General features: G+C 70.8%; 51 protein-coding genes and 1 riboswitch (1 of these 52 only partly in view). Of the genes, 29 read left to right on the forward strand and 22 right to left on the reverse strand.

Features of this window, described 5'->3' with window-relative positions:
- Positions 1-106 precede the first annotated feature (106 nt).
- Positions 107-1225 carry an alpha/beta hydrolase family protein gene (locus ACWCRD_RS21625; RefSeq protein ID WP_450967427.1) on the reverse strand — a complete coding sequence of 373 codons (1119 nt, stop codon included), beginning with the start codon at positions 1223-1225 and terminating at the stop codon, positions 107-109.
- Between the two features lie 109 nt (positions 1226-1334).
- Positions 1335-2066: a class II aldolase/adducin family protein gene (locus ACWCRD_RS21630; RefSeq protein ID WP_450967428.1), complete on the reverse strand. Its 732-nt coding sequence runs from the start codon at positions 2064-2066 to the stop codon at positions 1335-1337.
- Positions 2067-2262: 196 nt separating this feature from the next.
- On the opposite strand from ACWCRD_RS21630, the gene ACWCRD_RS21635 reads away from it, so the two are divergent.
- The 10 genes from ACWCRD_RS21635 (at position 2263) to cobI (ending at position 16107) form a co-directional block, all read left to right on the forward strand.
- Positions 2263-3012 carry a lysozyme gene (locus ACWCRD_RS21635; protein ID WP_450967429.1) on the forward strand — a complete coding sequence of 250 codons (750 nt, stop codon included), beginning with the start codon at positions 2263-2265 and terminating at the stop codon, positions 3010-3012.
- A 153-nt stretch (positions 3013-3165) separates the two neighbouring features.
- A complete protein-coding gene (locus ACWCRD_RS21640; protein WP_450967430.1) occupies positions 3166-4425 on the forward strand; it encodes an anion permease in 1260 nt (419 codons plus the stop codon).
- A 34-nt stretch (positions 4426-4459) separates the two neighbouring features.
- Positions 4460-4687 carry a hypothetical protein gene (locus ACWCRD_RS21645; protein ID WP_115908926.1) on the forward strand — a complete coding sequence of 76 codons (228 nt, stop codon included), beginning with the start codon at positions 4460-4462 and terminating at the stop codon, positions 4685-4687.
- A 151-nt stretch (positions 4688-4838) separates the two neighbouring features.
- A riboswitch (cobalamin riboswitch) is annotated at positions 4839-4980 on the forward strand.
- 100 nt (positions 4981-5080) lie between these two features.
- Entirely contained in the window at positions 5081-6133 is a 1053-nt protein-coding gene (locus ACWCRD_RS21650) for a cobalamin biosynthesis protein (RefSeq protein WP_450967431.1), read from the forward strand.
- Positions 6130-7641 carry a cobyric acid synthase gene (locus ACWCRD_RS21655; RefSeq protein ID WP_351481692.1) on the forward strand — a complete coding sequence of 504 codons (1512 nt, stop codon included), beginning with the start codon at positions 6130-6132 and terminating at the stop codon, positions 7639-7641. Before ACWCRD_RS21650 ends, ACWCRD_RS21655 begins: the two co-directional genes overlap by 4 nt.
- Positions 7638-11291, forward strand: coding sequence for a cobaltochelatase subunit CobN (gene cobN, locus ACWCRD_RS21660; protein ID WP_450967432.1), 3654 nt, complete (start codon positions 7638-7640; stop codon positions 11289-11291). Before ACWCRD_RS21655 ends, cobN begins: the two co-directional genes overlap by 4 nt.
- Positions 11288-13309 (forward strand): putative cobaltochelatase, encoded by a 2022-nt coding sequence (locus ACWCRD_RS21665; protein WP_450967433.1) that lies wholly within the window; start codon positions 11288-11290, stop codon positions 13307-13309. Before cobN ends, ACWCRD_RS21665 begins: the two co-directional genes overlap by 4 nt.
- On the forward strand, positions 13309-13908 hold the full coding sequence (gene cobO / locus ACWCRD_RS21670) for a cob(I)yrinic acid a,c-diamide adenosyltransferase (protein WP_450967434.1): 600 nt from the start codon (positions 13309-13311) through the stop codon (positions 13906-13908). Before ACWCRD_RS21665 ends, cobO begins: the two co-directional genes overlap by 1 nt.
- Positions 13871-15364, forward strand: a complete 1494-nt coding sequence (locus ACWCRD_RS21675; RefSeq protein ID WP_450967435.1) for a cobyrinate a,c-diamide synthase — start codon at positions 13871-13873, stop codon at positions 15362-15364. The genes cobO and ACWCRD_RS21675 overlap by 38 nt, the downstream gene beginning before the upstream one ends.
- Complete coding sequence (cobI, locus tag ACWCRD_RS21680) at positions 15361-16107, forward strand: precorrin-2 C(20)-methyltransferase (RefSeq protein WP_450967436.1); 747 nt, start codon at positions 15361-15363, stop codon at positions 16105-16107. The genes ACWCRD_RS21675 and cobI overlap by 4 nt, the downstream gene beginning before the upstream one ends.
- Before the next feature lie 11 nt (positions 16108-16118).
- Here cobI and ACWCRD_RS21685 read toward each other — a convergent pair whose 3' ends face one another.
- The gene (locus ACWCRD_RS21685; RefSeq protein ID WP_450967437.1) at positions 16119-16847 is read right to left on the reverse strand and encodes a ZIP family metal transporter; all 729 of its coding nucleotides are present in this window, start codon (positions 16845-16847) and stop codon (positions 16119-16121) included.
- Positions 16848-16959: 112 nt separating this feature from the next.
- Between ACWCRD_RS21685 and cobM the strand changes: the two genes are divergently transcribed.
- Genes cobM through cobC form a run of 6 tightly spaced genes read left to right on the forward strand, consistent with a single transcriptional unit; the run spans position 16960 to position 23265 of the window.
- Positions 16960-17778, forward strand: coding sequence for a precorrin-4 C(11)-methyltransferase (cobM, locus tag ACWCRD_RS21690; protein WP_450967438.1), 819 nt, complete (start codon positions 16960-16962; stop codon positions 17776-17778).
- Complete coding sequence (gene cbiE, locus ACWCRD_RS21695; RefSeq protein ID WP_450967439.1) at positions 17775-19013, forward strand: precorrin-6y C5,15-methyltransferase (decarboxylating) subunit CbiE; 1239 nt, start codon at positions 17775-17777, stop codon at positions 19011-19013. The genes cobM and cbiE overlap by 4 nt, the downstream gene beginning before the upstream one ends.
- Positions 19010-20701, forward strand: coding sequence for a precorrin-3B C(17)-methyltransferase (gene cobJ, locus ACWCRD_RS21700; RefSeq protein ID WP_450967440.1), 1692 nt, complete (start codon positions 19010-19012; stop codon positions 20699-20701). Before cbiE ends, cobJ begins: the two co-directional genes overlap by 4 nt.
- Complete coding sequence (locus ACWCRD_RS21705; protein WP_450967441.1) at positions 20698-21288, forward strand: precorrin-8X methylmutase; 591 nt, start codon at positions 20698-20700, stop codon at positions 21286-21288. The genes cobJ and ACWCRD_RS21705 overlap by 4 nt, the downstream gene beginning before the upstream one ends.
- Positions 21285-22211: a sirohydrochlorin chelatase gene (locus ACWCRD_RS21710; RefSeq protein WP_344403776.1), complete on the forward strand. Its 927-nt coding sequence runs from the start codon at positions 21285-21287 to the stop codon at positions 22209-22211. Before ACWCRD_RS21705 ends, ACWCRD_RS21710 begins: the two co-directional genes overlap by 4 nt.
- Positions 22201-23265: an Rv2231c family pyridoxal phosphate-dependent protein CobC gene (gene cobC, locus ACWCRD_RS21715; protein WP_450967442.1), complete on the forward strand. Its 1065-nt coding sequence runs from the start codon at positions 22201-22203 to the stop codon at positions 23263-23265. Before ACWCRD_RS21710 ends, cobC begins: the two co-directional genes overlap by 11 nt.
- Positions 23266-23356: 91 nt before the next feature.
- Here the strand turns inward: cobC and ACWCRD_RS21720 are convergent, their stop codons facing one another.
- The 5 genes from ACWCRD_RS21720 to ACWCRD_RS21740 form a co-directional block, all read right to left on the reverse strand.
- A complete protein-coding gene (locus ACWCRD_RS21720) occupies positions 23357-24289 on the reverse strand; it encodes an SCO1860 family LAETG-anchored protein (protein ID WP_450967443.1) in 933 nt (310 codons plus the stop codon).
- A gap of 177 nt (positions 24290-24466) precedes the next feature.
- Positions 24467-25558, reverse strand: a complete 1092-nt coding sequence (locus ACWCRD_RS21725) for an amidohydrolase family protein (protein WP_450967444.1) — start codon at positions 25556-25558, stop codon at positions 24467-24469.
- 47 nt (positions 25559-25605) lie between these two features.
- The gene (locus tag ACWCRD_RS21730) at positions 25606-26397 is read right to left on the reverse strand and encodes an amino acid ABC transporter ATP-binding protein (RefSeq protein ID WP_450967445.1); all 792 of its coding nucleotides are present in this window, start codon (positions 26395-26397) and stop codon (positions 25606-25608) included.
- Complete coding sequence (locus tag ACWCRD_RS21735) at positions 26394-27230, reverse strand: amino acid ABC transporter permease (protein ID WP_450967446.1); 837 nt, start codon at positions 27228-27230, stop codon at positions 26394-26396. Before ACWCRD_RS21735 ends, ACWCRD_RS21730 begins: the two co-directional genes overlap by 4 nt.
- A gap of 3 nt (positions 27231-27233) precedes the next feature.
- Positions 27234-28091, reverse strand: coding sequence for a transporter substrate-binding domain-containing protein (locus ACWCRD_RS21740; RefSeq protein WP_450967447.1), 858 nt, complete (start codon positions 28089-28091; stop codon positions 27234-27236).
- 189 nt (positions 28092-28280) lie between these two features.
- Here ACWCRD_RS21740 and ACWCRD_RS21745 point away from each other — a divergent pair, with 189 nt between their 5' ends.
- From ACWCRD_RS21745 to thpD, 6 genes are all read left to right on the forward strand, one after another.
- Entirely contained in the window at positions 28281-29381 is a 1101-nt protein-coding gene (locus tag ACWCRD_RS21745) for a pyridoxal-phosphate-dependent aminotransferase family protein (RefSeq protein WP_450967448.1), read from the forward strand.
- Between the two features lie 232 nt (positions 29382-29613).
- Positions 29614-30132, forward strand: coding sequence for a DinB family protein (locus tag ACWCRD_RS21750; RefSeq protein ID WP_450967449.1), 519 nt, complete (start codon positions 29614-29616; stop codon positions 30130-30132).
- 318 nt (positions 30133-30450) lie between these two features.
- Complete coding sequence (gene ectA, locus ACWCRD_RS21755; protein ID WP_450967450.1) at positions 30451-30957, forward strand: diaminobutyrate acetyltransferase; 507 nt, start codon at positions 30451-30453, stop codon at positions 30955-30957.
- Positions 30958-31051: 94 nt separating this feature from the next.
- The gene (gene ectB / locus ACWCRD_RS21760; RefSeq protein ID WP_450967451.1) at positions 31052-32323 is read left to right on the forward strand and encodes a diaminobutyrate--2-oxoglutarate transaminase; all 1272 of its coding nucleotides are present in this window, start codon (positions 31052-31054) and stop codon (positions 32321-32323) included.
- Between the two features lie 30 nt (positions 32324-32353).
- On the forward strand, positions 32354-32764 hold the full coding sequence (locus ACWCRD_RS21765; RefSeq protein ID WP_030933607.1) for an ectoine synthase: 411 nt from the start codon (positions 32354-32356) through the stop codon (positions 32762-32764).
- Positions 32765-32771: 7 nt separating this feature from the next.
- A complete protein-coding gene (gene thpD / locus ACWCRD_RS21770) occupies positions 32772-33659 on the forward strand; it encodes an ectoine hydroxylase (protein ID WP_450967452.1) in 888 nt (295 codons plus the stop codon).
- A 164-nt stretch (positions 33660-33823) separates the two neighbouring features.
- On the opposite strand, the gene ACWCRD_RS21775 is transcribed toward thpD, so the two are convergent.
- The 4 genes from ACWCRD_RS21775 to ACWCRD_RS21790 form a co-directional block, all read right to left on the reverse strand.
- Positions 33824-34873 (reverse strand): aminotransferase class V-fold PLP-dependent enzyme, encoded by a 1050-nt coding sequence (locus ACWCRD_RS21775; RefSeq protein ID WP_450967453.1) that lies wholly within the window; start codon positions 34871-34873, stop codon positions 33824-33826.
- Positions 34874-34972: 99 nt separating this feature from the next.
- Positions 34973-35689, reverse strand: a complete 717-nt coding sequence (locus tag ACWCRD_RS21780; RefSeq protein WP_450967454.1) for a DsbA family oxidoreductase — start codon at positions 35687-35689, stop codon at positions 34973-34975.
- A 69-nt stretch (positions 35690-35758) separates the two neighbouring features.
- Positions 35759-36265, reverse strand: a complete 507-nt coding sequence (locus tag ACWCRD_RS21785; RefSeq protein ID WP_450967455.1) for an N-acetyltransferase family protein — start codon at positions 36263-36265, stop codon at positions 35759-35761.
- The gene (locus ACWCRD_RS21790) at positions 36262-37257 is read right to left on the reverse strand and encodes a GlxA family transcriptional regulator (protein WP_450967456.1); all 996 of its coding nucleotides are present in this window, start codon (positions 37255-37257) and stop codon (positions 36262-36264) included. The genes ACWCRD_RS21785 and ACWCRD_RS21790 overlap by 4 nt, the downstream gene beginning before the upstream one ends.
- A 70-nt stretch (positions 37258-37327) precedes the next feature.
- Here ACWCRD_RS21790 and ACWCRD_RS21795 point away from each other — a divergent pair, with 70 nt between their 5' ends.
- Complete coding sequence (locus ACWCRD_RS21795) at positions 37328-38695, forward strand: MFS transporter (protein WP_450967457.1); 1368 nt, start codon at positions 37328-37330, stop codon at positions 38693-38695.
- 203 nt (positions 38696-38898) lie between these two features.
- Here ACWCRD_RS21795 and ACWCRD_RS21800 read toward each other — a convergent pair whose 3' ends face one another.
- Positions 38899-39507 (reverse strand): DUF1349 domain-containing protein, encoded by a 609-nt coding sequence (locus ACWCRD_RS21800; protein ID WP_450967458.1) that lies wholly within the window; start codon positions 39505-39507, stop codon positions 38899-38901.
- Positions 39508-39545: 38 nt separating this feature from the next.
- The gene (locus ACWCRD_RS21805) at positions 39546-41075 is read right to left on the reverse strand and encodes an aldehyde dehydrogenase (NADP(+)) (protein ID WP_450967459.1); all 1530 of its coding nucleotides are present in this window, start codon (positions 41073-41075) and stop codon (positions 39546-39548) included.
- A gap of 155 nt (positions 41076-41230) precedes the next feature.
- Here ACWCRD_RS21805 and ACWCRD_RS21810 point away from each other — a divergent pair, with 155 nt between their 5' ends.
- The 3 genes from ACWCRD_RS21810 to ACWCRD_RS21820 all read left to right on the forward strand — a co-directional run bounded on the left by ACWCRD_RS21810 (position 41231) and on the right by ACWCRD_RS21820 (position 44025).
- Complete coding sequence (locus ACWCRD_RS21810) at positions 41231-42004, forward strand: IclR family transcriptional regulator domain-containing protein (protein WP_115908899.1); 774 nt, start codon at positions 41231-41233, stop codon at positions 42002-42004.
- A gap of 18 nt (positions 42005-42022) precedes the next feature.
- Positions 42023-42493, forward strand: coding sequence for a GNAT family N-acetyltransferase (locus ACWCRD_RS21815; RefSeq protein ID WP_450967460.1), 471 nt, complete (start codon positions 42023-42025; stop codon positions 42491-42493).
- Positions 42494-42573: 80 nt separating this feature from the next.
- Positions 42574-44025, forward strand: coding sequence for a peptidoglycan D,D-transpeptidase FtsI family protein (locus ACWCRD_RS21820; RefSeq protein ID WP_450967461.1), 1452 nt, complete (start codon positions 42574-42576; stop codon positions 44023-44025).
- Between the two features lie 10 nt (positions 44026-44035).
- Here the strand turns inward: ACWCRD_RS21820 and ACWCRD_RS21825 are convergent, their stop codons facing one another.
- On the reverse strand, positions 44036-45487 hold the full coding sequence (locus ACWCRD_RS21825; protein WP_450967462.1) for an NCS2 family permease: 1452 nt from the start codon (positions 45485-45487) through the stop codon (positions 44036-44038).
- Between the two features lie 239 nt (positions 45488-45726).
- Between ACWCRD_RS21825 and ACWCRD_RS21830 the strand changes: the two genes are divergently transcribed.
- The 3 genes from ACWCRD_RS21830 to ACWCRD_RS21840 all read left to right on the forward strand — a co-directional run bounded on the left by ACWCRD_RS21830 (position 45727) and on the right by ACWCRD_RS21840 (position 48920).
- Entirely contained in the window at positions 45727-46293 is a 567-nt protein-coding gene (locus ACWCRD_RS21830) for a SigE family RNA polymerase sigma factor (RefSeq protein WP_450967463.1), read from the forward strand.
- Positions 46290-47129 (forward strand): hypothetical protein, encoded by an 840-nt coding sequence (locus ACWCRD_RS21835; protein ID WP_450967464.1) that lies wholly within the window; start codon positions 46290-46292, stop codon positions 47127-47129. The genes ACWCRD_RS21830 and ACWCRD_RS21835 overlap by 4 nt, the downstream gene beginning before the upstream one ends.
- 108 nt (positions 47130-47237) lie before the next feature.
- Positions 47238-48920: a rhamnogalacturonan lyase B N-terminal domain-containing protein gene (locus tag ACWCRD_RS21840; protein ID WP_450967465.1), complete on the forward strand. Its 1683-nt coding sequence runs from the start codon at positions 47238-47240 to the stop codon at positions 48918-48920.
- A gap of 106 nt (positions 48921-49026) precedes the next feature.
- Here ACWCRD_RS21840 and ACWCRD_RS21845 read toward each other — a convergent pair whose 3' ends face one another.
- The 7 genes from ACWCRD_RS21845 to ACWCRD_RS21875 all read right to left on the reverse strand — a co-directional run.
- Positions 49027-49824, reverse strand: coding sequence for an HAD family acid phosphatase (locus ACWCRD_RS21845; RefSeq protein ID WP_450967466.1), 798 nt, complete (start codon positions 49822-49824; stop codon positions 49027-49029).
- 119 nt (positions 49825-49943) lie between these two features.
- Entirely contained in the window at positions 49944-51056 is a 1113-nt protein-coding gene (locus tag ACWCRD_RS21850) for a right-handed parallel beta-helix repeat-containing protein (protein WP_450967467.1), read from the reverse strand.
- 181 nt (positions 51057-51237) lie between these two features.
- Positions 51238-52263 (reverse strand): pectinesterase family protein, encoded by a 1026-nt coding sequence (locus tag ACWCRD_RS21855; protein WP_450967468.1) that lies wholly within the window; start codon positions 52261-52263, stop codon positions 51238-51240.
- A 1-nt stretch (position 52264) separates the two neighbouring features.
- The gene (locus tag ACWCRD_RS21860) at positions 52265-53401 is read right to left on the reverse strand and encodes a pectinesterase family protein (protein WP_450967469.1); all 1137 of its coding nucleotides are present in this window, start codon (positions 53399-53401) and stop codon (positions 52265-52267) included.
- Positions 53402-53472: 71 nt separating this feature from the next.
- Entirely contained in the window at positions 53473-54786 is a 1314-nt protein-coding gene (locus ACWCRD_RS21865) for a pectate lyase family protein (RefSeq protein ID WP_450967470.1), read from the reverse strand.
- 17 nt (positions 54787-54803) lie between these two features.
- Positions 54804-55610, reverse strand: coding sequence for a rhamnogalacturonan acetylesterase (locus ACWCRD_RS21870; protein WP_450967471.1), 807 nt, complete (start codon positions 55608-55610; stop codon positions 54804-54806).
- Positions 55611-55722: 112 nt separating this feature from the next.
- On the reverse strand, positions 55723-56480 hold the 3' portion of the coding sequence (locus ACWCRD_RS21875; protein WP_450967472.1) for an ABC transporter substrate-binding protein. The gene runs 580 nt beyond the window's last position; 758 of the gene's 1338 nt are visible here — the last part of the coding sequence; the start codon falls outside the window, past its right edge; the stop codon is at positions 55723-55725.

Raw genomic sequence — 56480 nt, forward strand, 5'->3', positions numbered from 1 at the left:
AAGGAGCGTGCGGGCGGGGCGAGGGGTCGGCGGAACGGGTGCGCGAGCCCAGTGGAGCCGGGGTCGAAAAGGGTTGGCGAGCAGGGTGAGGCGCCGGCGGGAGCGGTCACATCAGCGGGGTGAGGAAGCGGCGGAGCGCTTCTTCGTAGGCCTCCGGGTCGGCGTTCCACATCGCCGAGTGGGGGGCGTTCGGGACCGTGCGCAGCGCGATCAGGTTGGGTCGGGCGTGGGCGAGCCGGCGGGAGTACTCCCAGGGGGCCAGGGTGTCGTCCGGGCCGTGGAATATCAGCGTCGGCACGGTGAGCTGCGCGGCCTCGGCGGTGCGCTCGCGCTCCATGCCGGTACGTCCCTGGGCGGCCCGGACGGCGAGCGGGAGCAGTGCGCCCGGTGTGCGGCGGGCGGCGGCGAGGGCGCGCAGTGTCGTGGCCCAGCTGAGCACCGGGGAGTCCAGGACCAGTCCGGAGATGCTGTCGCGCAGCCCGGAGTGGGCGGCGGCGCGCAGCGCCATGGTGGCGCCGGTCGACCAGCCGTGCAGCACGACCTGTTTGGCGCCGTGGCTGACGGCGTGCCGGATCGCGGCGTCCACGTCGCGCCACTCCGTCTCGCCGAGGTGGCCCAGGCCGTCCGGGGAGCGGGGTGCGCCGGGGTCGCCGCGGTAGGCGAGGGCGAGCACCGGGAAGCGCTGGCGGTGCAGGAACTCCATGACGTTCATGGCGAGTTCACGGGTGGCTCCCAGACCGTGCACGGCGATCACCCAGGTGTCCCGCACGCCGGGCACGAACCAGGCGGGCAGGGAGCCGAGTTCGCCGGGGATGTCGACGTCGGTGTGGGGCAGGCCGAGGGCGCTGCCCGGGTCACCGGTGTGCAGGTTGGGGGTCAGCCACACCTTGTCACCGGGCTCCAGGGTGCCGTGGGTGACCCGTTCCAGGCGGCGGACGACGGTGTCGGCGGAGTGGGTCGCCGTGGCGAGTACGGGGCCGACGACCGCGTGGGTGCCGTCGCCGGCGAGGCCGTAGGTGCCGGGCCGCATGGCCGCCAGGTCGCGGGTGAGCGCGATCTGGCCGGCGGCCGTGGCGTGCACGGTGAGCTGGGGTTCGGTGGGCAGGGGCCGGCCCGGCGGCGCCTTGAGCGCCGCGTCGCTCGCGAACCGGCCGGCGGCCACGCTTGCCGCGCCGGCCGCCAGGGCTACGGTGACGGCTGCAGCCGTCGCTTTGACTGTGCGCACCCGTCCAGTGTCCTGGTGGACCCGGCCACCGGCCAGCGGGGGGACGGGGCGGGGTGATGCGGATTACGGCGGGGTGCGCCCGCGCACTCCGCGTGCGGTTTCCCGGGCTTCACTTCCGTTGCCCGTAGCCCCGCAGCTTCTCCCCCGCCTCCGCCATCTGCTCGCGGGACAGCAGCGTCGGGGACATGCCCGGCACCGAGGAAGCCGTCAGCCACAGGCGGCACATCCACTCCAGTTGGGCGGTGCGGTCGTAGGCCTGGTCGAGGGTGGTGCCGTAGGCCATCGTGCCGTGGTTCTGCAGGAGGCAGGCGGTGCGGTCGGCGAGGGCGCGGAGCATGTTCTCGGCCAACTCGTCGCTGCCGTATGTCGCATAGGGGGCAACTCGGACGGCGCCGCCGAGGGCGGCGGCCATGTAGTGGATCGCCGGGAGCTCGGGGACCAGCGTCGAGACGGCCGTCGCGTGCACGGCGTGGGTGTGGACGACGGCGCGGGCGTCGGTGGTGCGGTGGATCGCAAGGTGCATGGGCAGTTCGCTCGTCGGGACGAGCGTGCCGAGCACCTGGCGGCCGTCGAGGTCGACGCCGGTCACGTCCTCGGGCGTGAGCCTGTCGTAGGGCACGCCCGACGGTGTGACCAGCACGGTGTCCCCGACGCGCACCGAGACATTGCCGGAGGTGCCGACGACGAGGCCGTCGGTGACCGTGCGGCGGGCCGTCGCGACGAGCGCTTCCCAGGCGTGCGCCACCTCGGCACTCACACGCCTCCCCCACCGCTCCGGCACGTCCTGCACACCTTCCCGCGCATCCCGTTCGCCTCGCTGGTCCCGCCGCTGCTCAGCCATGCCGCGATCCTGCCAGGCGCACCTCCGCCACGCCGCCGGGCGGGGGCACTTTAGGACGGAAGCCAGGCGTCCGAAAGTCCCCGTATAGGGACATATCCCCCTCTCTCCATGCTTGGCCGGAGATCATCTGGCATTCGACGACCTTCCAGTAATCTCCCCTTGTTTTGTCGTGCACGTCGCCATTCCGGGGGGAAATATGGCTCGTGATCACAAACCGCCGCGCCGCCGCACCCGCGCCCTCGCGGTCTCCGTGGCGGCACTCACCGTCACCGGGGCGGCCCTCGCCGGGCTTCCGGCCTCGGCGGCGAGCCTGCCGCAGGGGCACGACGTCTCTTCGCACCAGAGGAACGTCGACTGGCCGAGCGCGAAGGCCAAGGGCGCCAGGTTCGTCTACGTCAAGGCGACGGAGTCCACGGACTACCGCAATCCGTACTTCGGCCAGCAGTACGACGGCGCCCGCAGCGCCGGCATCATCCGCGGCGCGTACCACTTCGCACTGCCGGACAAGTCGTCGGGCAGGGCGCAGGCGGCGTACTTCGTGAACCACGGTGGCAGCTGGAGGCCGGACGGCTGGACGCTGCCACCCGCCCTCGACATCGAATACAACCCGTACAGCGCCAAGCACAGGTGCTACGGCCTGAGCAAGGCGCGCATGGTCGACTGGATCAAGTCGTTCAGCGGCGAGGTGAAGCGGCTCACCGGTCGCCACCCGGTGATCTACACGACCACCCACTGGTGGAACGCGTGCACCGGCGGAAGCGGCGCGTTCGCCTCGAACCACGCGCTGTGGATAGCCCGTCACGAGTCCGGGACCTCCGGTTCCCTGCCGGCCGGCTGGTCGTTCTGGACCTTCTGGCAGTACGACAACAGCGGCGGACTGCCGGGTGACCAGAATCTCTTCAACGGGTCACAGACCCAGCTGAGGAAGTTCGCCCGGGGCTACTGACCAAGGGGCACGCAGGGGCCGGGGGGTCGCCGGGACAGGACGGAGCGGCGCCCCCCTCATGCGGACATCGTGCAGCCGCCCTCAGTTCATCTTCCGTTCACCCAGGTTGCCTACGGTCAACCGACCGTTGACTTCGAACGATTGCCTGGGTAAATGGAAAACTTCTCGCTGATCCTCGCGATTGTGGTAGTGACCGCACTCGCGTTTGATTTCACGAACGGTTTCCACGACACCGCCAACGCGATGGCCACCACCATCTCGACCGGCGCGCTCAAGCCCAAGGTCGCGGTGGCCATGTCCGCCGTGCTGAACCTTGCGGGTGCCTTCCTCTCCGTGGAGGTCGCCAACACGATCTCCAAGGGTCTCGTCGACGAGACCGGCATACGTCCCGAGGTCATCTTCGCGGCGCTGGTCGGCGCGATCCTCTGGAACCTGCTGACCTGGCTCGTCGGGCTTCCCTCCAGTTCCTCGCACGCCCTGATGGGCGGCCTGATCGGCGCCACCGTCGCCTCGGCCGGCATGGGCGCGGTCCACGGTGACGTGCTCGTCACCAAGGTGCTCATCCCGGCGCTCGCCGCCCCGATCGTCGCGGGCCTCGCAGCGCTGCTCGCGACCCGGCTGTCGTATTCCCTGGGCACTCTCGGCAAGCAGGCCGACGGCAAGGCCGCCGAGAAGGGCTACCGCGTCGGCCAGATCGCCTCCGCCGGCCTGGTCTCGCTGGCCCACGGCACCAACGACGCACAGAAGACGATGGGCATCATCACCCTCGCCCTGGTCGCCGGCGGCGCCGTCGCTCCCAACTCCGACCCGCCCACCTGGGTCATCCTCTCCGCGGGCCTCGCCATCGCGCTCGGCACCTGGCTCGGCGGCTGGCGCATCATCCGCACCATGGGCAAGGGTCTGACCGAGCTCCAGCCGCAGCAGGGCTTCGCCGCCCAGACCAGTGCGGCCACGGTCATCCTGGCCTCCTCGCACCTCGGCTTCTCCCTCTCCACCACCCACTCCGTCTCCGGTTCGGTGATGGGCGCGGGCCTCGGCCGCAAGGGCGGAGTGGTCCGCTGGTCTACGGCGACCCGCATGCTCGTGGCCTGGTGCCTGACGCTGCCGGCCGCTGCGCTGGTCGGTGCGGGCGCGGAGTCCGTGACGGATCTCGGCGACTGGGGCACCGCCGTCGTCGCCGTCTTCCTGGTCGCCGCCAGCGCGGCCATCTGGAAGATCTCCCGGCGCGAGGTCGTCGACGCGTCGAACGTCAACGAGAGCGAGGAGCCGCCCGGCGTGGTGACCACGGCGATCGCCGCCGTGACCCCGCCCCCGGCGGGCACGGTGACCGAGGACCTGACGGCCACGATCCCCGCCCCGTCCTCCGTGACCGCCGTCCCCGACCCGGCGACCCCGCCGGCCGCGGCCGTCTGAGCCCGCCCACCCGGTACGAAGGAAGAGAAGCAGCATGAAGATCGACTGGGCAGCCCTGGGCTCCGTCTTCGGCGTCAGCCTCGCGGTCACGGTGGGCCTCGTGGCCCTGTTCACCCTCGGCATCATGGGCCTGTCGCGCCGCGAGCGGGCCGTGGCGCAGGGCAACTCGGCGTCCCTCGCGGTGGCCGGCGCGTACGTGGCCTTCGCGGGCTGCGCGGCGGCCGTGGCGTACGGAATCCATCTGGTGGTCACCAAGGCCTGAGGCCGCGGCCGGACCGGCCTTTCCCACCGTCCCTTGGGGCGAGGACGCACCCTTTCGTGCCTCCTCGCCCCATGGGTTTTTCATGCACGGTTCAGAGCGCCGGGTGTGGGCCTCAGCACACTCCCCCGTCGCAGGTCAACGGCAAGTTGACTGCCGTTCGGGGGCGTGGTGGACTGCCGAAGCCATCTACGGCGGCGCGAGAGGAAGCCGGTGCAAGTCCGGCGCGGTCCCGCCACTGTCACCGGGGTAGTAAGCCCCGGGAGCCAGGAACTCTCACCGCCGGTCTCGTCGAACCAGGGCGTGGACACCCTGAGTGAGGACATGTCGCCATGCCAGCCTGCCGTTTGAGGTTCAGGACCAGGTCGCTGCTCGACCCCACGGCCGGCTGAGCCGATGCGTGCCGATCGCGTCTTCGCGTACGGCGCCGCCGCCGGCCTCCTCGGTGACCATCTGCTCGGCGATCCGCGCCGTGGGCATCCGGTCGCCCTGTTCGGACGGGCCGCCGGGGCCGTGGAGCGGGTGTTGTGGCGGGACCATCGCGGGCGGGGCGCGCTGCACACCGCCGTGTGCGCCGGGAGCGCCATCGCGCTCGGTGTCGTCGCGCAGCGGGCCCTACGTCCGTCCCGTGCCGCCTCCCTCGCACTGACCGCGGCCGCCACCTGGGCCGTCGTCGGGGGGACTTCGCTCGCGCGCGAGGCCCGTGGCATCGGGCGTGCGCTGGAGGCCGGGGACGTCGAGGGCGCCCGGGCCAGGCTGCCGCATCTGTGCGGGCGGGATCCGCAGGCCCTGGACGCCGACGGGATCGCGCGGGCGGTTGTGGAGTCCGTCGCCGAGAACACGTCCGATGCCGTCGTGGGGGCGCTGGTGTGGGGGGCCGTGGGCGGGGTGCCGGGACTGCTCGGGTTCCGGGCCGTCAACACGCTCGACGCCATGGTGGGGCACAAGTCGGCCAAGTACCGGCGGTACGGGTGGGCTTCGGCGCGGCTGGACGATGTCGCGGGGTGGCCGGGGGCCCGTCTGACCGCCGTGCTGGCGGCCGTCGCGGGGGGTGACCGCCGGGGGGCGGTGCGGGTGTGGCGTTCTGACGCCGCGAAGCATCCCAGCCCCAACGCCGGGCCCGTGGAGGCGTCGTTCGCCGGGGCGCTGGGGGTGCGGCTGGGCGGGACCTTGTCGTATGGGGGGCGGGTCGAGCATCGGCCTGTGCTGAACGCGGAGGGGCGGGCTGTGGAGGTCGGGGACATCGAGCGGGCTGTGCGGTTGTCGCGGCGGGTGGGGTGGCTGGCGTTGGGGGTCAGTGCGGCTGGGGCGGTGCTGCGGGGCCGGGTCGCACGGCGCCCGGCGGTGGGGGCTGTGCCCACCCTCCCCCACTCTCGGCTTCACTCGAGCGGGGGGACCCCCATCGCCCCAGCGGAACGACTGCCCACAGCCTTCGGCGGTGCGTCATGAGCGGCGGGGGGCTTCTTGTTGCCGGTACGACCTCCGATGCCGGGAAGAGTGTCGTCACCGCCGGGATCTGTCGTTGGCTGGTGCGGCAGGGGGTCAAGGTTGCGCCCTTCAAGGCGCAGAACATGTCCCTGAATTCGTTCGTGACGCGCGAGGGTGCCGAGATCGGGCGGGCTCAGGCCATGCAGGCGCAGGCCTGCCGGGTCGAACCGACCGCGCTGATGAACCCCGTGCTGCTCAAGCCCGGTGGCGAGCAGAGCAGCCAGGTCGTGCTGATGGGCAAGCCCGTCGGCGAGCTGAGTGCGCGCGGGTATCACGGTGGGCGGCAGCAGCAGCTTCTGGGGACCGTGCTCGACTGTCTCGCCGAGTTGCGGGGCACGTATGACGCCGTGATCTGTGAGGGTGCGGGTTCTCCCGCCGAGATCAACCTGCGCCGGACCGACATCGTGAACATGGGGATCGCCCGCAACGCACGGCTTCCCGTGCTCGTGGTCGGTGACATCGACCGCGGCGGGGTCTTCGCCTCCTTCTTCGGAACCGTCGCCCTGCTCTCGCCCGAGGACCAGGAGCTGGTCGCCGGGTTCCTCGTCAACAAGTTCCGGGGTGACGTCAGCCTCCTGGAGCCAGGGCTGGACATGCTGCACGGCCTCACCGGACGGCGCACCTACGGCGTCCTGCCCTTCCAGCACGGCCTCGGCATCGACGAGGAGGACGGGTTGCGGGTCTCGCTCCGGGGGACGGTGCGGGAGTCGAACGTGGCGCCGCCCGTCGGCGAGGACGTGCTGCGGGTCGCCGTGTGCGCGATCCCGCTGATGTCCAACTTCACCGACGTGGACGCCCTGGCCGCCGAACCGGGCGTCGTGGTGCGGTTCGTGGACCGGCCCGAGGAACTCGCCGACGCCGACCTCGTCGTCGTACCGGGGACCCGGGGAACGGTGAAGGCCCTGGAGTGGCTGCGCGAGCGGGGACTTGCCGACGCCCTGGTCCGCAGGGCCGCCGAACAGCGGCCCGTCCTCGGCATCTGCGGTGGCTTCCAGGTGCTCGGCGAGCACATCGAGGACGAGGTCGAGAGCCGGCGCGGGCATGTCGAAGCGCTCGGAGTGCTGCCCGTGCGGGTGCGGTTCGCCCGCGAGAAGACCCTCACCCGGCCCGTCGGGGAAGCCCTCGGCGAGCACGTCGAGGGATACGAGATCCATCACGGGGTCGCCGACATAGGCGGAGGGGAAGCCTTCCTGGACGGCATCCGCGTCGGGCAGACCTGGGGCACGCACTGGCACGGTTCGCTGGAGTCGGACGGCTTCCGGCGGGCCTTTCTGCGCGAGGTGGCGGCCGCCGCGGGCCGTCGTTTCGTACCGGCGCCCGACACCTCGTTCGCCGCGCTGCGCGAGGAGCAGCTCGACCGGCTCGGCGACCTGATCGAACAACACGCGGACACGGACGCGCTGTGGCGGCTCATCGAGTCGGGCGCGCCGCAAGGACTGCCTTTCATTCCACCGGGAGCGCCCGCATGAGCACAGTGTTGTTGTTGTCGACCGCCGACACGGATCTGTTGGCCGCCCGGGCCTCGTCCGGTGCCGACTACCGGATCGGCAACCCGACCCGGGTGGATGTGACGGAGGAGCTGCCCGGCCTCCTCGACGGCGCCGACATCGCCGTCGTACGGCTGCTGGGCGGGAAGCGGGCCTGGGAGGACGGGCTCGCCGCGCTCAGGGCGTCCGGGATCCCGACCGTGCTGCTCGGCGGGGAGGCCGTCCCCGACGCAGAGCTGATGGCCGAGTCGTCCGTGCCCGCCGGTGTCGTGGCGGAGGCGCTCAGGTACCTCGTCGAGGGCGGGCCCGCCAACCTGACGGAACTCGCCCGGTTCCTGTCCGACACCGTGCTGCTGACCGGCGAGGGTTTCGTCGAGCCGCAGAAGATGCCGGAATACGGCATCCACGGCGAGCGCCCGTTCGTCGAGGGCCGCCCGACCGTCGGCGTGCTCTTCTACCGGGCCCATGAGCTGAGCGGCAACACCGCCTTCGTGGACACCCTGTGCGACGCGATCGAGGCGAAGGGCGCCAACGCCCTTCCCGTCTACTGCGGTTCGCTGCGCGGTGCGGACGCCGGGCTGTACGAGATCCTCGGCCGGACCGACGCCCTGGTCGCCACCGTCCTCGCCGCCGGCGGCACACATGCCTCGCAGGCATCGGCCGGCGGTGACGAGGAGGCCTGGGACATCGGGGCACTCGCCGATCTCGACGTCCCCGTCCTGCAAGGCCTCTGCCTGACGTCGTCGCGTGAGGCCTGGGACGAGTCGGACGCCGCCCTGTCCCCCATGGACGCAGCGATGCAGGTCGCGATCCCAGAGTTCGACGGGCGGCTGATCACCGTGCCGTTCTCCTTCAAGGAGCAGGGCCCGGACGACGTGCCCGTGTACGTCGCCGACCCTGAGCGGGCCGCGCGGGTCGCCGGGATCGCCGTACGGCACGCGCAGTTGAAGCACAAGCCGAACGCCGACAAGAAGCTCGCTCTCGTCTTCACCGCGTACCCGACCAAGCACTCGCGGGTCGGCAACGCGGTCGGTCTGGACACTCCCGCGTCGGCGGTGCGGGTCCTGGACGCCCTGAAGGCCGCCGGGTACTCGCTCACCGAATACCCCTCCGGCGGCGACGAGCTGATCCACCGGCTCATCGCGGCCGGCGGTCACGACGTGGAGTGGCTGACCGAGGAGCAGCTTGCCGCCGCGCCCGCGCGTGTGCCGCTCGCGGACTACCGGGCGTGGTTCGACAAGCTCGACCCGGAGCTCAGGGACGGGATGCTTCAGGCGTGGGGCGAGCCGCCGGGCAGTCTGTACGTCGACGGGGAGGACATCGTCCTCGCCTCCCTCCAGTTCGGGAACGTCGTCGTGATGATCCAGCCCCCGCGCGGCTTCGGCGAGAACCCCATCGCGATCTACCACGACCCCGACATGCCGCCCTCGCACCACTACATGGCGGCCTACCGGTGGCTCGACAACACGTTCGGCGCCGACGCGATCGTCCACATGGGCAAGCACGGCACGATGGAGTGGCTGCCCGGCAAGGGGCTCGGGCTCAGCGGCGGATGCGCGCCGGACGCGGTGCTCGGTGAACTGCCGCTGATCTACCCGTTCATCGTCAACGACCCCGGTGAGGGCACCCAGGCCAAGCGGCGCGGGCACGCCACGGTCGTCGACCACCTCGTACCGCCGATGGCCCGTGCCGACACCTACGGCGACCTGGCCAAGCTGGAGCAGCTGCTCGACGAGTACGCGCTCGTCTCCGACCTGGACCCGACGAAGGCCCCGGCGGTGCGGGCGCAGATCTGGACGCTGGTGAAGGCGGCCGAGCTGCACCACGACCTGCATGTGGACGAGCAGCCGGACGAGGACGAGTTCGACGAGTTCGTCATGCACATCGACGGCTATCTGTGCGAGATCAAGGACGTGCAGATCCGCGACGGACTGCACATCCTGGGCGGCGGGCCGGTCGGCGAGCCGCGGGTGAACCTCGTGCTGGCCGTGCTGCGCGCCTCGCAGGTGTGGGGCGGGCAGGCGAACGCGCTGCCGGGGCTCAGGGCTTCGCTGGCCGCTCATTTCGGGCTGGTCGAGAAGGAGTTGCTCGCCGAGCCCGGTGCGCCGGTGAAGGTGCCGGTCGAGCTGAGCGATCTGGTCGAGGGCCCCTCCCGTACGGCCGCCGACGCCATCGACCTGCTGGAGCAGCTGTGCCGGCGGATCGCGGAGGGCATGGAGGCACGGGACTGGGACGTCGCGCTCGCCCCGGCCCTCGTACGCGGGGTGCTCGGCGCCGAACTCCCGGACGCCGTCGCGGTGCTGGAGTTCGCCTGCACCGAGGTGGTGCCGCGGCTGGCCCGTACGACGGACGAGATCGGCCACATCCTCAAGGCGCTCGACGGCGGTTACGTCCCGGCCGGTCCGTCCGGTTCGCCGACCCGCGGTCTGGTGAACGTCCTTCCGACGGGCCGGAACTTCTACTCGGTCGACCCCAAGGCCATTCCCTCCAGGCTGAGCTGGGAGGTCGGCCAGTCCCTTGCCGAGTCCCTCGTCCAGCGGTATCTGCAGGACACCGGCGAATACCCGAAGTCCGTCGGCCTGACGGTGTGGGGTACCTCCGCGATGCGCACGCAGGGCGACGACATCGCCGAGATCCTCGCCCTGCTGGGCTGCCGTCCCGTCTGGGACGACGCCTCGCGCCGGGTGACCGGTTTCGAGGTGATCCCCCTGGCGGAGCTGGGGCGCCCGCGCATCGACGTCACCGTCCGTATCTCCGGGTTCTTCCGTGACGCCTTCCCGCACGTCGTCGGGCTGATCGACGATGCCGTCCGCCGGGTCGCCGAGCTGGAGGAGCCCGCCGAGCAGAACTTCGTGCGCGCCCACGCCGACGAGGACACGGCACAGCACGGCGACCGGCGCCGCGCGACCTCCCGGATCTTCGGCTCCAAGCCGGGCGCCTACGGTGCCGGGCTGCTGCCGCTGATCGACGCCCGCAACTGGCGCTCCGACGCCGACCTGGCCGAGGTGTACGCCGTCTGGGGCGGCTACGCGTACGGGCGAGGGCTCGACGGCCGGGCGGCCCGCGGGGACATGGAGACCGCGTTCAAGCGGATCAACGTCGCCGCGAAGAACGTCGACACCCGCGAGCACGACCTCGTCGACGCCGACGACTACTTCCAGTACCACGGCGGCATGGTCGCCATGGTGCGGCACCTGACGGGCGAGAGCCCCGAGGCGTACGTCGGTGACTCCGCCACCCCCGACCAGGTGAAGACCCGGACGCTGGGCGAGGAGACGCACCGCGTGTTCCGCGCGCGTGTCGTCAACCCGCGCTGGATGGCTGCCATGCGGCGGCACGGCTACAAGGGCGCCTTCGAGATGGCGGCGACCGTCGACTACCTCTTCGGGTACGACGCCACGGCCGGCGTCGTGGACGACTGGATGTACGAGAAGCTCAGCGCCGAGTACGTCTTCGCCCCGGAGAACCGGGAGTTCATGAAGCAGTCCAACCCGTGGGCGCTGCGCGGTATCACCGAGCGCCTGCTGGAGGCCGCGGACCGTGGGCTGTGGGCGGAGCCGGACGCTCAGACGCTGGAGCAGCTGCGCGCCACGTACCTGGAGCTGGAAGGCGACTTGGAGGGCGACCAGTGACCACCCCCTTCCCCTTTACGGCCGTCGTCGGCCAGGACGACCTGCGGCTCGCGCTGCTGCTGAACGCCGTGTCACCGGCGGTCGGCGGTGTGCTGGTGCGCGGCGAGAAGGGCACCGCCAAGTCGACGGCGGTGCGGGCGCTCTCGGCGCTGCTGCCGGAGGTGGCCGTCGTCCCCGGGTGCCGTTTCTCCTGCGACCCCGCGGCACCGGACCCGTCCTGCCCGGACGGACCGCACGAGCCGGGAGCGGGCACGGAGCGCCCCTCCCGCATGGTCGAGCTGCCGGTCGGTGCCTCGGAGGACCGCCTCGTGGGCGCGCTGGACATCGAGCGGGCGCTCGCCGAGGGCGTCAAGGCCTTCGAGCCCGGTCTGCTCGCGGACGCGCACCGCGGGATCCTCTACGTCGACGAGGTCAACCTGCTTCATGACCATCTCGTCGACCTGCTGCTGGACGCGGCCGCGATGGGGGCGTCGTACGTCGAGCGCGAGGGCGTCTCGGTCCGGCATGCCGCGCGTTTCCTGCTCGTCGGCACGATGAACCCCGAAGAGGGCGAACTGCGGCCGCAGTTGCTCGACCGGTTCGGATTGACGGTGGAAGTCGCGGCCTCGCGGGAGCCCGACCAGCGGGTGGAGGTCGTACGGCGCAGACTCTCCTACGACGACGATCCGACCGGTTTCGCGGCCCGCTGGGCGGACGAGGAGGCTTCTGTACGTCAACGGATCGTCGCCGCACGGGAGTTGTTGCCGTCGGTGCGGCTCGGCGACGGGGCGCTCCGGCAGATCGCGGCGACCTGCGCCGCCTTCGAGGTGGACGGCATGCGCGCCGACATCGTGATGGCGCGCACGGCCACCGCGCTGGCCGCCTGGGCGGGGCGGACCGAGGTGCTCGCCGAGGACGTACGGCAGGCGGCACTGCTCGCGCTGCCGCACCGCAGGCGCCGTAACCCCTTCGACGCGCCGGGGCTCGACGAGGACAAGCTCGACGAGACGCTGGAGGAGTTCTCCGACGAAGACGATCCCGACCCGGACCCGGACCCGGACCCGGACCCGGACGGTGGCGGGCCGGGCAGTGGCGGGCAGCCGCCCTCCGGGGACTCGGACGGGCCGCAGGGCGGTGACACCGACGCGCGGCCGGAGGCCGGGGAGGGCGGGCAGCCGCAGGCCTCGGGCGCTGCCGAGCAGTCCGCCGTACGGGCCTCGGAGCCCTTCCGTACCAAGGTGCTGAGCGTGCCCGGGATCGGTGAGGGGGCCGCCGGGCGGCGTTCGCGGGCGCGGACGGAGCACGGGCGGACGACCGGCGCGCGGCGGCCTCGGGGGGCGCTCACCAAGCTGCACCTGGCGGCGACCGTGCAGGCCGCCGCGCCGCATCAGCGGGCGCGGGGGCGGTCGGGGCCGGGGCTGGTCGTACGGCGGGACGATCTGCGGCAGGCGACCCGGGAGGGGCGCGAGGGGAATCTCGTGCTGTTCGTGGTCGACGCGTCGGGGTCGATGGCGGCCCGGCAGCGGATGAGCGCCGTGAAGGGGGCCGTGGTGTCGCTGCTGCTGGATGCGTATCAGCGGCGGGACAAGGTGGGGCTGGTGACGTTCCGGGGGTCGGCCGCCGAGGTCGCGCTGCCCCCGACCTCGTCCGTGGACGCCGCGGCGGTGCGGCTGGAGTCGTTGCCGACCGGTGGGCGTACACCGCTCGCCGCCGGGCTGCTGCGCGCGCACGACGTGCTGCGGGTGGAGCGGTTGCGGGATCCGGCGCGGCGGGCGCTGGTCGTGGTGGTGACGGACGGGCGGGCCACCGGCGGTCCGGAACCGGTCGCGCTCGCCGGGCGGGCCGCCCGGCTGTTCGCGGCCGAGGGAATCGCCTCCGTGGTCGTCGACTGCGAGTCGGGGCCGGTGCGGCTGGGGCTCGCCGGGCAGCTCGCGGGTGAGCTCGGGGGGACGGCGGTGACGCTCGACGAGTTGCGGGCGGACTCCATCGCCGGGCTGGTCAGGGATGTACAGGGTGGGACGAAGAGGAGGGCCGCGTAATGCCGCAGGGGCAGCCGAGTGTGGTGCCGGACGACGGGCTGACGACTCGTCAGCGTCGTAACCGGCCGCTGGTCGTCGTGCACACGGGCATCGGGAAGGGCAAGTCCACGGCCGCCTTCGGTCTGGCGCTGCGGGCCTGGAACCAGGGGTGGCCGATCGGGGTGTTCCAGTTCGTCAAGTCGGCGAAGTGGAAGGTCGGCGAGGAGAACGCGCTGCGGGTGCTCGGCGCCTCCGGCGAGGGCGGGACCGTCGACTGGCACAAGATGGGCGAGGGCTGGTCCTGGGTGCAGCGGGACTCCCAGATGGACAACGAGGAGAAGGCCCGGGAGGGCTGGGAGCAGGTCAAGCGGGACCTCGCCGCGGAGACGTACCGGCTGTATGTGCTCGACGAGTTCGCGTACCCGATGCACTGGGGGTGGGTGGACACCGATGAGGTCGTCCACGTGCTGCGGAACCGGCCCGGGACCCAGCATGTGGTGATCACCGGGCGGAACGCGCCCGAGAAACTCGTCGGGTCCGCCGATCTCGTCACCGACATGTCCAAGGTCAAGCATCCGATGGATGCCGGTCAGAAGGGGCAGAGGGGCATCGAGTGGTGATGTCGTCGTGAGTTCCTCCCTGTCCTCCATCCCTCGGCTGGTCATTGCCGCGCCCTCCTCGGGCAGCGGCAAGACCACCGTTGCCACGGGGTTGATGGCCGCGTTCGCCGCGCGGGGACTTGCCGTGTCCCCGCACAAGGTCGGGCCGGACTACATCGACCCCGGGTATCACGCGCTCGCCACCGGGCGGGTGGGGCGGAACCTCGACGCGTATCTGTGCGGGCCGGAGCTGGTGGGGCCGTTGTTTCTGCACGGGGCTCGTGGGTGTGACATCGCCGTCGTCGAGGGTGTGATGGGGATGTTCGACGGGGCCGCGGGGGAGGGTGAACTGGCGTCCACCGCTCATGTGGCGAAGCTGTTGCGGGCACCGGTGGTGCTGGTGGTCGACGCGTCGTCGCAGTCCCGGTCCGTGGCGGCGTTGGTGCATGGGTTTGCGTCCTGGGATCCGGAGGTGCGGGTCGGGGGCGTGATCCTCAACAAGGTTGCTTCCGATCGGCATGAGGAGTTGTTGCGGGAGGCGTTGGAGTCCGCAGGGGTGCCGGTGTTCGGGGTGCTGCGGCGGGTGGCTCAGGTGGATACGCCTTCGCGGCACCTTGGGTTGGTGCCTGTTGCCGAGCGGCGGGCTGCGGCGGTCGATGCCGTTGCGGCGATGGCCGCGCAGGTCTTCGACGGGTGTGATCTGGAGGCGCTGGTTGCACTGGCGCGCAGTGCGGGTGCGTTGTCTTGTGCGGCATGGGATGCGGCTGAGGTGCTCGCTTCTTCGCCCCCGCCGCCCCTTCCCGTCCCGACCCTGGGGGCTGCGCCCCCAGACCCCCGCTTTCGGCCTGAACGGCCTCGTCCTCAAACGCCGGACGGGCTGGTGGTTGCCGTTGCCGGTGGGGCGGCCTTCACCTTCTCCTACGCCGAGCACAGTGAACTGCTCGCTGCCGCAGGGGCCGAAGTAGTCCCGTTCGATCCGCTCCGTGATGAGCAACTGCCCGATGGGACACGGGGGTTGGTCATCGGTGGGGGGTTTCCCGAAGTGTACGCGAGCGAGCTGTCCGCCAATGAACCGCTGCGCAAAGCCGTCGCCGCGCTGGCGGAGGGCGGGGCTCCCGTTGCTGCCGAGTGTGCCGGGCTGCTGTATCTGTGCCGGGAGCTCGACGGGCAGCCCATGTGCGGGGTGCTCGATGCGAGGGCGCGCATGAGCGGGCGGCTCACTCTCGGGTACCGGGACGCCGTGGCCGTCGGTGACAGTGTGCTGGCGCCCGCCGGGACCCGGATGCGGGGGCACGAGTTTCATCGGACGGTCGTCGAGCCGGGGGCGGGAGCGGCTCCCGCCTGGGGTGTGCGCGCCCCTGCGCCGCGGGTCGAAGGCTTCGTACAACAAGGTGTGCACGCCAGTTATCTGCACACGCACTGGGCGTCCGAGCCCGGTGTCGCCCGTCGGTTCGTGGAGAGGTGCCGGACGTCATGACCAGCAGCAGCGAGAGCAGTAGGTTGATCGGGGTCGGGGTGGGCCCGGGGGATCCCGAGCTGGTGACCGTCAAGGGGGTCAATGCTCTGCGGGCCGCCGATGTCGTCGTCGTGCCCGTCATGGACACCTTGGAACGGGGGCGGGCCGAGGCCACCGTCTTGCACTACGTGCCCGCGGAGAAGGTCGTGCGGGTCGTGTTCGCGCTGAACGAGCGCAGTGACCGCGGGCGGCGGGAGGCTGCCTGGGACGCGGCCGGGGAGCGGGTCGCGCAGTTGCTGCGGGAGCGGGGCGTCGTCGCGTTCGCCACCATCGGTGATCCCAATGTCTATTCGACCTTCACCTATCTCGCGCAGACCATCACCGAGCTGGTGCCGGGGACCGGCATCGAGACCGTGCCGGGGATCACCGCCATGCAGGATCTCGCGGCGCGCTCGGGTGCCGTGCTCACGGAAGGCACCGAGCCGCTCACCCTCGTGCCCGTCACCGCCGGGGCCGCCGTGCTGAAGGACGCCCTCAACGGGCCGGGCACGGTCGTCGCGTACAAGTTCGGGCGGCAGGCCGGCGAGGTCGCCGAGGCCTTGCGCGAGACCGGGCGGATCGACGAAGCCGTGTGGGGCTCCGCGCTCGGGCTGGAGTCGCAGTCCATCCGGCCGGCGTCCCAGCTCGACGGCGAGCCCCTGCCCTACCTCTCCACGCTCATCGCGCCCGCGCCGCGCGACGGCGGGCGCGGCGGCAAGCTGTGACCGGCGCCGGCTCACCCGGCCAGGCCGACCACCAGCCAGATGAACGCCGCCCCCGCCACCGTGCACAGCAGCGTCGAGCGGGCGGGGTGTTCGTGGTGCGCCTCGGGGAGGATCTCGGCGGCGGCGAGGTAGAGGAGTACGCCGCCGAACAGGCCGAGGTAGCCGCCGAGCAGGCCCTTCGGGATGGTGACGAACGCCGCCGAGGCCGCGCCGGCCACCGGGGCCACCGCGTCCGCGAACAGCATGGTCAGGGCCTTGCGGCGGGCGTTTCCGTACAGGCTGGTGATCGTGTACGTGTTGAAGCCGTCCGCGAAGTCGTGGGCGACCACCGCCAGCGTGACCGCCGTGCCCATGCCGCCGCCGACCTGGAAGGCCGCGCCGATCGCCACGCCGTCCATGTAGCTGTGGCCGACCATCGCCGCGGCCGCCGTGAGGCCCACCTCGGGCGCGCGTCCGTTGCTCTCCTCCCCGCCGTGCGAGGCCTGGCGGGCGGCCAGCAGGCGTTCCACCAGATGGGCCAGCAGAAAGCCGACCACGAACAGCAGCAGGGCCGCCGGTACACCGAAGACCTCTTCACCCGCCGCCTTGAGCGCCTCCGGCAGCAGGTCCAGGCCGACGACACCCAGCATCAGTCCGCCGGCCAGCCCCAGAACCAGGTGGCGGCGGTCGGTCACACGCTGTGCCGTCCAGCCGCCGGCCAGCGTCATCAGGAACGCGCCGAGCGCGACGAAGACCGCCATACGCCCTTGCTATCCGATCAACCCCCGTTCACGCACGTCCGACGGCAATAACCACACCACACTCGTAACCCCAAGAGCCCGACCCAGAGCTTTGCTAGAGAGGACCGTTCCCATGGCCGATGCCCCCACCGGCAAGGTGACCTTCGTCGGTGCCGGCCCCGGCGCCGCCGACCTGTTGACGTTCCGTGCCGCGCGCGCGATCGCCGAGGCCGACGTCGTGATCTGGGCGGCGAGCCTGGTGCAGGCGGAGGTCCTCGAGCACGCGCGCGAGGACGCGGAGATCCTCGACTCGGCGACGATGTCGCTGGAGGACGTCGTCGCCGTCTACGAGCGCGCCCATCACACCGGCCTGAAGGTCGCCCGCATTCACTCCGGGGATCCCGCTCTTTGGGGTGGTACGCAGGAGCAGCTCGACCGGTGTGCGCGGATCGGCATCGAGACGGAGGTCGTGCCCGGTGTGTCCGCCTTCTCGGCCGTCGCCGCGCTCGCGCAGCGCGAGTTGACCATCCCGGAGGTCGCGCAGTCCGTCGTGCTGACCCGGCTCGGCGGCGGCAAGACGCCGATGCCGCCCGGGGAGGAGGTGCGGGAGTTCGCCAAGCACGGCACCACCATGGCGATCTTCCTGTCCGCCGCGCGCAGCGGGCAGCTGGTGCGGGAGCTGCTGGAGGGCGGCTATCCGACGTCCACTCCGGTCGTCGTCGCCTACCAGGCGACCTGGCCGGAGGAGCTGGTCGTGCGGTGCACGATCGGGACGCTGGAGGAGACGGTCAAGGAGCACAAGCTCTGGAAGCACACCCTCTTCCTGGTCGGCCCGGCGCTGGACGCCGAGGGCACGCGCTCGCACCTGTACCACCCCGGCCACTTCCACGGCTACCGCAAGGCCGACCCTCAGGCCCGCAGGGCCCTGCGCTCGCGGGGTGCCAGTACGTGATCACGGTCGTCGGTACGGGGACGGGCACACCCGTTCCCCCGGAAGCGGTGGCGGGGGCCGAGCTCGTGGTGGGCGGGCGACGGCACCTGGACGCCGTGCGGCTGCCCGAGACCGCCGAGCGGATCGTGCTCGGGCCGCTGGCGCCCGCCCTGGACACCATGGAGGAGTACGTCGGCAAGGACCGGCGGGTGGTCGTGCTGGCCTCCGGCGACCCCGGGTTCTTCGGGATCGTGCGGGCGCTCGCCGAGCGGTTCGGTGCGGAGCGTCTGGACGTACGGCCGGGTGTCTCCTCCGTCGCCACCGCCTTCGCGCGGCTGGGGCTGACCTGGGACGACGCGGTCGTCGTCAGCGCGCACGGGCGCGATCCGCGCACGGCCGTCAACATGTGCCGGGCGCACCCGAAGGTGGCCGTGCTGACCGGGCCCGGCGCCGGTCCGGCCGAGTTGGGCGCCGCGCTCGCCCGAACCGCGCCCGGCCGGGTCCTCTTCGTCGCCTCCGCGCTGGGCTCAGGCGAGGAGCGCCTGGAGCGGGTCTCCCCCGCCGAGGCCGCGCGCCGCGACTGGGGTACGGCGGTGAGTGTCGTCCTGTGCCTGGACGAGACGCGGGCGCTCGGTCCCGTACGGACGCTCGCCGGGGCGGCCGTACGGCCCTCCGGGTGGGCCCTGGACGAGGGCGAGTTCGCGCACCGCGACTCGATGATCACCAAGTTCGAGGTACGGGCGCTGGCCCTGGCCCGGCTCGGACCTCGCCCCGGCGACCTGGTCTGGGACGTCGGCTCCGGCTCGGGATCCGTGGCCGTGGAGTGTGCGCGGCTTGGCGCCGCCGTCAGCGCCGTCGAGAAGGCGCCGGACGGGGTGGAGCGGATCCGCGCCAACGCGGGTGCGCACGGCGTCGACGTGCACGTGGTGCATGGGACCGCGCCGGACGCGCTGGATCGACTCGACGATCCTGACGCCGTGTTCGTCGGGGGCGGGGGGCGCGAGCTGCCGGACATCGTGCGTGTGTGCGCGCGGCGGGCGCGGCGGACGGTCGTGGTCGCCATGGCCGCACTGGACCGGGTGCCCGCGGTGCGCACGGCGCTCACCGAGTCCGGGTTCGACTGCGACGGGGTGCTGCTGCAGTCCTCGCGGCTCGCACCGCTGCCGGGTGACGTGACCCGGCTGGCGGCGACCAATCCGGTTTTCCTGCTGTGGGGGGCCAGAACCCCCGTTTCTCATGAAGGAGTTGCCCTGTGATCGGCCTCATTTCCGCCACCGCGGCGGGGGCGGCGGCGCGCGACCGGCTGGCCGCGGCGTGGCCGGACCGCACGCGCGTGTACGAGGGTCCCGTCGGGGACGCCGTACGGGCCGCGTTCGCGGAGTGCGAGCAGCTCGTGTGTTTCCTGGCGACGGGGGCCGTCGTACGGCTCGTGGCGCCCCTGCTCGGCGACAAGGCGTCCGACCCGGGTGTGGTGTGCGTCGACGAGGGCGGGCGGTACGCCGTGTCGCTGGTGGGCGGGCACGGGGGTGGTGCCAATGAACTCGCCGAGCGGGTGGGCGAGTTGTTGGGTGCCGAGCCCGTGGTGACCACGGCGACGGACGCGGTCGGCATTCCCGGCCTGGACACGCTCGGCTTCCCGGTGGAGGGCGACGTGGCCGGTGTGACGCGGGCGCTGCTGGACGGCGAGCCGGTCGCGCTGGACGCCGAACTGGCGTGGCCGCTGCCACCGGTGCCGTTCGCCCCGCAGGGCAGGCACACCGTCCGGCTCACGGACCGTGCGGTCGAACCCGCCGCCGGGGAGGTGCTGCTCCGTCCGCCGTCCCTCGTCGTCGGCGTGGGCGCGTCCAAGGGTGCCCCCGTCGAGGAGGTGCTCGGCCTGGTCGAGAGCGCGTTGCGGGACGCGGGACTGTCTCCTCGTAGCCTCGCCGAACTGGCGACCGTGGACGCCAAGCGGGACGAACCCGGCATCGTCGAGGCGGCCGCGCGGCTCGGGGTTCCCCTGGTGACGTACTCCGCCGAGGAGTTGGCGACGGTCGAGGTCCCCAATCCCTCCGACGCCCCGCTCACCGCTGTGGGCACTCCTTCCGTCGCCGAGGCCTCCGCGCTCGCCCGTGGCGGTGAACTCCTCGTCCCCAAGCGGAAGTCGGCCCGTGCGGACGGGCACGCCTCCATGGCGACCTGCGCCGTCGTACGGCGTGCGGCGCGCGGGCGGCTCGCGGTGGTCGGGCTCGGTCCCGGCGCCCGCGATCTGCTCACCCCGCGCGCCACCGGCGAACTGCGGCGCGCCTCCGTGCTCGTAGGGCTCGACCAGTACGTCGACCAGATCCGCGATCTGCTGCGGCCCGGCACCCGGATCCTGGAGTCCGGGCTCGGCGCCGAGGAGGAGCGGGCCCGGACCGCGGTGGCCGAGGCCCGGAAGGGGCAGGCGGTCGCGCTGATCGGCAGCGGCGACGCCGGCGTGTACGCCATGGCCTCCCCCGCGCTCGCCGAGGCCTCCGACGACATCGACGTGACCGGCGTGCCGGGCGTCACCGCCGCGCTCGCGGCCGGGGCGATCCTGGGCGCGCCGCTCGGCCACGACCACGTGTCCATCAGCCTCTCCGACCTGCACACGCCGTGGGAGGTCATCGAGCGGCGGGTGCGCGCGGCGGCCGAGGCGGATCTCGTGGTGACCTTCTACAACCCCCGTTCCCGGGGCCGTGACTGGCAGCTGCCGAAGGCGCTCGCGATCCTCGCGGAGCACCGGGAGCCGACGACGCCGGTCGGGGTCGTACGCAACGCGTCGCGGCCGGACGAATCAAGCCGGGTGACCGACCTGGGCTCCCTGGACCCGGCGACGGTCGACATGATGACGGTCGTGACCGTGGGCAACACGGCGACCCGTGAGATCGCGGGACGCATGGTGACGCCGCGCGGCTACCGCTGGCAGGAGGCCGCCCAGTGAACCGTGTGGTCCACCCGATCGAGCAGGAGTCCTACCGGCGGCTGCGGGCCCGCCTGGACACCTCGCACTTCCCGCCGCTGACGCGGGCGGTGGTGGAGCGGGTCGTCCACTCCGCCGCCGACCTCGACTACGCGACCGATCTCGTCATGGACGAGGCCGCCCTGGAAAAGGCGTACGCCGCCCTGCACGGCGGGGCGCCCGTCGTCGTGGACGTGGAGATGGTCGCGGCCGGGATCACCCGGCGCGAGACGGTCTGCCGGCTCAGGGACGCCGTCGCCGGTCCGGGACTGACCCGCTCGGCGCACGCGATACGGCTCGCCTACGAACAGGTCGGGCCGGGCGCCCTCTGGGTGATCGGCAACGCGCCGACCGCCCTGGAGGAGCTGCTGACCCTGGACACCTCCCCCGCACTCGTCATCGGCCTGCCCGTCGGCTTCGTCGGCGCGGTCGAGTCCAAGGCCGCGTTGCGCGAGAGCGGGCTGCCCGCCGTGAGCAACGTGTCCGAGAAGGGCGGCTCGGCGGTCGCGTCGGCCGCTCTGAACGCCCTGCTGTACCACCCCACTTCGTACTCCGAGGAGACATCGTGACCACCCCGCCGCCCGCCCTGCTCATCGCCGGTCACGGCACCCGGGACGAGGCCGGAGCCGAGGCGTTCCGCGACTTCGTACGGCAGCTGGGCGACCGCCACCCCGACCTGCCCGTCGCGGGCGGCTTCATCGAGCTGTCGCCGCCGCCGCTGGGCGAGGCGGTCGCCGAACTGGTGGAGCGGGGGGTACGGCGTTTCGCCGCCGTGCCGCTGATGCTGGTCTCCGCCGGGCACGCCAAGGGTGACATCCCGGCGGCCCTGTCCCGCGAGAAGGAGCGCCACCCGGGGATCTCCTACACGTACGGGCGCCCGCTGGGCCCGCACCCCTCGCTGCTGTCGGTCCTGGAGCGGCGGCTGGACGAGGCGCTCGGCGGGACCGCGCGGACGCCTCAGGACCGGGCCGACGTCACCGTGCTGCTGGTGGGCCGCGGGTCCACCGACCCGGACGCCAACGCCGAGGTGTACAAGGCGGCGCGGCTGCTGTGGGAGGGGCGCGGGTACGCGGGCGTGGAGACGGCGTTCGTGTCGCTGGCGGCGCCGGACGTGCCGAGCGGCCTGGACCGGTGCGCGAAGCTGGGTGCGCGCCGGATCGTCGTCCTCCCCTACTTCCTGTTCACCGGCATCCTGCCGGACCGCGTGCGGCAGCAGACCGAGGGCTGGGCGGCCGCGCACCCGGAGGTCGAGGTGCGCTCCGCGGACGTCATCGGCCCGGAGCCGGAGCTGCTCGATCTGGTGATGGAGCGGTACGAGGAGGCCGTCAAGGGCGATCTGCGCATGAACTGCGACTCGTGCGTGTACCGGATCGCGCTGCCGGGCTTCGAGGACAAGGTGGGGCTGCCGCAGCAGCCGCACTTCCACCCGGACGACGACGGTCACCACCACCACGGTCACCACCACCACGGCGGACACGCCCATGCGCACTGAGCACGATCTCCGTCACCACGGCGACGCCGAGGTGCGCGACGACGGCTCCGCCCTGGTCGACCTGGCGGTGAACGTCCGCGCGGACACCCCGCCCGCCTGGCTGCGCGAGCGCATAGCCGGTTCGCTCGGCTCCCTCGCGGCCTATCCCGACGGACGGGCCGCGCGGGCGGCGGTGGCGGGGCGGCACGGCCTCCCGGTGGAGCGGGTGCTGCTGACGGCCGGTGCCGCCGAGGCCTTCGTGCTGCTCGCCCGGGCCCTGAAGGTGCGCCGACCGGTCGTCGTGCACCCGCAGTTCACGGAGCCGGAGGCGGCCCTGCGGGACGCGGGCCACACGGTGGACCGGGTGCTGCTGCGCGAGGAGGACGGCTTCCGCCTCGACCCGGCGGCGGTCCCCGAGGACGCGGACCTGGTGGTGATCGGCAACCCCACGAACCCGACCTCCGTCCTGCACCCCGCCGCGACCGTCGCCCAACTCGCCCGTCCCGGGCGGACGTTGGTCGTGGACGAGGCGTTCATGGACGCGGTGCCGGGTGAGCGGGAGGCGCTGGCGGGGCGGACGGACGTGCCGGGGCTGGTGGTCCTGCGCAGCCTCACCAAGACCTGGGGGCTGGCCGGCCTGCGGATCGGCTACGTCCTCGCCGCCCCCGAGACGATCGCGGAACTGGAGCGCGCCCAGCCCCTGTGGCCGGTGTCCACACCCGCGCTGGCCGCCGCCGAGGCCTGCATGCAACCACAGGCCCTGGCGGAGGCGGCACACGCGGCCCACCGCATCGCCGCCGACCGGGCCCATCTCGTAGCCGGGCTGGGCGAGTTCGCCTCGGACGGGCTGCGGGTGACACAGCCCGCCGAGGGCCCCTTCGTGCTCATACGACTGCCTGGGGCGACCGAGGTACGCCGGCATCTGCGGGACCTGGGTTACGCGGTACGGCGCGGGGACACGTTCCCAGGACTGGGCGAGGAGTGGCTACGCCTGGCGGTGCGGGACCGGACGACGGTCAACGCCTTCCTTCAGGCACTGGACCAAGCGCTGACGCTGGCGTCACCGGTTCGGTAGCGCCCCGAAGGGGCGCGGGGCTGTATCGATATGCGGCTCCGCCGCGTGGGCGCGACCAGCCACAACGAATCCGCAGACAAGAGACAACCGATCACCGCAGCCCGGCGGAGCGCCGCCGCGCCAGCGCCACCGCTCCCCCGCCTGCCACAACCAGGGCGATCGCCCCACCCGCGAGGTACGGCGTCATGGAGCTACCGCCGGTGTCGGCAAGCCCCGAGTCCCCGCCCTGCGCCCTGGCGCCACCCGAGCCCCCGGTGCCGCCCGCAGGGCCCGTGCTGGGCGCCGCCGACCCCTGCGCACCCGCCGGAGGCGCCTCGCAGGTCGCCTTCGCCAGGGTGAGGGTGCCCTCGACCTCGGCCACGTTCAGCTTCAACGGGTTGACGGACACCTTGAGTTCGAGGGCGGTGGCGGCCGCGGTACGCGAGGTCGTCTCCGTCTTCGACAGGTCGAGACGCACCTCGCCGATGCCGGCCGCCTTGACCTCCGTGGTGCCACCGGTCGTCAGGGTGACCTTCTTGCCCAGGACGGTCACCGAGCCGCCCAGGTTCGAGGATGCGACGGGCTTCTTCCCGGCCTCGCAGACCGCCTTCGAGGTGACCTGCTCCAGCTCGATGAGGGACAGCAGCGGCAGACCCGGGACATGGACGCTCGCGTGGGCGAGGTCGGTGGAGCCCTCGGCGCGGTCGGCGGTGACGCTCGCCGCGGACTTGGCCGTCCTCGCGTCCAGCACGCTGAAGGCCCTGCCGCCGTTGACGCCGTCCAGCTTGGCGCTCAGCGCCGTCTTCTCGGCGCTCTCGGGCGCCTCGACCTGGTTGAGCGAGACCGAGAGGGGGACGTTCACGGTCTTGTTGAGCAGGGAGACGTCGAGCCCGGTGCGCAGGACGACGGCGCTCGCCCGGCCCTGGTCGCCGGTCGCGTGCGCGGCGCCCGCGCCGGCCAGCGCCGCGGGACCTGCGGCGAGGGCCGTGGCCGTCGCGACGGTGGCGAGACGGCGTGCGGGCATGCGGAAGTTCTTGCCGTTCAAGGTGGGGACCCCTCAGAGGATTCTTGCTCGGGACCCGTCAAGAATTGCGCACCAGGGATGCCCTGACGGCATTCCGGCGCCACTTCACCCCATCGTGCGTTCGCCGTGAACATTTTCGAATCCCCAGGCACAGGCGTTGCACTCTTTCACCGCCGTATCGCCTTGTGCCCGCGTCGGTCAGCCGACGACGTGTCCGTTCACCACTACCCGCCGAGGGGCCTCGAGTACACGTACGTCGGCCCGTGGATCGCTCTCGTACACCACGAGGTCGGCCGGGGCCCCCTCCTCCAGGCCGGGGCGGCCGAGCCACTTCCGCGCGTCCCAGGTGGTCGCCGACAGCGCCTCGACGGGCGGGATGCCGGCGGTGACCAGCTCCGCCACCTCGCCCGCCACCAGGCCGTGCGCGAGGTGGCCGCCGGCGTCGGTGCCGACGTAGACGGGGATCCCGGCGTCGTAGGCGTTGCGCACGGTGTCGTAGCGGCGTTCGTGGAGCCGGCGCATATGGGCCGACCACTTGGGGAACTTGTCCTCGCCGCCGTCGGCGAGCTGCGGGAAGGTCGCGATGTTGACGAGGGTCGGGACGATCGCGACGCCGCGCGCGGCGAAGAGGGGGATCAGTTCGTCGGTCAGGCCCGTGGCGTGCTCGATGCAGTCGATGCCGGCCTCGACCAGGTCCTGGAGTGAGTTCTCGGCGAAGCAGTGCGCGGTGACGCGGGCGCCGAGGCGGTGGGCCTCGGCGATGGCCGTTTCCACGGCCTCCCGCGGCCAGCTGGGGGCGAGGTCGCCGAGGTCGCGGTCGATCCAGTCGCCGACCAGCTTCACCCAGCCGTCGCCGCGGCGGGCCTCCTGGGCGACGTAGGCGGTCAGTTCGTCCGGCTCGATCTCCCAGGCGTAGTTGCGCATGTAGCGGCGGGTGCGGGCGATGTGGCGTCCGGCCCGGATGATCTTCGGAAGGTCCTCGCGGTCGTCGACCCAGCGGGTGTCCGAGGGCGAGCCCGCGTCACGGATGAGCAGGGTGCCCGCCTCGCGGTCGGTGAGCGCCTGCTTCTCGGCGACGTCCTGCTCGACCGGCCCGTGCGGGCCGAGGCCCACGTGACAGTGGGCGTCGACGAGCCCGGGGAGCGCCCAGCCCTCGACGGTACGGACGTCGTCCGCGCCGCCGGGGCGGTCGTAGGAGACGCGGCCGTCGACCACCCACAGCTCGTCCCGGACGTCCTCGGGCCCGACGAGGACCCTGCCCTTCACATGCAGCACCGCGCGATCGCTCATGGGCCTCAGCCTAGGACGACGGGCAGTCCCTCCCCGATCCGGCACTGTCAGCCGGCCCCGCCCACCTGGTCCGAGGTCTCCTCCTCCACCTGGGCCATCGCCGGGTCGAGCAGCCGGGACAGGAAGTGGCGGGTGCGTTCGTGGACGGGGGCGCCGATGACCTGGCCGGGGGTGCCGTCCTCGACGATGGTGCCGCCGTCCATGAAGACGACCCGGTCGGCGACCTCGCGGGCGAAGGTCATCTCGTGGGTGACGACCATCATGGTCATGCCCTCGTTCGCGAGCATGCGCATCACGGCCAGTACGTCCCCGACCAGCTCGGGGTCGAGCGCCGAGGTCGGCTCGTCGAACAGCATCACCTCGGGGCCCATGGAGAGCGAGCGGGCGATCGCCACGCGCTGCTGCTGGCCACCGGAGAGGGAGGCGGGGTAGGCGTCCGCCTTCTCGGAGAGCCCCACGCGCGCCAGGTTCTCCGCGGCCACCTGCGCGGCCTTCGCCTTGTCCCGCCTGAGCACGCGGCGCTGCGGCAGCGTGAGGTTCTCGGTCACCGTGAGGTGCGGGAAGAGGTTGAACTGCTGGAAGACCATGCCGATACGGCGGCGTACGGCGTCGATGTCGACGTCCGGGTCGGTGAGTTCGGTGCCGCCCACGAAGACCCGGCCCTTGGTGGGCTCCTCCAGCAGGTTCACACAGCGCAGCAGGGTCGACTTGCCCGAGCCCGACGGGCCGATGACGCAGACGACCTCGCCCTGGCCGATCTCCAGGTCGATGCCGCGCAGCACCTCGTTGTCGCCGAAGGACTTGTGCAGGCCGCGTACTTCGATTTCCGGACGGCTCATTTGACGGCCTCCTGGGCCTTCGCCTCCATACGGCGTACGACGAAGCCGAGCGGGATGGTGATCAGCAGGTAGCACAGGCCCGCGACCAGGATCGGCGTGGAGTTGGCGGTCGTACTGGCCAGGTCGCGGCCGAATTTGGACAGTTCGCGCTCCTCCAGGGTGACGCCGAGGAACAGGACGAGCGAGGAGTCCTTGAAGAGCAGGACGAGCTCGTTGGTCAGCGGCGGGAGGATGATGCGGAAGGCCTGCGGGATGATGATCGAGACCATGGCGCGGCCCGGCGAGAAGCCCAGCGAACGGGCCGCCTCCATCTGGCCCTTGGGCACCGCCTGGATGCCCGCACGGATCGTCTCGGCCATGTAGGCGGCGGCGACCAGGCCGAGCGCGAGGGCCACCTTGCCGTAGGTGCCGCCGACGATCTCCGTGCCGGGGAAGGCCAGCGGGACGGCGACCCCGATGAAGATGAAGATCAGCAGGGCGGGCAGACCGCGGAAGATCTCGATGTAGATGCCGGCCAGCCAGCGGTACGGGCCCACGGACGACAGCCGCATCAGCGCGATCACCATGCCGAGCGCCAGGCCGACGACGAAGCCGGACACCGTGTACAGCACGGTGTTCTTCAGCGCCATCGTGATGATGTCCGGGAACATCTGCCGGGCGATGCTGCCCTGCGCGAACTGGTTCTTCAGCCGCCCCCAGTCCGCCGAGACCGCGAAGGCGATCACGGCGGCGACGAAGACGACGTACTGCGCGCCGCGCGACAGGCTGCGCTTCTGACTGCGCGTCAGACCCTTTTTCCTGGGCGGGAGTTGTACGTCAGTGTCGGTGCTCATGGGTCAGGACGCGGCGGGGGACGGGGAGGCGGCGGAGGGGTTGTACGGGCCGATCCACTTCTCGTACAGCTTCTTGTACGTGCCGTCGGCCTTGGCGTCCTTGATCGCCTTGTTGATGGCGGCGAGGAGCTTGGTGTTGCCCTTCTTCACCGTGAAGCCGTACTGCTCACCGGTGTTGAGGTTGTCGGCGACCTTGAACTTGTCCGCGTTGGCCTTGTCCTTGAGCCAGCCCTGGACCACCGGGTAGTCGATGATGACGGCCTTGACCTGGCCGGTGCGCAGTCCGTTGAGGACGGCGTCGGAGGACTCGAAGGAGACCGGGTCGAAGCCCTGCTTCTTCGCGTAGTCCTCGCCGGTGGTCTGCGCCTGGGCACCGAGCTTGACCTTCTTGGCCTTCGCGTCGGCGAGCGAGGTGATGCCGCTGTTCTTGTCGACCAGGAGGGCCTGGGTGGCGTCGAAGTACGGGTCCGAGAAGTCGACGTTCTTCTTGCGCTCGGCGGTGATGGTCATGCCGGCCGCGGCCACGTCGCACTCGCCGGAGTTGAGGAACGCGCCGGTCTTGAAGTTCTCGAAGGGCGTGTCGAGGATCTGCTGCTTGACGCCCAGGTCCTTGGCGACGAGGTCGATCAGCGACACGTCGAAGCCCTGCACCTTGCCGTTGATCTCCGACTGGAAGGGCGGGTACGGCAGGTGGGTGCAGGTGGTGAGCTGTCCGGCCTTGACGAGCTGGACGCCGCCGGCGGCGGTCTTGCTCCCGCTGCCACCGTTGCCGGTGGACGTGCAGGCAGCCACGAGCACCAGCCCGGCCGTCGCGGTGGTGGCGGCCAGGATGCGGGTCCGGCGCCCGGAGAACGTCTTCACGGGGTGGCCTCCTGTGTGGGAACTGTGGGTTCCGATTATAAGGAGATGTTTGGGTCTCTCAAATCAAACCGATGGTTGCGGGGCTGTCCGGCCTAAGAAGTCGCAAGTGGCAGGAGGGACGGGAGTGGGGTCACGGGTGGTGGATACCCTCGACCGAGCCGACCACTCGTGAACGAAGAGAGCATCGCCGTGACCCACCCTTTCCTCGATCTGCCCCCGATGAGCGCCGCGCAGTTCGCGTCGATCGAGGACCGGGTCGCGCGGCTTCTCGGCACCGAGCAGGATGTCGTGATCATGCAGGGCGAGGCGCTGCTGCCGTTGGAGGGGGCGATTCGCGCGACCGCCGGGCCGGGGACGGTGGCGCTGAACGTCATCACGGGCCCGTACGGGCAGACCTTCGGGAACTGGCTGCGGGACTGCGGGGCGACGGTGATCGACCTGGCCGTGCCCTTCCGCACGGCGGTCACCGCCGAGCAGATCCGGGCCGCGTTCGCCGAGCGGCCCGAGATCGACTTCGTGTCGCTGGTCCATGCGGAGGCGGCGACCGGAAACACCAACCCCGTCGCGGAGATCGGCGAGGTCGTACGGCAGCAGGGGGCGCTGTTCTACCTGGACGCCGTCGCCTCCATCGGGGCCGAGCCGGTGCTGCCGGACGCGTGGGGTGTGGATCTGTGCGTCATCGGGGCGCAGAAGGCGATGGGCGGTCCGGCGGGGGTGTCGGCGGTGTCGGTGAGCGAGCGGGCGTGGGCGCGGATGGCCGCCAACCCGGGGGCGCCGCGTCGGTCGTATCTGTCGCTCCTTGACTGGAAGGAGCGGTGGGTCGACGGCGGGCGGACGGCGCTGCTGCATGCGCCTGCGCAGCTGGAGATGCTGGCGCTCGAGGCGTGTGTCGAGCGGATCGAGACGGCGGGGCTGGATGCCGTCATGGCCCGGCATGCGGCGGCCGCGGCGGCGACCCGGGCGGGGGCGGTGGCTCTGGGCGGGGGGCTGGAGCCGTATGTCCACGAGGCGCGGGAGGCTGCGCCGGTGGCCACGACGCTGAGGGTTCCCGACGGGGTGGTGGCGTCGGAGGTGGTGGCTCGGGCGCTGGTGGGTGAGCCTTCGCTGCCGTTGGCGGCGGGTGGGGGTGCGTTGGCGAAGGAGATGGTTCGGGTCAATCACTACGGCGTGGATGCTTCGGTGGGGGTGGTGCAGGGGTGCCTTGCGGCGCTGGGCGCTGCGCTGGCTGAGCGGGGGGTGACGGTCGACCTTGCGGGGGCTCGGCGGGCCGTGGAGCAGAGCTGGGGGTGACCGCCGCTGTTCTTCGCCCCCGCCGCCCCTTCCCGTCCCGAACCGGGGGCCAGCCCCCGCACCCCCGCTCCTCAAACGCCGGAGGGGCTGGATATTGCCGGGCGGGGCTTCGTCTTTCACCCCGGTCGGGGCTTGATCTTTTCAGCCCGTCCGGCGTTTGAGGACGAGGCCGTTCAGGCCGAAGCGGGGGTCTGGGGGCGGCAGCCCCCAGCGGGGGTGCCATGCTCGCCCCATGGCTAACCAGACTCTCCCCGACGGCCGCCCCGTCCCCCACCTCACCGGCGACGAGCGCCCCATGCTCGAAAGTTGGCTCGACTTCCACCGGGGCACCCTCGCCCTGAAGTGCGCGGAACTGGACGACGCGCAGGTGCGGACGGCGTCCGCCGAGCCCTCGGCGCTGACGCTGCTCGGGCTGGTGCAGCACCTCGCCGAGGTCGAGCGGAACTGGTTCCAGCGGGTCGTCGGCGGGCTCGACGTACCGCCCGTGTTCGGCGAGGAGACCGGGTACGTGCTCGACCCGGCGCGCGGGCTCGACGAGGCGCTGAACGTATGGCGCCGGGAGATCGCGCGCGGCCGGGAACTGTGTGCCGGGCGGTCGCTGGACGACACCAGGCGGCTCGTCGACGGCCCCATGGCGGGGCTGGAGGTCAGTCTGCGGTGGGTGCTCATTCATATGATCGAGGAGTACGCCCGGCACAACGGGCACGCCGATATCTTGCGGGAACGGATCGACGGGGTAACCGGCTACTAATTCAAGGCCGAACTCCGGGTGCAATTCAGGAATTCACTTCCGCACAGCTTCCCGTATTCTTCTGCCCGCTTTTCCCCGGCCTAAACGCAAAGATTTCGCGAACACCAAGCGGGGGAATTCGGGCAGATCTCGTGGGGGTTACATGCTTGTGACGCGTTACACATCGTGGCCGATTTGCCCGGTATTTTCCGGACAATACCCCAGGTATCGCCTTCATCTCATGCGACCGCCCGCGCCCGCGCGATAACACACAAGGCCGCCGTGCGTAACCCTCACCGGCGATGCAATTTCGAATTTCCCTCGGTAAATTCAATCCGCATGACTGCCGTACAAGCAGATCTGCACATCGACCGTCCGCAGGTTGCGGACGGAGCCGCGTTGTGGCGGATTGCCAAGGACTCGAAGGCCCTCGACCTGAACTCGTCGTACAGCTATCTGCTGTGGTGTCGCGACTTCGCGGCCACCTCGGCCGTGGCCCGCGACGGGCGCGGGGAGCCGGTCGGCTTCGTCACCGGGTACGTACGGCCGGACCGCCCGCGCACCCTGCTGGTGTGGCAGGTGGCCGTGGACGAGGCGTACCGCGGGCGCGGCCTGGCCGCCGCGCTGCTCGACGGCGTCGTCGCGCGGGCCGGTGCCGCGCACCGGATCACCGCCGTCGAGACCACCATCACACCCGGCAACACCGGCTCCGAGCGCCTGTTCACCTCGTTCGCCGAGCGGCACGGTGCCCTCGTGGAGCGCGAGGTGCTGTTCGACGAGGGCCTGTTCCCCGACGGGCCGCACGACCCCGAAGTCCTGTACCGCATCGGTCCCCTCTCCCTCTGAGCCGGCGCGGACGACCACCCCGATGACGGCACCGATGACCCACCCCACTGACGACCCACACGCACTCCCCCCACGCAACGAGGAGCGATTCGTCGTGACCATCACCCAGCCCGACCTCAGCGTCTTCGAGACCCTCGAGTCCGAGGTGCGCAGCTACTGCCGCGGCTGGCCCACCGTCTTCGACCGTGCGCACGGCAGCCGCATGTACGACGAGGACGGCCATGAGTACCTGGACTTCTTCGCCGGAGCGGGCTCGCTCAACTACGGCCACAACAACCCCGTCCTGAAACGGGCGTTGATCGACTACCTGGAGCGGGACGGCGTCACGCACGGGCTGGACATGTCGACCACCGCCAAGCGTTCCTTCCTGCAGACCTTCCAGGACCTGGTGCTGCGGCCGCGCGACCTGCCGTACAAGGTCATGTTCCCGGGCCCGACGGGTACGAATGCCGTGGAGTCGGCCCTGAAGCTCGCGCGCAAGGCCAAGGGGCGCGAGGCCATCGTCTCGTTCACCAACGCCTTCCACGGCATGTCCCTCGGCTCCCTCGCCGTGACCGGGAACGCCTTCAAGCGGGCCGGGGCCGGCATCCCGCTCGTCCACGGCACGCCCATGCCGTTCGACAACTACTTCGACGGCAAGGTGCCGGACTTCCTGTGGTTCGAGCGGCTCCTGGAGGACCAGGGGTCCGGGCTCAACAAGCCCGCGGCCGTGATCGTCGAGACCGTGCAGGGCGAGGGCGGCATCAACGTCGCGCGGCCCGAGTGGCTGCGGGCGCTGTCCGAGCTGTGCGAGCGCCAGGACATGCTGCTCATCGTCGACGACATCCAGATGGGCTGCGGGCGGACGGGCGCCTTCTTCTCGTTCGAGGAGGCCGGGATCACCCCGGACATCGTCACCGTCTCCAAGTCCATCAGCGGCTACGGACTGCCCATGTCGCTGTGCCTGTTCAAGCCCGAGCTGGACATCTGGGAGCCGGGCGAGCACAACGGCACCTTCCGCGGCAACAACCCCGCCTTCGTCACGGCCACCGCCGCCCTGGAGGCGTACTGGGCGGACGGGTCCGCGATGGAGAAGCAGACCCGGGCGCGCGGCGAGCAGGTCGAGCAGGCCCTCGCCGCCATCACCGAGGAGAACCGCGCCGACGTCAAGGAGTACCGCGGACGCGGACTCGTGTGGGGCCTGGAGTTCCACGACAAGGACCGGGCCGGCCGGATCGCCAAGCGCGCCTTCGAACTCGGGCTGCTCATCGAGACGTCGGGCCCCGAGAGCGAGGTCGTCAAGCTCCTCCCGGCGCTCACCGTCACGGCCGACGAGATGGACGAGGGGCTCAGCGTCCTCGCCCGCGCCGTACGCGAAACCATCTAGCAACGACCAGCAAGGAGTAGTGCAAGCACCGTGATCGTCCGTTCGTTCAAGGACATCGAAGGCACCGACCGGCATGTGAAGGCCGCGTCCGGCACATGGGAGAGCAAACGCATCGTCCTCGCCAAGGAGAGGGTCGGCTTCTCCCTGCACGAGACGATTCTGTACGCGGGTACGGAGACGTCGATGTGGTACGCGAACCACATCGAGGCCGTCGTGTGCGTCGAGGGCGAGGCCGAGCTCACCGACGACGAGACCGGGCAGAAGTACACGATCACGCCCGGCACCATGTACCTCCTGGACGGGCACGAGCGGCACACGATGCGGATCAAGGAGGACTTCCGCTGCATCTGTGTCTTCAACCCGCCCGTGACCGGCCGGGAGGACCACGACGAGAACGGCGTCTACCCGCTGCTCACCGAGCCCGAGCCCGAGGAGGTGTGACATCACCATGACCACCGTCACCGATCTCTATCCCAGCCGCGGCACCACCGAGGTGTCGACCCCGCGCCAGGACCCCGTCGTGTGGGGCTCCCCCGACACACCGGGCCCGATCACGACCGGCGACCTCCAGTCCTTCGAGCGCGACGGCTTCCTGGCCATCGACCAGCTCATCGCCGACGACGAAGTCGCCGTCTACCGGCAGGAGTTGGAGCGCCTCGTCACCGACCCGGCGATCCGGGCCGACGAGCGCTCGATCATCGAGCCGAAGTCCAAGGAGATCCGCTCCGTCTTCGAGGTGCACAAGATCAGCGAGGTGTTCGCGAATCTCGTGCGCGACGAGCGGGTCGTGGGCCGGGCACGGCAGATCCTCGGCTCGGACGTGTACGTCCACCAGTCGCGGATCAACGTCAAGCCGGGCTTCGGGGCCAGCGGCTTCTACTGGCACTCGGACTTCGAGACCTGGCACGCCGAGGACGGCCTGCCGAACATGCGCACGGTGTCCGTCTCGATCGCGCTGACCGAGAACTACGACACCAACGGCGGCCTCATGATCATGCCGGGGTCGCACAAGACGTTCCTCGGGTGTGCGGGAGCCACGCCCAAGGACAACTACAAGCAGTCGCTGCAGATGCAGGACGCGGGCACGCCCTCGGACGAGGCGCTGACCAAGATGGCGAGCGAGTACGGCATCAAGCTGTTCACGGGCAGGGCCGGCTCGGCGACCTGGTTCGACTGCAACTGCATGCACGGCTCGGGCGACAACATCACGCCGTTCCCGCGCAGCAACGTGTTCATCGTGTTCAACAGCGTGGAGAACGCGGCGGTCGAGCCGTTCGCGGCGCCCATTCGGCGTCCCGAGTTCATCGGCGCGAGGGACTTCACCCCCGTCCGATAACCGCTGATGCCCGGCGGCCTGCCCGCCGCGCAGCGGCAATGGAACACAGCATCGGCGCGAGGGACTTCACCCCCGTCCGGTGACTCGTCCTGGAGCGGGCGGCGTCACAGGCTTCGCGGCCACGACAGTGACGCCGCCCGCTCCAGTGCGCTGCGCGCCGGGGTTCAGTCGGCCAGGACGTCCAGCAGGCGGTCGACGTCGGCCGCGGTGTTGTACAGGTGGAAGGCGGCACGAAGGTTGCCCGCGCGGTCGGAGACCTCGACCCCTGCGCTGCTCAACTCGCCCTGGCGGCGGCCCAGTCCGGGCACCGAGACGATCGGGGAACCGGGCGAGGGGACGGGCTCGTGACCGAGGGAGGCCAGGCCCGCGCGGAAGCGGTCGGCGAGGGCGAGGTCGTGGGCGCGTACGGCGTCCGTGCGGAGTTCCTCCAGCAGTTCCAGGGAGCGGCGGGCGCCTGCGTAGGAGAAGAGGGCGGGACTCTCGTCGAACCGCCGTGCGGAGTGGGCCAGTTCGTCGATGGGGCCGTAACAGGCCTCCCAGGGGTGCTCCCCCGCCACCCACCCGGCGCACAGCGGGGTGAGTCCGCCGAGGTCCTCCGGGGTGACAAGGAAGGCCACGCCCCGCGGGCAGACGAGCCATTTGAAGGCGACGGAGGCGGAGTAGTCGTACGCGTCCGCGTCGAATTCCAGCCATCCGGCGGCCTGGGACGCGTCGATGTACGTACGTGCTCCGTGCTCGCGCGCCGCCTGCCGGATCGCGGGCAGATCGGCCAGGCGCCCGTCGGCGGACTGCGCGGCACTGACCGCGACCAGGGCGGTGCCGGGCCGCACGGACTCGGCGACGCGCTCCAGCGGCACGCTGCGCACCTTGAGGCCGGAGCGGACGTGGAAGGGGTTCACCAGGGAGCTGAAGTCGCCCTCGGCGGTGAGGACTTCGGCGCCCTCCGGCAGGGAGGCTGCGATCAGCCCGCTGTGGACGGCGACCGAGGCTCCGGCCGCCACCCGGCGTTCGGGCACCCCGACGAGCCGCGCGAAACCGGCGCGGCTCGCCTCGACGTCCGCGAACATGTCGGTCGGATCGCCGGCCGCGGCCGCCTCCACGGCGATGCGCATGGCGGCCACGGTGCGCGCCGGCAGCAGTCCGGTGCTCGCGGTGTTCAGATAGGTGTTCTTCGGGGCGAACTCGGCACGGACGAGGCTCTCGAAGGTCTCCATGGATCCACGGTGCGCCCAGGAGAACCCATAGTCCATTGCCGATTTCTACGTGGTTTCACCAAGCAGTACTTATACGTACGCCCCGACCTGCACGCTTTCTCAGTGCTGCGGCACCGCGCACCCCTCGGGACCGCAGGCGTCCGCGTCACCCTGGTCGATCAGCTGCAGCGGCGAGCGCTCGCCCCACGCCTGGGTCAGCGCCTGGGTGAAGACCTCGGCGGGCTGGGCGCCCGAGACGCCGAACTTGCGGTCGAGCACGAAGAACGGCACACCGTTGGCACCGAGCTGCGCGGCCTCGCGCTCGTCGGCGCGGACCTCGTCGGCGTACGCGGCCGGGTCGGCGAGCACCCTGCGGGCGTCCTCGGCCTCCAGACCGGCGGCGACGGCCAGCTCCACCAGCCGCTCGTCGCCCTCGCTGAAGACGGACCGCTCCTCGGCGAAGTTCGCCTGGTAGAGGAGCTGGATCAGCTCGTCCTGCTTGCCCTGCTCCTTGGCGAGGTGCAGCAGGCGGTGCATGTCGAAGGTGTTGCCGTGGTCGCGGTCCCGGGTGCGGTACTCAAGACCCTCGGCAGCGGCCTGCGCACCCAGGTTCTCCTCGCCGGCCTGCGCCTGCGCCTCGCTCATGCCGTACTTCTTGGTGAGCATTTTGATCACCGGCTGGACATCGCCCTTGGCGCGCCCCGGGTCCAGCTCGAAGGAGCGGTGCACGACCTCGACCTGGTCGCGGTGCGGGAACGCGCCGAGGGCCTTCTCGAAGCGGGCCTTGCCCACGTAGCACCAGGGGCACGCGATGTCCGACCAGATCTCGACCTTCATGTTCTCTCCAGCTCGCTCGGGCCACGGAGGCCGCCTCCGCCGAGTGGATGAACGTTCAAGCAGTGGGGATCATTCCCCGGGCACCGAGAAGCGCAGGAAGAGGTGATGGTCGCCCTCTGCGGGCGGGTTCTCCGGGTCCGGGACCCAGCCTTGGCGCGTGTAGAAGTCCTGGGCGCGCTGGTTGTCGACATGCACGTCGAGAACGGCCGTGCGCCTGCCGTCGGCCCGCCACTGCTCGGCGCAGGCGGTGTGCAGGGCCGTACCGATGCCGGAGCGCCAGTGGTCGGGGTCGACGTGGAACTGGAAGAGCTTGACCGTGTCCGCCGGGGCGCCCTCCGGGGTGCGGAAGGAGGCGATGCCGACCAGGCGGGCGTCGCGGACCGCGCACAGCACCTGGCCGTCGGGGCGCTCGATGGCCTGCCGCCAGGCGGCCTGCCAGTCGAAGCCGTCCTCCGGCAGGCCGTCCGGGTAGTAGGTGGCGCGGGCGCGCACATGCAGGGCGGCGACGGCCGCGGCCTCGGCCGGCAGCGCGGTTCTGATCACCAGGGAGTCGAGGATCCGGTTCGCTCTGATCATGCAGCGGAGGACGCGGCCGCGGCGGCCTCGGTTCCCAGGCGGGTGAACTGGGCCCGGTAGGCGCTCGGGGTCAGGCCGGTGCGCCTGACCACGTGGGCCCGCAGGGAGTCCGCCGTGCCCAGGCCGCAGGCGCGGGCCACCTGGTCCATGGGCAGGGTGGTGGTCTCCAGAAGCTCTCTGGCGCGCTCGATGCGCTGGTGCAGCAGCCACTGCAGGGGGCTGACGCCGCTCTCGGCGTGGAAGCGGCGGGTGAGGGTGCGCACGGACACGCCCGCGTGGCGGGCCAGGTCGGTCAGGGTGAGCGGCTTGTCGAGGTTGCGCATGGCCCAGCCGCGGGTGTCGGCGCAGACGGTGCCGCGCTCGGGCGGCAGCGGGGTGTGCGTGAACTGGGTCTGACCGCCCGGCCGTACGGGGGCGACGAGGGCGAGCCGGGCGACCTCGTTGGCGACGGCGGCGCCGTAGTCGGTGCGGATGACGTGCAGACAGAGGTCGATGCCGGCGGCGTAGCCGGACGCCGTGACGTACGGGCCGTCCTGGACGTACAGCACGTCTCCCTGGAGGTCGATCTGCGGGTAGCGCCGGCGCAGTTCCTCGGCGTGCGCCCAGTACGTGGTCGCCCTGCGGCCCTGGAGCAGGCCCGCCTCGGCGAGCTGGAAGGCGCCGGTGCACAGGGACGCGATCCGCTTGCCGGCGTCGGCGGCCTCGCGGACGGCGGCCACGATCCGCGGGTCCGGCTCGTAGGGCGCGCCCGTGCCTGCCACCACCACCGTGTCCGCCTCCCGCACGGCCTCCAGTCCGTCGCGCACATACAGGTCGAGCCCTCCGCTGGTGGGCACGGGCCCGGGCTCGGCGGCGCAGATGACCACGTCGTAGCCCGGCCGCCCGGCCACCTCGACCTTGCCGAACAGCAGCTCGGGGATGGCCAGGTTGAACATCGAGACGGGCGACGGCGCGATCACGGCGATGCGGTGCGGGGCGAGACGGTCGGGCATGGCCAGAACCTCCGGGTGCATGGCATTCAGGCCACTACTGTACGACGGCGGAGATCCGCAGCATGGTCACATGACGACGAACCAGACCCTGAAGGGCGGTCAACTCGCCCGCGCGGAGGGCGGGTTGGTGACCGAGAGGCCCTCCCCCGCGCTCACTCTCGCCGCCGCCCTGCTCGGTTTCGCGCTGATCGGCCTCGACGCGTCCGTGGTGAATGTGGCCCTGCCCTCGATGGGCCACGCGCTGGGCGGCGGCATGTCCGGCCTCCAGTGGGTGGTCGATGCCTACACGCTCTCCTTCGCCGCACTGATGCTGTCCACCGGGGCCTTCGCCGACCGGGCCGGGGCGAGCCGTGCGTATGCGCTCGGCATCACGGTGTTCACCATTGCCTCGGTGGCCTGCGGGCTGGCACCGGACCTGCCCGCGCTGATCGCCGCCCGGGTGGTGCAGGGCGTGTCCGCGGCCGTCGTGCTTCCTGCCTCGCTGGCGCTGGTGCGTCAGGCGTACGCGGATCCGGCCCGGCGGGCCCGTGCGGTGGCCGCGTGGGCGGCGGGTGGTTCGGTTGCGGTGGCGATGGGCCCGGTGGCGGGCGGTGCACTGACCACGGTCTGGGACTGGCGCGGGATCTTCTTCGTCAACATCCCGCTGGGGGCGGTGGCGCTGGCGCTGCTGGTACGGGCCCCGCGCTCGCAGCGGCGCCCGGCAGCGCTGGACGTGCCGGGTCAACTGGCGGCGACGGTGACACTCGCAGCCCTGGCTTTCGCGGTGATCGAGGGCGGCAGGACAGGGGCGGTGGCGCTTGCCGTGGCCATCGTGGCGGGCGGGGTCTTCCTGCGCGTCGAGGCCCGGCAGCCGCATCCGGTCGTCCCCCTCGGTCTCTTCCGCAGCCGGACCGTGACCGTGGCGGTCGCAGCGGGCGCGGCGGTCAGCGTGGCCTTCTACGGCGTGGTCTTCGTCTTCTCCCTCTTCTTCCAGCAGGCGCAGGGCCGTTCGGCGCTGTACGCGGGACTGATGTTCCTGCCGATGACGGGCCTGATCGCGGTGACGAACGTGGTGGCGGGCAAGCTCGCGGGCCGGTACGGGCCTAGGCTGCCGATGCTGATCGGGCAGGCCCTGGCCGTGGCGGGCCTGCTCGTCCTCCTTTACGTCGACACCGCGACGTCCTCGCCCCTGGTGGCCGTGCTCCTCGTACCGCTGGCCCTGGGCTGCGCGCTGACGGTGCCGCCGCTGACGGCCGCGATGATGGACGCGGTGCCGGCGGAGCGGGCGGGGCTCGCGGCAGGTGTGCTCAATGCCGCGCGGCAGGTGGCGGGAGGGCTGGGGATCGCCGTGTTCGGGACGCTGGTGTCCCACGGGTTCACCGGGGGAATGCGGCTGAGCCTGGCGATCAGTGCGGGGGCGCTCGCGCTGACGGGTGCGGCTACGTCTCGGTTGCGGTGAGCGCCGGGGGCTGCCGGCCCCCAGACCCCCGCTTTCGGCCCTTCAAGGGGCCGCGTCCTCAAACGCCGGACGGCCTGAAAATGGCACCGGCGGCCCGGAAGCGCCCTGAAGGGGCGCGGGGCTGCATCGATTTGCGGCTCCGCCGCGGGGCGCGACCAGCCACAATGGCGCAGCAGACGAACCGCGCACATCCCGCGGAGCGCTCAGCTGCCGTCTCTGAGATCTGCGGGCCAGTTGGGGCGGAACTCTATGTGGTCGTAGGTGACCACGCAGCCCTCCCCCATCGGTGACTGGGTCATGAAGCCGACGAGGGCGTCGCCGGTCTCCTTCTCGTTGCCCAGGGTGAAGAGGCGGATGAAGGTCCAGCGCCTGCCGTCCCGGGAGGCGTGGAAGGCGAAGGCGCGGCCGGTGCGGCTCACCCGGAGCCAGACCGAACTGCCGTCCACGGTGAAGGAGTTGGCGTCGTCGGAGTGCCCCCGGGTGACCACCGTGCAGACGGTGGGCACGTCCGGGGAGTACTCCAGGCAGAGCTTGGCCCAGGCCCGCTCGCCGACATGGACGTACAAGACCCCCGCGTCGAAGGCCGCGGCGAACCCGACCGTGACGCGCGCGATCAGCTGGAAGTCCCCCTCGGGCGCCCCGAGCAACCGGGGGGCGTCGGAGGCAGGCTCCAAGGCCTCCCCGGTGGGCGGCACGAACCGGTCCTGCCGGGGGCCTGCCCATCCGCTGAGGATCCCGTCCTCGTGCAACCAGTGCCCGTCGGGGCCGTAGGTGCGGAGAGCGAAAGGCAGTTCGGGAAGTTCCACGTCCATCAGCTGATTGTCGCAGGCCCGGCGTCCCGCAGAAGCGGCTACCGCTCGAGACGGCCGTTGAACCGCCGGGGCAGCCCCAGCGGGTTGTCGTCCCGCAGCTCCGGCGGAAGGATCGCCTCCGGGGCCGTCTGGTACGTCACCGGCCGCATCCACCGCTCGATGGCGGTGCCGCCGACCGACGTCGACGTGGACGTGGTCGCCGGGTACGGCCCGCCGTGGTGCTGGGCGGGGGCCACCGCGACACCCGTCGGCCAGCCGTTCACCAGCACACGGCCCGCGAGCGGCGTCAGCTCGGCCAGCAGTTCCGCGCCGCGCCCCTCCCCGGCCGCCTCCTCCGCCGACAGATGAACCGTCGCCGTGAGATTGCCCGGCAGCCGCGACAGCACCCCCTGCACCTGGGCCTCGTCCTCATAGCGGGCCACCACGGTGACCGGCCCGAAGCACTCCTCCAGGAGCAGGTCGTACTGGCCTTCCTCGGCCAGCTTGTCCGCCGAGACCGTCAGGAACCCGGCGCTGACCGTGTGCTCGCCGCCCGCGCCCGGTGTCACCGGGGACTCGACCTCGGGAAGCTCCGCACGCTCGGCGACCCCGGCGATGAAGTTGTCACGCATGCGGTGGTCCAGCAGGACTCCGGCGTCCGTGTCGCTGACCGCGTCCGTGAGGGACTTGACCAGGCGGTCGCCCGCCGCACCGCTCGGCGCGAGCACCAGACCCGGCTTCACGCAGAACTGGCCGACGCCCAGCGTCATCGACCCGGCGAGGCCCGCACCGATGGCCTCGGCGCGCTCGGCGGCCGCGGCCTCGGTGATGACGACCGGGTTCAGGGAGCCCAGCTCGCCGTGGAAGGGGATCGGCGTCGGGCGGGCCGCCGCCGCGTCGAAGAGGGCGCGGCCACCCCGTACGGAACCGGTGAAGCCGGCCGCCGCGACGAGGGGGTGCTTGACCAGCTCCACGCCGGCCTCGAAACCGTGGACAAGGCCGACGACGCCGTCGGGGATGCCGTGCGCGGCGGCGGCCCGGCGCAGCACCTTGGCGACCAGCTCGGACAGGGCCGGGTGGTCGGGGTGGGCCTTGACGACGACCGGGCAGCCCGCGGCCAGTGCGCTCGCGGTGTCGCCGCCCGCCACCGAGAAGGCGAAGGGGAAGTTGGAGGCCGAGTAGACGGCGACGACACCCAGGGGCACCTTGTAGCGGCGCAGGTCAGGGATGGGCGGGGTCGCGGTGTCGTCGGGGTGGTTGATGATCACGTCGAGGAAGGCGCCCTCGTCGACGATGTCCGCGAAAGCCCGCAACTGGTAGCAGGTGCGGGCGAGTTCGCCGGTGAGCCGGACCGGACCGAGCGCGGTCTCGGCGTCGGCCGTCTCGACGAGCCCGTCCTTCGCCGCCTGCAGCTGCTCGGCGGCGGTGCGCAGGAAGGCCGACCGGACCGCGCGGTCGGCGAGGGCGCCGCGCGCGGCGTGCGCGGCGCGGACGGCGGCGTCCACCTCCTGGGCTGTGGCCTCCACCGCAACCTGTTCACGCTGCTTCCCGGTACGGGGGTCGACACTCCAGACTGGTGCTGCTGCCACCGCGGGTCCCTCCACGTATGTCTTGCGGTATGTCCTGCTTGTATTGCCGCAGTATCTGGGTCATCCACCAGGGTCGTTCGATATACTGAACGCTGTCTCTGATGATGAATATGCTGTTGGAGACTATTTCCCGTCGAACGAAGGGGTCAAGGGCGATGTCGGTAGCCGAGACAGGCGGCGGGGCACAGGTCAAGTCCGCGGTGCGGACGGTCGAGCTGCTCGAATACTTCGCCGGCCGGCCCGGTATGCACTCCCTCGCATCGGTGCAGGAGGCCGTCGGGTATCCCAAGTCCAGCCTGTACATGCTGCTGCGCACGCTGGTGGAGCTGGGCTGGGTGGAGACGGACGCGACGGGCACGCGGTACGGCATCGGGGTGCGGGCGCTGCTGGTCGGCACCTCGTACATCGACGGCGACGAAGTGGTGGCGGCGGCCCGCCCGACCCTGGACCGGCTCTCGGACGACACCACGGAGACCATTCACCTGGCCCGCCTGGACGGCACGAACGTGGTGTACCTGGCCACCCGGCAGTCGCAGCACTATCTGCGCCCGTTCACCCGGGTGGGGCGCCGGCTGCCCGCGCACTCCACCTCGCTGGGCAAGGCGCTGCTGAGCACGTACACGGACGAGCAGGTCCGCAAGATGCTCCCGGAGACCCTGCCGGCGCTGACCGAGAACACCATCACCGACCGGGAGAAGCTCATCGAGGAGCTGCACCAGGTGCGGGAGCAGGGCTTCGCCGTGGACCGCGAGGAGAACACCCTGGGGCTGCGCTGCTTCGGCGTCGCCATCCCTTACCGCACGCCGGCGCGCGACGCGATCAGCTGCTCGGTGCCGGTGGCGCGGCTCACCCCGGCCCATGAACAGATGGTCAAGGACGCCCTGTTCGACGCGCGCGACCGGCTGACCCTGGCGACCCGCAGGCTCTGACTCCTAGGCTTCGGCGTCATGGACGTCGTACTCCGTGAAGTGCACGACAGCGATCTGCCGGTCTTCTTCCGCCAGATGAACGATCCCGAGGCCCTGCGCATGGCCGCCTTCACTCCGAAGGACCCGGCCGACCGGGACGCCTTCGAGGCCCACTGGAAACGGATCCGGGCCTCCGAGGACGTTCTGCGCACGGTCCTGGTCGACGGTGACGTGGTGGGCAGCGCCGCGGTGTACGGCGAGCCTGGCGAGCGCGAGGTCACCTACTGGATCGACCGCGCGCACTGGGGCCGGGGCATCGCCACGGCCGCGCTGCGGGAGCTGGTGACCCAGGTGCCCGAGCGTCCGCTGTACGCCCGTGCGGCCGCCGACAACACCGGCTCCCTGCGGGTCCTGGCCAAGTGCGGATTCCGGGTGACCGCCCGGGCCTCCGGGTTCGCCAACGCGCGCGGCGAGGAGATCGAGGAGTTCGTGCTCGCGCTGGACGCCTGACACCGCCGTGGATGAGCGTCCGATGAGAAAGACGGACGCACGGGAACGATCGACCCTCTTCTGCTCGTCTTCCGAGTGGGATGAACAAGACGATCAGGCGGGCCGCCGTCTTCACACTGCTGCTGGTGATCGCTCTGCTGGTCAGGGCGACCTGGGTGCAGTTCTACGACGGCAAGGCCCTCGCGGACGACAAGTACAACCGGCGCAACGCGATCCAGACGTACGCGGACCCGCTCGGGAACATCATCGTGGGCGGCAACGCGATCACCGGTTCCGCGGTGACGAAGCACAGCGACCTCAAGTACAAGCGCACGTACAAGGACGGCAAGCTGTACGCGGCGGTGACGGGCTACGCCTCGCAGGCGTATGCGCCGACCCAGCTGGAGGGCATCTACCAGGACCTCCTGGACGGGACGGACAGCCGTCTCAAGACCGTGATGGACACGATCACCGGCAAGCGGGCCGACCCGGGCAACGTGGTCACGACGATCGACCCGGACGTGCAGAAGGCGGCGTACGACGCGCTCGGCGACAAGAAGGGCGGGGCCGTCGCGATCGATCCGAAGACCGGCAGGATCCTGGCGGTGGTGTCGACGCCGTCCTTCGACCCGTCGACGCTGACGGACGCCAACACCGCCGGCACGGCCTGGAAGAAGCTCAACGAGGACTCCGACAAGCCGCTGACCAACCGCGCGCTGCGCCAGCCGCTGCCGCCGGGCTCGACGTTCAAGCTGGTCGTCGCGGCCGCGGCGTTGGAGGACGGGCTGTACTCCTCGGTGGACGAGAAGACGAAGAGCCCGGACCCCTACACGCTCCCGGGCACCACCCGCGACCTGTCCAACGAGAACCCGGACGCGCCCTGCGAGAACGCGACGATCCGCACCGCGCTGCAGTACTCCTGCAACAACGTCTTCGCGAAGATGGCCGTCGACCTGGGCCAGGACAAGGTGAGGGCGATGGCCGAGAAGTTCGGCTTCAACGACACGCAGCAGGACGTGCCGGTGCGGGCCTACACCAGCGTCTACCCCTCGAACATGGACAGGTCCTCGACGGCCCTGACGGGCATCGGCCAGTACGACGTCACCGCGACCCCGCTCCAGATGGCCATGGTGTCCGCCGCCATAGCCAACGGCGGCAAGCTGGTCTCTCCGCATATGGTCTCGCAGATCACCGACAGCGGCGGTGACGTGCTGAAGAACTACGACGACAGCGCGGACACGAAGGAGATCGTCAGCTCCTCGACCGCCGGCCAACTGCAGTCCGCCATGCAGACGGTGGTGGACAAGGGCACCGGCACGAACGCCCAGATATCGGGCGCCACCGTGGGCGGCAAGACCGGCACGGCCCAGCACGGCGAGAACAACAGCAAGACGCCGTACGCCTGGTTCACTTCCTACGGCAAGGAGGGCGGCAAGGAGGTCGCCGTGGCGGTGATGGTCGAGCAGTCGGACGCGGCCCGCTCGGAGGTCAGCGGCAACGGCCTGGCCGCCCCCGTGGCCAGGGCCGTGATGGAGGCGGCCCTCAAGAACTGAGTCCGGGTTGCTACTTCACGCCCAGAATCTGCTCCACCGGGTCAATGGCGAAGTACACCAGGAACAGCGCGGACACACCCCACAGCAACCAGTGGACCTCCTTGGCCTTGCCCAGCACCGCCTTGATGAGGACGTAGGCCAGGAACCCCGCCCCGATGCCGTCGGTGATCGAGTAGGTGAACGGCATCGCGGCGATGGTCAGAAACGCCGGGATCGCGATCTCGTACCGGTCCCAGTCGATGTGCTTGACGTGCGTCATCATCAGGAACCCGACCGCGATCAGCGCAGGCGCGGCCGCCTGCAGCGGCACGATCGTCAGCAACGGCGTCAGAAACAGCGCGAGCCCGAACAACCCACCGGTGATCAGGTTCGCAAAGCCGGTGCGCGCTCCCTCGCCCACACCGGCCGCCGACTCGATGTAAGCGGTGTTGGAGGAGGCGGACCCCAGACCGCCGGCCACCGCCGCCGCGCCGTCGATGAACAGCACACGGCCGATCCCCGGCACCTGCCCCTGCTCGTCGAGCAGTCCGGCCTCCGCGCTGATGCCGACGATGGTGCCCATGGCGTCGAAGAAGTCCGACAGAATCAGGGTGAACACCAGCAGGACGGCGGTGAGGATGCCGGCCTTCGCGAAGCCGCCGAACAGGCTGAAGTGACCGATGAGTCCGAAGTCGGGGGTGGAGACGATCTTGTCGGGCACATGCGGGGTGGTCAGGCCCCAGCTCTTGATGTCCGCCACCGCGTCGATGATGATCGCGACGATCGTCATCGTCACGATGCTGATCAGGATCGCGCCCTTCACCTTGCGCGCGAGCAGCGCGATGGTGAGCAGCACGCCGAGACAGAAGACGAGGACGGGCCAGCCGGTCAGCCGGCCTACGGCCCCCAACTGCACGGGCACGGTGGTCTGTGCCGCGTCCGGGATACGGCTGACGAACCCGGCGTCCACGAAGCCGATGAAGGCGATGAACAGACCGATGCCGACGCCGATCGCCTGCTTGAGCTGCTGCGGAATGGCGTCCATGATCGCCTTCCGCAGTCCGGTGACGACCAGGACGCAGATCAGGATGCCTTCCAGGACGACGAGTCCCATCGCGTCGGACCAGCTCATCAGCGGCGCGAGCTGGAAGGCGACGACGGCGTTGAGGCCGAGGCCCGCGGCGATGGCGAGCGGGAGGTTGCCGCCGACGCCCATGATGATCGTCATCACACAGGCCACCAGGGCGGTGGCGGTGACGAGTTGGCCGGTGTCGAGGCTGTGGCCGAACTTGTCCTTCGCGCTGCCGAGGATGATGGGATTCAGGACAAGGATGTAGGCCATCGTGAAGAACGTGGCGAAGCCGCCGCGTATCTCCCGGCCGAAGGTGGATCCCCGCTCGGAGATCCTGAAGAACCGGTCGACGCCGTTCGCCGCTGGTGGCGCGGTACTCGGCCGGTCGGCCGTCTTCCTGGTGTCGGACATGGCGGGTGCTCCTAGGTGCCTGATTGATCAGTGTGCGGATGCTGGCTGGATTGTTCCCCCGGTGAACCCGTTTCAGGTTTTCTCCGTGTTACGGAATCGGTCGGCCCGCCAGACTGCGTTCGAAGGCCCGTACGAGCTGAGTGTTCATCACTGCTACGCTTCCGGATCTCGTCCGGGCCTCCTCCGGATGATCACATGCCTCACATGTCATCTACATGCCACGCACAGAGAGGTCGCCCGTGGGCACAGTCGTCGACGATGCAGCCTCCGTGGAGTTCCATGCCTTCTTCGAGCAGCACTACTCCGAACTGTCCCGGCTCGCCCATCTGTTGACCGGCGAGGCGGACGCGGCCGACGATCTGGCCGCCGATGCGCTGCTCGCCCTGTGGCACCGCTGGGACCGGGTGCGCGCCGCGGACCACCCGGCCGCCTACGCCCGGGGAGTCGTCGCCAACCTGGCCCGCACCCGGATCCGCAGCGCCGTGCGTGAGCGCCGGCGGATCTCGCTGTTCTGGTCGCCACGCGAGGAAAAGACCGAGAATCCTGACATAGCGGGCGTTGTAGACGTCCAGGAGGCGCTGCGCAGGCTGCCGTTCAGGAAACGGGCGTGTGTGGTGCTCCGGCACGCGTTCGACCTGTCGGAGAAGGACACCGCTCTCGCTCTGGGTGTTTCCGTGGGTACGGTTAAGTCCCAGACGTCCAAGGGGATGGCCGAGCTGCAGAAGATCCTCGGCTCCCGGGGCGCACCGCAGAAGGTGCACGCGGCGATGGCGCGCGGCGGCGAGAGTGGAGGAACGGACCGATGAGGCAGCAGGACGTGCACGACGAGCTGCGCGCCCGGCTGCACGAGACGGCCGAGGCGCACCAGCCGGACCGGGCCAGGATCCTGGCGCGGATCGAGCGGGGCATGAGCGAGCACAGCCGCCCCGGCCACCGGGCGACCCGTCCGCCGGTGTGGGGCTGGGCCCGGGTGGCGAGTGCGGCGGCCGCGGTCGCGGGCATGCTCGCGGTCGGCGGTTACGCGGTGGCCTCCGCGGTGAAGGACGACACTCCCCCGCAGCGGGAGACGGTCTCGGTCTCCCCGACGCCCACGCCGTCCCCCGATGCGACGAGCCGGGCGCCCGTCCCGCCGGTGAACCGGACTCCGAGCACCCCCGGGCCGTCCCACAAGCCGAGCAACACCCCTGCCGGCAAGCCCTCCGCCTCCGTGCTGACGCCCGCCGCCCGCGAGAGCGACGGTCCGCTGTGGTCGGAGGGCTCGACGGGCCCGCACAACAACGACTTCTGGGCGCAGAGCAACATCACGCTCAGGACGAGCGAGCAACTGACCGCCCTGACCGTGCAGTTGAAGGTCGCCCAGACCGGCCGGGTCACCTCGACCGGGGCCTGGCGCTCGCTGCCGGAGCAGGACTTCGACCTCACGGTCGGCGAGCAGAACGGCTTCCTCGTCTACACCTGGACGCTCAAGGCGGGACGTACGGTCCCCAAGGGCGAGTGGGTGTTCGCCGGACAGTACAACCACCGGAGCGGCAGCCGGGACGCCAGGGACGACACCTATGCGATCACGGCCACGGCGGGCGGCACGCAGCGTGCGGTCGGCGGCGGCTTCGGGGCGCAGACCGGCGACAAGGGCGGCTCCTGAAAAATCTCGAAACCGGCGGCAACCCTTTCCTCGGCTGCGGCAACCAGGACATGCAGGATCTCCTCCCGTACAGCTGAGTGAAACTTCAAGCACGACAGGACCGTGACCTTGAGCACGCACAAGAAGCACCTCACCCGCCGCCGGGTGCTCGGGGCCTCCGCCATCGGCGTCGCCGCCACCGGCGCCGCCGTGGCCGGAGGTGCCGGCCTGCTGTCGTCCGCGTCCGCCGCGGCCTTCGGCTACCAGGACGACGGCAGGAACTACGTCGTCGACACCGGTTCCTCCCTCGTCTTCAAGGTCTCCAAGACGACCGGCGACCTCACGTCCCTCGTCTACAAAGGCAAGGAGTACGAGGGCTACGGCGGCAAGCACTCGCACGTCGAGTCGGGGCTCGGGGCCTGTGCCGTCACCATCAAGCAGTCGGGCCCGACGATCCTGATCAAGGTCGTGCACGGCGCGATCACCCAGTGGTACGCGGCCCGCAGCGGCCAGAACAACGTCTACCTGTGGACGAACAAGGCCGACGCGTCCTTCACGGCGACCCGCTACATCGTCCGCCTCAAGCCCGGCATGTTCCCCAGCACCGGCTCGGACGCCTGGGACTCGACGAGGGACAAGATCATCGAGGCGGGTGACGTCTGGAAGAGCCCGGACGGCACGACCCACTCCAAGCACTACTCGGGCAAGCGGACCATCGACTACGACCACGTCGGCTTCACCACCGGCTCGGTCGGTCTCTGGATGGTCCGCTCCAACCACGAGAAGGCCTCCGGCGGCCCCTTCTACCGCTCACTGCTGCGGCACTCGAACGACGGCGGCGCCGGCCTGTACGAGATCCTGCACTACAACGAGGCCCAGACGGAGGCGGAGCGCTTCGGTCTGCAGGGCCCGTACGTCCTCGCCCTCACCGACGGCGGCGCCCCCTCCTCCTCGCTCTTCCAGGCGAACCTGGACACCTCATGGGTGGACGGGCTCGGTATCACCGGCTGGGTCGGCAAGGCGGGCCGCGGCAAGGTGGCGGGCGTCGGCCTGAGGGGCATGGACGCCAAGTACCCCTACACCGTGGGCTTCGCGAACGCGGACGCGCAGTACTGGGCGAAGGCCGCGGCCGGCACGGGTGCCTTCTCCTGCAAGGGGATGCTCCCGGGGACGTACGCGCTGACCGTCTACAAGGGCGAACTCGCCGTGCACACCGAGCCGGTGAAGGTGACGGCGGGCGGTACGACGTCCCTGCACACCCTGAGCATCACCGGCGACCCGTCCGCCGCCTCCGCCGTCTGGCGGCTGGGCGACTGGGACGGCACGCCCGGCGAGTTCAAGAACGCCGAGCTGATGACGTACGCGCATCCCTCCGACGGCCGCGCGGCCAGGTGGACCGGCAACGTCACCATCGGCGGCGGCAGCGAGGCGGCGTCCTTCCCTGCGTACCTGTGGAAGGACGTCAACGACGGCATCCTGGTCTACTTCAAGCTGACCAAGGCACAGGCCGCGGCGGCGCACACGCTGCGGGTGGGGGTGACGGACGCGTTCGCCGGCGGGCGGCCGCGGGTGACCGTGAACGACTGGGTCTCGGCCGTTCCCACAGCCCCCACACAGCCCTCGACTCGTTCCCTGACCACGGGTTCGTACCGTGGAAACAACCACACCTTCACTTTCCGCGTCCCTAACAGTGCATGGAAGACGGACACCTCCCAGTACAACGTCCTGAAGATCAACATCGTGAGCGGTTCGGGCGGCACGGCCTATCTCAGCGCCGGCACGTCGTTCGACTGCCTGGACCTGCTGACCTGAGCCCCCCTCGGTCAGCAGAAGAACGCCCCGCCGGTGACGACCGGCGGGGCGTTTCACACCTCAAAGGGGCGCGGGGAACCGCGCGACCACGTCGTCGGGAACGGGCTCAGCTGACGAAGTACGTCGGGTTCGGCAGCTTGTACGTGCGGTCGGCGTAGCCGCCGTCCAGGTCCGAGTACTGGTCGCCGAAGTTGGCGACGATCTCGTAGCCGAGGTCGTCCTCGATGTGCTTGCGGGTGCCGGACTTGTACTGCACGGTCGTGCAGGTCCAGGTGCCCGGCGTGGCGCAGGCGCTCAGATAGGCCGGCGGGTTCGCCTTGTCCTTGAGGAACATGTGGTCGGCGTCGAGGTTCACATCGGCGCCGATCTTCTTCAGGTTCGCGACGGCGGCGGTGCGCTGCGCCTCGCTCAGACCCGAGTTGTAGAAGACCTCCACGCCCTTGGACTCGGCGTACCGGACCAGCTCGGCGCTGCCGAACACACCCGGGCGGTCGGCCTTGTTCACGTAGTCGGCCCAGGTGGTCGGGTTGTACGTGTAGTTGTAGCGCTTCTCGTAGTCGAGGCTGAGCAGCAGCGTGTCGTCGATGTCGAACATGACCGCGGGCTTCTCGCCCCGGTGGTGCGCCTTGCGGGCGGCCCGGTCTATGTACTTCCTGGCGGCGGCGTCGATGTGCGCCAGATCCTGGGCGTACGGGCTGTCGGGAGACGCCTGGTACACGCCGCTCGCGTCGGCCGTGGTGCCGTAGTAGGTGTCGATGTCCTTCACCAGGAGACCGATGTTGTACGGCTCGTGGGTGGAGTTGGCCGTGGACTGTCCGGCCGTGGCCGCACCGGCGCCGTAGAGGGCGCCGCCGGCGAGGGCACACGCTGCGGCGATCGCCGCGATACGCAGTGGCTTATGCATGACAGGTTTCTACGCGCGTCACCCCGGTGGGCGCGAGACCCGTTGCCTGATCGATACCTCTTCCGCAGGCAAAAAACGGGTCAAGCGCCCTGGACGGGAAGGTTCCGGATCGATACCGCTCAGTTCATCGTCGCCCCGATCGTGGTGCTCCCCGTCGTCAGGAACGTCGTCGCGGGCAGGGTGCCGCTGGAGCTGCGGGCGTTGTACGTCGTGGAGGCGTCCGTCGACTTGAAGGCCGGGGTCGAGATCCCGGAATCCCAGTTGTTGCCGGACGAGGTGACCGCGGAGCCCTTGGTGACCGGGCCGCTGCCGTTGCCGACCGCGAGGTTCTTGCCGAGCTTGGCGGAGCTGGTGGCGAAGTAGTAACCCCACTTGCCGTTGGCGTAGGCGGTGGTGCGGTTGACGCTGATCGAGCCGGTGTTGGAGTTCTCGGTGAAGCCGTTGCCGGCGTTGCCCCAGGCGGCGGAGTTGTTGACGACGTGGGCGACGGTCACGCCGTTGCCGCCCAGCTTGTAGCCGTTGCCGTTGCCCGCGAAGGCGGAGTCGCCCCAGCGGTTGACGCCGTTGCCGAAGGACCAGGAGTGCTCGATGGTGACCGGCGAGGAGAAGGACCACAGGTCGATGCCGTCGTCCGAGTTGTTGTACAGGCGCGCTCCGGTGACCAGGTTGCCGGTTCCGGAGCCGAACTTGATGGCGACGCCGTCCGCGTTCTGGCCGTGGCCCGCGGCGTCGTAGTTGCCGTAACTGTCCAGGTTCTTGACGGTGTTGTCGACCGTGCCGTCGCCGGTGAGCGTGAAGCCGGAGTCGCCGCCGTCGATGGTCTTGATGTTGTTCCAGTTGGTGCCGGTGCAGGACTGGCAGACGACGGCGCTGTCCGGGGAGTTCTGGAAGGTGATGTCGGAGACGTTCCAGTAGTCCGCGGTCAGCTTGAAGATCCAGGAGCCGGACGGCAGCGAGGAGCCGTCGATCTTGACGGTCTCCGAGCCGTACGCGGTGAGCGTGATCGGCGCGGAGGAGGTGCCGTTGGCCGTGGACTGCAGGGTGGCCGTGGGGTAGTAGGTGCCGCCTCGGACCTGGATGACGGTGCCGGCGGTGGCGTTCTTGATGGCCTTGGACAGATCGGTCGAGTTGCCGACGACCACGGTGGCGGCCTGGGCCCGGGTGGGGAGTACGGCGAGACCGGTGCCGAGAGCAAGGGCGGCCAGGGTGGCGAGTGCGGTACGACGAGACATGGAGAGCGGTTCCTTTCTCGTACGGGTTCTTGTGCGGGTTCTCGTGCGGGTGGGGGGAGGGTTCACCGGACGGTGGTTCAGAGGACGGTGGTTCAGACAGGCGGCTCCGCCGCGGGGCGCGACCGGCCACGACGGCGTAGCAGACGCCCGACGACACACCGCGGCACAGCCGGCGGAGCGCTTACGCACGGGGCCGCCAATCGCCGAGATACGCCTCACGGTTGTGCAACCGGGCTTCGTCCTCCGTGAGTTGAGGGCGGTTCTCCGGAATCGTGACCGCTGCTCCCGGGCCCGTGTTGCGGTACTCCCTGAACCGCATGGTCTGCCAGGGGTAGGCGTCCCGCATGTTGACGTAGGGCGTGACCGGGTCGATGCCGGACCCGATCCAGGTGTCCCGGACGACGAGGGACGGCCAGGCCGTCGTCTCGTACGACGGCACCCAGGGCCGCGCCAGCTTGTACGCCGCGTCCTCGGCGCCAGAGGTGATGCGGGAGCGGAGGGCCAGGATGCCGTGCGGGTTGGCGCGGGCGGTGGAGGGCGCGAAGACCATGCCTTTGGGGGTGAAGGCCACGTCCCGCCGCAGCGTGTGGAAGTGGCACTCCTCGAACACGGCGGTCGCCCGCCCGAAGACGAAGTCGACGTCACCCTCGATGCAGCAGCGGTGGAAGTACTGCCGGTCGAAGGCGTCGAGCGCGGTCGTGTCGACGAAGAGGGTGTCCTGGTGGGCCAGGAAGCGGACGTTCTCGAAGCTCGACCGGTCACCCGTCACGTACGCGGCCACGGCCTGGGTGCCGGTGATGTCCGGGTGGTCGGCGCGCAGCCAGTCGTTGGCCAGGGTCAGGTCGCGGACGGTCAGGCCGGGGGCGGCGGAGGTGAAGGTGGCGGAGCCCGGCGTCCCGTATGTCGTGCCGTCGGGCTTCTTCGTGCCGTTCGCGTGGTCGAAGACGATGACGGTGTCGCGCGGGTCGCAGGTGGCGCTGCGGATCGTCAACTCGCCCGCGGGCGCGGGTACGTTGACGACCTCCCGGTAGGTCCCCGGGTGCACCACGATCGTCCGGCCGGGTCCGTGCACCGCGTCCACGGCCGCCTGGATCGAGTCGCCTGGGTGCACGTGCAGGACAGGACGGCGGGCGCTCGCGAAGGCGGGGCCGGCTCCGGCGGCGACCAGGCCTGTCGTGATGCCCGCCAGAAGTGCGCGCCGGCGCATGTCAGCAGGCCCCCTTCCACGGCTTCCAGTCGCCGAGATAGGCCTCGCGGGTCGCCGACTCGGCCTGGGCGTCGGTCAGTTGGGGCCGGTTCTCGGGAACGGTGACCTCGGCGCCGGGTCCGGTGTTGTGGTACTCGGCGAACCGCTGGTTCTGCCACGGATAGCTGTCCGACATGTTGGTGTAGGGCGCGACCGCGTCGGTCCCGGGCCCGAGGCGGGTGTTCCGGACGGTGAGCATCGGGCGGGCGGTGGTGTCGGAGCCGGGCACCCAGGGCCGGGCCAACTTGTAGTAGGCGTCCGGGGCTTCGCTGCTCATCCGGCTCCGCGTCACCAGGTAGCCGCGCGGGTTGGCGACCGCCGTGGAGGGCGCGAAGACGAAGCCGTAGGGGGCGGCGGCCAGGTCGGTGCGGTTCAGCGTACGGAAGTGGCAGTCCTCGTACACCGCGGTCGACCGCCCGAAGACGAAGTCGACGTCGCCCTCGACGTAGCAGTGCGCGAAGTACTGCCGGGCGAAGGTGCCGAGCGCCATCGAGTCGGCGTACAGGGTGTCCTGGTGGCCGAGGAAGCGGCAGTGGGTGAAGGAACTGCGGTCGCCCTGCACCTTGATGGCCACCGCCTGCGTGCCCGTGATGTCGGGGTGCTCGGCGCGCAGCCAGTCGTTGGCGAAGGTGATCCAGCGGGCCGTGAAGCCGTCCGCCTGCACGGTCGTGGTGGCGGAACCCGTGGTGCCGTAGGTGCCGCCGCCCGGCTTGGGGGTGCCGGCCGCGTTGTCGTACACGATCACGACGTCACGGGGGTCCTCGGAGGCGCCGATCCAGGTCGCCTCCGTGCGGGTGGCGTCGACGGCGACCGTCTCCCGGTAGACGCCGGGGGCGAGCACCAGCGTCCGGCCGGTGCCGCTCGCCGCGGTCACGGCGGCCTGGACGGTCGTGAAGTCACCGCGGCCCTGCGGGTCGACGTAGAGGGTGCCGGGCGTGAGGCGGCGGGCCGGGGAACCGTAGCGGCCGAACGGGCGCGCCCCCGCGTCGGCCCGCGCGGGCGTCGAGGCGAGCCCGAGCGCGGCGGCTGCCCCGACACTCGCGGCGAGGAAACCCCGTCTCGGCAACGGGAGTTGAGGCTGAATGGAAGGCGAGGGCATGCGGGTGCTCCTTCGCGGTGCGGCTCATGGGAGAAGCGGCCGGGGCGCGCCGGGCGCCCCGGCCGGGGGCGTCAGCGCAGGTTGCCTGCGCCCGCGCAGTGGTCGACGATCCCGGGGACCGCCTGGACCGGATCGACCTTCGTGCGCAGCGTCGGCGTCCAGCCGGCGCCCGAGCGGAGGATCTCGGTGGGCACTTCGGCGTTGTGGACGGCGATGAGATCGACCGGCTCACCGTTGACGTAGTTGTCGTCGGCGGTGAGCGGCGAGTCCTTCCACTTCTTCAGGATCTGCCCGGCGCCGACCCCGTCCGGCAGCGTGAACGCGTTGTGCTCGGCGACGAGCTGGGACTCCATGCCGATGCCGTAGCTGTAGGAGTAGCCGTCCTGGGCCACGAAGTGGTTGTTGTACGAGTCGACCTGCCCGAAGCGGACGCGCGGGGCGCGCTCCACCAGGCCGGAGAACAGGTTGTGGTGGAAGGTGACCTTGAGGTGGCCGCGGTCGACGGCGGCCGTGGCGGCGCTGTCGCTGTTGCCGACGAGGATCGTCTTGTCGTGGTTCTCGAAGACGTTCCAGGAGGCGGTGATGTGGTCCGAGCCCTTGACGATGTCCATCTCGCCGTCGTGCTGCTCGAAGATCCGCCCGTAGTAGTACGGCAGCGTGCTGTCCGGGTGGTCCCCGTCGGTGAACGTGTTGTGGTCCATCCACACGTGCGTGCCGCCGTAGATGTCCACGCTGTCGTACTCGGAGTTCCAGTTGCCGTCGGCGGTGTCGGTCGGGTCCCACTGCGGGAAGCAGTCGAGGGGGCTCTCGAAGCTCAGGTTCCGCACGATGACGTTGTCGACGGCCTTGATCTGCAGGCTCGCGCCCTTGAAGCCGGCGTCCTTGCCCACGCCGATGATCGTGGTGTTGGCGGGGACGTACGCCTTGATGTAGGCGTCCTGGTCGGCCTGGGAGGCACGGCGCAGGCCTTCGGGGCTGTCGTCGGGCTCGCCGTCCAGGTTCTTGTCACGACCCCAGACGGCGGGGTCGTAGGTCTTCAGGTACGTGGCGAAGTCGTACCCCGGCGCCTCGAAGGAGGCGCAGCTCGGGCCGTCGGCGTCGATCGTCCCCTTGACTCTGACGATCTTCGGCGCGCTGCCGCCGGCGGCGAGGGCGGCCTTGAAGCCGGCCCAGTCGGTGACGGTGTAGACATGCGCGGCGTCGGCGGCCGCGCCGCCGGTGGTGCCGGTGCCGTAGGAACCCCAGCCGTCGTTCGCGCCGAGCGTCTGCCGGCCGAGGTCCCGGGCCTGGGCGTGGGCGGAGGCGGTTCCGGTGACGCCGAGCACCAGGGCGGTGCACCCCACGACGGATACTATGACGCGTCCATGACATTTCTGTGTACGCACTGTGCGGCTCTCCTTGGTTACGCGACCGAGGCGCTGCTCGCCTCGGGCCAGGTGATCCAGGACGTCGGAATCTCGTCGTCCAGCCGGATGACATCGCGCGGCGCGAGCACCCGCGTGCGCAGCAACTCCCGCGCCACGAGCCGCGCCACGGCGATAGCGCCCGGCGGATTGAAGTGCGTGTTGTCCTGTTCGGTGGCGGTCCAGTTGAAGTAGACCTTCGTCTCCTCCACCCCCAGCCGCTGCCACAACGCCAGCGACAGCGCCTCGATGTCGAGCAACGCCACCCGCTCCTGCGCGGCAAGCGCGCGCATCGCCGCCGGATATTCCCCATGGGTCGGCACGGCGTTCCCGTCCGCGTCGAACCTGCGCCGCTCGACGGGCGTCGCGAGCACGGGCCGGGCACCTTTCGAGCGCGCCCCCTCGATGTACAGTCGCAAGTAGTCCTGGTACGTCGTCCAGGGCTCGGTGTACCGGGTGGGGTCGTCGCTCTTCTCATCGTTGTGCGCGAACTGGATGAGAAGGAAGTCGCCGGGCTTGATCAGCCCGAGAATGACATCGAGCCGTCCTTCGTCGACGAAACTCTTCGAACTCCGCCCGTTCACCGCATGATTGGCCACCACCAGGTCTCTGCGGAGAAAGAAGGGAAGCGCCATACCCCACCCGGTCTCGGGAGCGGCGTCGGCATATTTCTGCGCGGCGGTGGAATCACCGGCGATGTAGAGCGTGCGGTGGCGCTGCGCTGCTTGCGCGGTACCGATGCCCGTCAGGGCGAGAGGAATGGCGCCAAGGGCCGCCTTGGTGACCTGTCTGCGGGTAAGGGACACGAGCGTGTGCCTTTCAACAGGGGTTTGGGGAGCCGACCTAGGGGCGCGGGGAACTGCGCGACCAGCCACGAACCGACCGGCACTCCCCCACCACCCGAAACCACCCGAGCTCTCAGTGGTTCTTCTTCCAGTCCGCCTGCGCCTTGTTCAGCTGATCGGCCAACGTGTCCAGAAACTCCTTCCCGCTCAACTTTCCGAGCAGGACCTTCTGGAAGTTCGGCTCGTTGTCGGCCTTGGAAATCGTGTTCCAGTCCGGCAGGTAGTACGGCAACTGCACAATCTTGGTGTCAGCCCCGTTCAGCGCGGCAGCGGCCAGCTTCGTGGGCTCGGCCTTCTGGATCCACGCGTCCTGCGCGGCTTCCGTGTTCGCCGGAATCTGCCCCGCGGACTGGTTGAACTTCGAGTTCTCCTCGTGCGAGACGGCGAACTCGACGAACTTCCAGGCAGCTGATTTGTTCTTGCTGGACTTGAAGACGCTCAGCCCGTCCACCGGGTTGGATATCTGCACCCGGGTGCCGTTGTCCTGCGTCGGGTTGGGCAGCCCGCGGAACTTGTCAGCGCCCAGCGCCTTCAGATGGTCCTGATAGGACCCCAGGTTGTGGCTCAGCATGCCGATCGTGCCGCTGTCCCACTGGGCGACCATCTTGGTGAAGTCGTTGTTGACGTCGGCGGACGGGGTGTCCTTCTTGTAGAGGGCGACGTACTTCTCCAGCGCGGCGACGTTCTTCGGGTCGTTGACCGTGGTCTTGTCGCCGTTCCAGAACGAAGTGATACCGCTCTGGCTGTACGACGCGTCCAGCGCCGGCGCGATCGAGCCCTCGCCACCGCGAATGGTGAACCCGAACTCGTTCTTGCTCTTGTCGGTGAGCT

It is taken from the genome of Streptomyces sp. NPDC002092 (genome assembly GCF_053593775.1).

Bases quoted from the DNA above. Each gene is read 5' to 3' on its own strand.
- ACWCRD_RS21850 (WP_450967467.1), bottom strand. From the start codon at position 51,056: ATGTCTCGTCGTACCGCACTCGCCACCCTGGCCGCCCTTGCTCTCGGC.
- ACWCRD_RS21825 (WP_450967462.1), bottom strand. From the start codon at position 45,487: ATGTCCGACACCAGGAAGACGGCCGACCGGCCGAGTACCGCGCCACCA.
- ACWCRD_RS21725 (WP_450967444.1), bottom strand. From the start codon at position 25,558: ATGAGCGATCGCGCGGTGCTGCATGTGAAGGGCAGGGTCCTCGTCGGG.
- ACWCRD_RS21845 (WP_450967466.1), bottom strand. From the start codon at position 49,824: ATGCATAAGCCACTGCGTATCGCGGCGATCGCCGCAGCGTGTGCCCTC.
- ACWCRD_RS21655 (WP_351481692.1), top strand. From the start codon at position 6,130: ATGAGCGGCGGGGGGCTTCTTGTTGCCGGTACGACCTCCGATGCCGGG.
- ACWCRD_RS21785 (WP_450967455.1), bottom strand. From the start codon at position 36,265: ATGATCAGAGCGAACCGGATCCTCGACTCCCTGGTGATCAGAACCGCG.
- ACWCRD_RS21775 (WP_450967453.1), bottom strand. From the start codon at position 34,873: ATGGAGACCTTCGAGAGCCTCGTCCGTGCCGAGTTCGCCCCGAAGAAC.
- ACWCRD_RS21780 (WP_450967454.1), bottom strand. From the start codon at position 35,689: ATGAAGGTCGAGATCTGGTCGGACATCGCGTGCCCCTGGTGCTACGTG.
- cobI (WP_450967436.1), top strand. From the start codon at position 15,361: ATGACCAGCAGCAGCGAGAGCAGTAGGTTGATCGGGGTCGGGGTGGGC.
- ectA (WP_450967450.1), top strand. From the start codon at position 30,451: ATGACTGCCGTACAAGCAGATCTGCACATCGACCGTCCGCAGGTTGCG.
- cobM (WP_450967438.1), top strand. From the start codon at position 16,960: ATGGCCGATGCCCCCACCGGCAAGGTGACCTTCGTCGGTGCCGGCCCC.
- ACWCRD_RS21630 (WP_450967428.1), bottom strand. From the start codon at position 2,066: ATGGCTGAGCAGCGGCGGGACCAGCGAGGCGAACGGGATGCGCGGGAA.
- ACWCRD_RS21645 (WP_115908926.1), top strand. From the start codon at position 4,460: ATGAAGATCGACTGGGCAGCCCTGGGCTCCGTCTTCGGCGTCAGCCTC.
- cobC (WP_450967442.1), top strand. From the start codon at position 22,201: ATGCGCACTGAGCACGATCTCCGTCACCACGGCGACGCCGAGGTGCGC.
- ACWCRD_RS21790 (WP_450967456.1), bottom strand. From the start codon at position 37,257: ATGCCCGACCGTCTCGCCCCGCACCGCATCGCCGTGATCGCGCCGTCG.
- ACWCRD_RS21820 (WP_450967461.1), top strand. From the start codon at position 42,574: ATGAACAAGACGATCAGGCGGGCCGCCGTCTTCACACTGCTGCTGGTG.
- ACWCRD_RS21685 (WP_450967437.1), bottom strand. From the start codon at position 16,847: ATGGCGGTCTTCGTCGCGCTCGGCGCGTTCCTGATGACGCTGGCCGGC.
- ACWCRD_RS21815 (WP_450967460.1), top strand. From the start codon at position 42,023: ATGGACGTCGTACTCCGTGAAGTGCACGACAGCGATCTGCCGGTCTTC.
- ACWCRD_RS21650 (WP_450967431.1), top strand. From the start codon at position 5,081: ATGCGTGCCGATCGCGTCTTCGCGTACGGCGCCGCCGCCGGCCTCCTC.
- ACWCRD_RS21750 (WP_450967449.1), top strand. From the start codon at position 29,614: ATGGCTAACCAGACTCTCCCCGACGGCCGCCCCGTCCCCCACCTCACC.
- ACWCRD_RS21855 (WP_450967468.1), bottom strand. From the start codon at position 52,263: ATGCGCCGGCGCGCACTTCTGGCGGGCATCACGACAGGCCTGGTCGCC.
- ACWCRD_RS21800 (WP_450967458.1), bottom strand. From the start codon at position 39,507: ATGGACGTGGAACTTCCCGAACTGCCTTTCGCTCTCCGCACCTACGGC.
- ACWCRD_RS21795 (WP_450967457.1), top strand. From the start codon at position 37,328: ATGACGACGAACCAGACCCTGAAGGGCGGTCAACTCGCCCGCGCGGAG.
- ACWCRD_RS21675 (WP_450967435.1), top strand. From the start codon at position 13,871: ATGCCGGTCAGAAGGGGCAGAGGGGCATCGAGTGGTGATGTCGTCGTG.
- ACWCRD_RS21730 (WP_450967445.1), bottom strand. From the start codon at position 26,397: ATGAGCCGTCCGGAAATCGAAGTACGCGGCCTGCACAAGTCCTTCGGC.
- ACWCRD_RS21810 (WP_115908899.1), top strand. From the start codon at position 41,231: ATGTCGGTAGCCGAGACAGGCGGCGGGGCACAGGTCAAGTCCGCGGTG.
- cobO (WP_450967434.1), top strand. From the start codon at position 13,309: ATGCCGCAGGGGCAGCCGAGTGTGGTGCCGGACGACGGGCTGACGACT.
- ACWCRD_RS21860 (WP_450967469.1), bottom strand. From the start codon at position 53,401: ATGCCCTCGCCTTCCATTCAGCCTCAACTCCCGTTGCCGAGACGGGGT.
- ACWCRD_RS21735 (WP_450967446.1), bottom strand. From the start codon at position 27,230: ATGAGCACCGACACTGACGTACAACTCCCGCCCAGGAAAAAGGGTCTG.
- ACWCRD_RS21835 (WP_450967464.1), top strand. From the start codon at position 46,290: ATGAGGCAGCAGGACGTGCACGACGAGCTGCGCGCCCGGCTGCACGAG.
- ACWCRD_RS21640 (WP_450967430.1), top strand. From the start codon at position 3,166: ATGGAAAACTTCTCGCTGATCCTCGCGATTGTGGTAGTGACCGCACTC.
- cobN (WP_450967432.1), top strand. From the start codon at position 7,638: ATGAGCACAGTGTTGTTGTTGTCGACCGCCGACACGGATCTGTTGGCC.
- ACWCRD_RS21635 (WP_450967429.1), top strand. From the start codon at position 2,263: ATGGCTCGTGATCACAAACCGCCGCGCCGCCGCACCCGCGCCCTCGCG.
- thpD (WP_450967452.1), top strand. From the start codon at position 32,772: ATGACCACCGTCACCGATCTCTATCCCAGCCGCGGCACCACCGAGGTG.